Annotated in this window: 40 protein-coding genes and 1 riboswitch (1 of these 41 only partly in view); of the genes, 22 read left to right on the plus strand and 18 right to left on the minus strand. The window is 72.9% G+C overall.

Going from position 1 to position 57,671, the window contains the following annotated elements; genetic code table 11:
• Nucleotides 1-350: 350 nt before the first annotated feature.
• Nucleotides 351-3,956 carry a cobaltochelatase subunit CobN gene (gene cobN, locus ACIQMU_RS12275; protein WP_352239344.1) on the minus strand — a complete coding sequence of 1,202 codons (3,606 nt, stop codon included), beginning with the start codon at nt 3,954-3,956 and terminating at the stop codon, nt 351-353.
• 116 nt (nt 3,957-4,072) lie between these two features.
• A riboswitch (cobalamin riboswitch) is annotated at nt 4,073-4,152 on the minus strand.
• Nucleotides 4,153-4,484: 332 nt separating this feature from the next.
• Here cobN and ACIQMU_RS12280 point away from each other — a divergent pair.
• The 3 genes from ACIQMU_RS12280 (at nt 4,485) to ACIQMU_RS12290 (ending at nt 8,129) form a co-directional block, all read left to right on the plus strand.
• Nucleotides 4,485-5,858 carry a cobalamin biosynthesis protein CobG gene (locus tag ACIQMU_RS12280; protein ID WP_402688811.1) on the plus strand — a complete coding sequence of 458 codons (1,374 nt, stop codon included), beginning with the start codon at nt 4,485-4,487 and terminating at the stop codon, nt 5,856-5,858.
• Nucleotides 5,859-5,907: 49 nt separating this feature from the next.
• Nucleotides 5,908-6,534, plus strand: a complete 627-nt coding sequence (locus ACIQMU_RS12285) for a precorrin-8X methylmutase (RefSeq protein WP_402688812.1) — start codon at nt 5,908-5,910, stop codon at nt 6,532-6,534.
• Between the two features lie 80 nt (nt 6,535-6,614).
• Nucleotides 6,615-8,129, plus strand: a complete 1,515-nt coding sequence (locus ACIQMU_RS12290; protein ID WP_352239431.1) for a precorrin-2 C(20)-methyltransferase — start codon at nt 6,615-6,617, stop codon at nt 8,127-8,129.
• Here ACIQMU_RS12290 and ACIQMU_RS12295 read toward each other — a convergent pair.
• On the minus strand, nt 8,114-8,863 hold the full coding sequence (locus ACIQMU_RS12295; RefSeq protein WP_352239341.1) for a cobalt-precorrin-6A reductase: 750 nt from the start codon (nt 8,861-8,863) through the stop codon (nt 8,114-8,116). The genes ACIQMU_RS12290 and ACIQMU_RS12295 overlap by 16 nt on opposite strands.
• Before the next feature lie 17 nt (nt 8,864-8,880).
• Between ACIQMU_RS12295 and ACIQMU_RS12300 the strand changes: the two genes are divergently transcribed.
• From ACIQMU_RS12300 to ACIQMU_RS12315, 4 genes are all read left to right on the plus strand, one after another.
• Nucleotides 8,881-10,080, plus strand: a complete 1,200-nt coding sequence (locus tag ACIQMU_RS12300) for a cobalt-precorrin-5B (C(1))-methyltransferase (RefSeq protein ID WP_402688813.1) — start codon at nt 8,881-8,883, stop codon at nt 10,078-10,080.
• A gap of 272 nt (nt 10,081-10,352) precedes the next feature.
• The gene (locus tag ACIQMU_RS12305) at nt 10,353-10,823 is read left to right on the plus strand and encodes a TrkA C-terminal domain-containing protein (protein WP_352239339.1); all 471 of its coding nucleotides are present in this window, start codon (nt 10,353-10,355) and stop codon (nt 10,821-10,823) included.
• Between the two features lie 2 nt (nt 10,824-10,825).
• A complete protein-coding gene (locus ACIQMU_RS12310) occupies nt 10,826-12,178 on the plus strand; it encodes a cation:proton antiporter (RefSeq protein WP_402688814.1) in 1,353 nt (450 codons plus the stop codon).
• 365 nt (nt 12,179-12,543) lie between these two features.
• Nucleotides 12,544-12,999 carry a TerB family tellurite resistance protein gene (locus ACIQMU_RS12315; protein WP_352239337.1) on the plus strand — a complete coding sequence of 152 codons (456 nt, stop codon included), beginning with the start codon at nt 12,544-12,546 and terminating at the stop codon, nt 12,997-12,999.
• A 112-nt stretch (nt 13,000-13,111) separates the two neighbouring features.
• Here ACIQMU_RS12315 and ACIQMU_RS12320 read toward each other — a convergent pair whose 3' ends face one another.
• The gene (locus ACIQMU_RS12320) at nt 13,112-14,185 is read right to left on the minus strand and encodes a helix-turn-helix domain-containing protein (protein WP_352239336.1); all 1,074 of its coding nucleotides are present in this window, start codon (nt 14,183-14,185) and stop codon (nt 13,112-13,114) included.
• Between the two features lie 412 nt (nt 14,186-14,597).
• On the opposite strand from ACIQMU_RS12320, the gene ACIQMU_RS12325 reads away from it, so the two are divergent.
• The 4 genes from ACIQMU_RS12325 (at nt 14,598) to ACIQMU_RS12340 (ending at nt 25,003) form a co-directional block, all read left to right on the plus strand.
• Entirely contained in the window at nt 14,598-15,284 is a 687-nt protein-coding gene (locus ACIQMU_RS12325; protein WP_352239335.1) for a hypothetical protein, read from the plus strand.
• A 183-nt stretch (nt 15,285-15,467) separates the two neighbouring features.
• Complete coding sequence (locus ACIQMU_RS12330; protein WP_402688815.1) at nt 15,468-17,606, plus strand: flotillin family protein; 2,139 nt, start codon at nt 15,468-15,470, stop codon at nt 17,604-17,606.
• A gap of 128 nt (nt 17,607-17,734) precedes the next feature.
• Nucleotides 17,735-22,897 (plus strand): DNA repair ATPase, encoded by a 5,163-nt coding sequence (locus ACIQMU_RS12335; protein WP_402688816.1) that lies wholly within the window; start codon nt 17,735-17,737, stop codon nt 22,895-22,897.
• 30 nt (nt 22,898-22,927) lie between these two features.
• Nucleotides 22,928-25,003 carry an NAD-binding protein gene (locus tag ACIQMU_RS12340; protein ID WP_352239332.1) on the plus strand — a complete coding sequence of 692 codons (2,076 nt, stop codon included), beginning with the start codon at nt 22,928-22,930 and terminating at the stop codon, nt 25,001-25,003.
• Nucleotides 25,004-25,114: 111 nt separating this feature from the next.
• On the opposite strand, the gene trpS is transcribed toward ACIQMU_RS12340, so the two are convergent.
• Together trpS and ACIQMU_RS12350 are read right to left on the minus strand one after the other, a co-directional pair.
• Complete coding sequence (gene trpS, locus ACIQMU_RS12345; RefSeq protein ID WP_402688865.1) at nt 25,115-26,188, minus strand: tryptophan--tRNA ligase; 1,074 nt, start codon at nt 26,186-26,188, stop codon at nt 25,115-25,117.
• A 380-nt stretch (nt 26,189-26,568) separates the two neighbouring features.
• The gene (locus tag ACIQMU_RS12350) at nt 26,569-26,709 is read right to left on the minus strand and encodes a DUF6126 family protein (RefSeq protein WP_402688817.1); all 141 of its coding nucleotides are present in this window, start codon (nt 26,707-26,709) and stop codon (nt 26,569-26,571) included.
• Between the two features lie 145 nt (nt 26,710-26,854).
• Between ACIQMU_RS12350 and ACIQMU_RS12355 the strand changes: the two genes are divergently transcribed.
• From ACIQMU_RS12355 to ACIQMU_RS12370, 4 genes are all read left to right on the plus strand, one after another.
• Nucleotides 26,855-27,991: an LLM class flavin-dependent oxidoreductase gene (locus ACIQMU_RS12355; RefSeq protein WP_352239330.1), complete on the plus strand. Its 1,137-nt coding sequence runs from the start codon at nt 26,855-26,857 to the stop codon at nt 27,989-27,991.
• A gap of 5 nt (nt 27,992-27,996) precedes the next feature.
• Nucleotides 27,997-28,656: an FMN reductase gene (locus ACIQMU_RS12360; protein WP_352239329.1), complete on the plus strand. Its 660-nt coding sequence runs from the start codon at nt 27,997-27,999 to the stop codon at nt 28,654-28,656.
• Nucleotides 28,657-28,818: 162 nt separating this feature from the next.
• Entirely contained in the window at nt 28,819-29,241 is a 423-nt protein-coding gene (locus ACIQMU_RS12365; RefSeq protein WP_352239328.1) for a universal stress protein, read from the plus strand.
• Between the two features lie 295 nt (nt 29,242-29,536).
• Nucleotides 29,537-33,163: an AAA family ATPase gene (locus ACIQMU_RS12370; RefSeq protein ID WP_352239327.1), complete on the plus strand. Its 3,627-nt coding sequence runs from the start codon at nt 29,537-29,539 to the stop codon at nt 33,161-33,163.
• A gap of 264 nt (nt 33,164-33,427) precedes the next feature.
• Here ACIQMU_RS12370 and ACIQMU_RS12375 read toward each other — a convergent pair whose 3' ends face one another.
• From ACIQMU_RS12375 to ACIQMU_RS12390, 4 genes are all read right to left on the minus strand, one after another.
• A complete protein-coding gene (locus ACIQMU_RS12375) occupies nt 33,428-34,285 on the minus strand; it encodes an ABC transporter permease (RefSeq protein WP_352239326.1) in 858 nt (285 codons plus the stop codon).
• Entirely contained in the window at nt 34,282-35,253 is a 972-nt protein-coding gene (locus tag ACIQMU_RS12380; protein ID WP_352239325.1) for an ATP-binding cassette domain-containing protein, read from the minus strand. The genes ACIQMU_RS12375 and ACIQMU_RS12380 overlap by 4 nt, the downstream gene beginning before the upstream one ends.
• Nucleotides 35,254-35,310: 57 nt before the next feature.
• Nucleotides 35,311-35,907 carry an NAD(P)H-dependent oxidoreductase gene (locus ACIQMU_RS12385; RefSeq protein ID WP_352239324.1) on the minus strand — a complete coding sequence of 199 codons (597 nt, stop codon included), beginning with the start codon at nt 35,905-35,907 and terminating at the stop codon, nt 35,311-35,313.
• A gap of 316 nt (nt 35,908-36,223) precedes the next feature.
• On the minus strand, nt 36,224-36,631 hold the full coding sequence (locus ACIQMU_RS12390) for a hypothetical protein (protein ID WP_352239323.1): 408 nt from the start codon (nt 36,629-36,631) through the stop codon (nt 36,224-36,226).
• Nucleotides 36,632-36,779: 148 nt separating this feature from the next.
• Between ACIQMU_RS12390 and ACIQMU_RS12395 the strand changes: the two genes are divergently transcribed.
• Together ACIQMU_RS12395 and ACIQMU_RS12400 are read left to right on the plus strand one after the other, a co-directional pair.
• Nucleotides 36,780-37,673, plus strand: coding sequence for a hypothetical protein (locus ACIQMU_RS12395; RefSeq protein ID WP_402688818.1), 894 nt, complete (start codon nt 36,780-36,782; stop codon nt 37,671-37,673).
• Between the two features lie 60 nt (nt 37,674-37,733).
• Nucleotides 37,734-37,979, plus strand: coding sequence for a DUF2630 family protein (locus tag ACIQMU_RS12400; RefSeq protein ID WP_352239321.1), 246 nt, complete (start codon nt 37,734-37,736; stop codon nt 37,977-37,979).
• 223 nt (nt 37,980-38,202) lie between these two features.
• Here ACIQMU_RS12400 and ACIQMU_RS12405 read toward each other — a convergent pair whose 3' ends face one another.
• Entirely contained in the window at nt 38,203-38,604 is a 402-nt protein-coding gene (locus ACIQMU_RS12405; protein WP_352239320.1) for a S4 domain-containing protein, read from the minus strand.
• A gap of 65 nt (nt 38,605-38,669) precedes the next feature.
• The gene (locus ACIQMU_RS12410) at nt 38,670-40,739 is read right to left on the minus strand and encodes a PhoX family protein (protein WP_352239319.1); all 2,070 of its coding nucleotides are present in this window, start codon (nt 40,737-40,739) and stop codon (nt 38,670-38,672) included.
• Between the two features lie 292 nt (nt 40,740-41,031).
• On the opposite strand from ACIQMU_RS12410, the gene ACIQMU_RS12415 reads away from it, so the two are divergent.
• The gene (locus tag ACIQMU_RS12415; protein ID WP_402688819.1) at nt 41,032-42,774 is read left to right on the plus strand and encodes a VWA domain-containing protein; all 1,743 of its coding nucleotides are present in this window, start codon (nt 41,032-41,034) and stop codon (nt 42,772-42,774) included.
• Here the strand turns inward: ACIQMU_RS12415 and ACIQMU_RS12420 are convergent.
• Together ACIQMU_RS12420 and ACIQMU_RS12425 are read right to left on the minus strand one after the other, a co-directional pair.
• Nucleotides 42,708-44,024, minus strand: coding sequence for a sensor histidine kinase (locus tag ACIQMU_RS12420; RefSeq protein ID WP_402688820.1), 1,317 nt, complete (start codon nt 44,022-44,024; stop codon nt 42,708-42,710). The genes ACIQMU_RS12415 and ACIQMU_RS12420 overlap by 67 nt on opposite strands.
• Complete coding sequence (locus tag ACIQMU_RS12425) at nt 44,021-44,674, minus strand: response regulator transcription factor (protein WP_352239429.1); 654 nt, start codon at nt 44,672-44,674, stop codon at nt 44,021-44,023. Before ACIQMU_RS12425 ends, ACIQMU_RS12420 begins: the two co-directional genes overlap by 4 nt.
• Nucleotides 44,675-44,856: 182 nt before the next feature.
• On the opposite strand from ACIQMU_RS12425, the gene metG reads away from it, so the two are divergent.
• Nucleotides 44,857-46,470, plus strand: a complete 1,614-nt coding sequence (gene metG, locus ACIQMU_RS12430) for a methionine--tRNA ligase (protein ID WP_352239316.1) — start codon at nt 44,857-44,859, stop codon at nt 46,468-46,470.
• 111 nt (nt 46,471-46,581) lie between these two features.
• Here metG and ACIQMU_RS12435 read toward each other — a convergent pair whose 3' ends face one another.
• Both ACIQMU_RS12435 and aspS read right to left on the minus strand, forming a co-directional pair.
• The gene (locus ACIQMU_RS12435; RefSeq protein ID WP_352239315.1) at nt 46,582-47,373 is read right to left on the minus strand and encodes a L,D-transpeptidase family protein; all 792 of its coding nucleotides are present in this window, start codon (nt 47,371-47,373) and stop codon (nt 46,582-46,584) included.
• Nucleotides 47,374-47,612: 239 nt separating this feature from the next.
• Nucleotides 47,613-49,418, minus strand: coding sequence for an aspartate--tRNA ligase (gene aspS / locus ACIQMU_RS12440; RefSeq protein WP_352239314.1), 1,806 nt, complete (start codon nt 49,416-49,418; stop codon nt 47,613-47,615).
• A 228-nt stretch (nt 49,419-49,646) separates the two neighbouring features.
• Here aspS and ACIQMU_RS12445 point away from each other — a divergent pair, with 228 nt between their 5' ends.
• Nucleotides 49,647-51,830: a SpoIIE family protein phosphatase gene (locus ACIQMU_RS12445; protein WP_352239313.1), complete on the plus strand. Its 2,184-nt coding sequence runs from the start codon at nt 49,647-49,649 to the stop codon at nt 51,828-51,830.
• Nucleotides 51,831-51,862: 32 nt separating this feature from the next.
• Here ACIQMU_RS12445 and ACIQMU_RS12450 read toward each other — a convergent pair whose 3' ends face one another.
• From ACIQMU_RS12450 to ACIQMU_RS12460, 3 genes are all read right to left on the minus strand, one after another.
• Nucleotides 51,863-53,068 carry an AI-2E family transporter gene (locus ACIQMU_RS12450; RefSeq protein ID WP_402688821.1) on the minus strand — a complete coding sequence of 402 codons (1,206 nt, stop codon included), beginning with the start codon at nt 53,066-53,068 and terminating at the stop codon, nt 51,863-51,865.
• A gap of 202 nt (nt 53,069-53,270) precedes the next feature.
• Entirely contained in the window at nt 53,271-54,227 is a 957-nt protein-coding gene (locus ACIQMU_RS12455) for a pirin family protein (RefSeq protein ID WP_402688822.1), read from the minus strand.
• Nucleotides 54,228-54,504: 277 nt separating this feature from the next.
• Nucleotides 54,505-54,972 carry an SseB family protein gene (locus ACIQMU_RS12460; RefSeq protein ID WP_352239311.1) on the minus strand — a complete coding sequence of 156 codons (468 nt, stop codon included), beginning with the start codon at nt 54,970-54,972 and terminating at the stop codon, nt 54,505-54,507.
• 167 nt (nt 54,973-55,139) lie between these two features.
• Between ACIQMU_RS12460 and ACIQMU_RS12465 the strand changes: the two genes are divergently transcribed.
• Nucleotides 55,140-56,966 carry an acyl-CoA dehydrogenase gene (locus ACIQMU_RS12465; RefSeq protein WP_352239310.1) on the plus strand — a complete coding sequence of 609 codons (1,827 nt, stop codon included), beginning with the start codon at nt 55,140-55,142 and terminating at the stop codon, nt 56,964-56,966.
• Between the two features lie 209 nt (nt 56,967-57,175).
• A protein-coding gene (locus tag ACIQMU_RS12470; RefSeq protein WP_352239309.1) for a M18 family aminopeptidase crosses the window boundary here: on the plus strand, nt 57,176-57,671 show its start. The gene runs 803 nt beyond the window's last position; 496 of the gene's 1,299 nt are visible here — the first part of the coding sequence; the start codon lies at nt 57,176-57,178; the stop codon falls past the right edge of the window.

Below are 57,671 nucleotides of genomic sequence, written 5' to 3' on the forward strand. Positions count from 1 at the left end.
TCCGCGGCAACGTACCAAACCGGGTGCGCATGATCTGTGGAGACGGGTTCACGCCCCGGCGGCAGCGGTACCGGCGGCATCCCCGGCGGCCCGGCGCCGGAGAGGGAGACCCGGACCCGCTCCAGGATCACGCCGGCCACGAGGGCCGCGGCCGCCGCGGTGGCTCCCGACGTGACCGTCAGGCGCGGCCCGCCGAGAGTCCCGCTGACGGCCGAACGCTCTTGCACAGCACGTCCGTCGGCTTCGACGGCGTCCTGATCCGCCTGCCCCTGCCCCGTGGTCCCCGTGACCGTGGTCGTGCCGGACGGGGACGGTCCGGGGCAGGGGGCGGCGGGAGAGATACGACGAGGTCAGTCCTCGCCCTCCAGGTTCCCTTCCGTCTCCAGGTACACCTGGCGCAGCGCGTCCAGCACCGCCGGGTCGGGCTTGGCCCACATGCCGCGCGACTCGGCCTCCAGCAGGCGTTCCGCGATGCCGTGCAGGGCCCAGGGGTTGGCCTCCTGGAGGAACTGCCTGTTCTCCGGGTCGAGTACGTACGTCTCGGTGAGCTTGTCGTACATCCAGTCGGCGACGACGCCGGTCGTGGCGTCGTACCCGAAGAGGTAGTCGACGGTGGCCGCCAGCTCGAACGCGCCCTTGTAGCCGTGGCGGCGCATCGCCTCGATCCACTTGGGGTTGACCACCCGGGCACGGAAGACGCGCGAGGTCTCCTCGACGAGGGTCCGCGTGCGGACGGTCTCGGGGCGGGTGGAGTCCCCGATGTACGCCTCGGGGGCCTTGCCCTTGAGCGCGCGCACGGTGGCCACCATGCCGCCGTGGTACTGGAAGTAGTCGTCGGAGTCCGCGATGTCGTGCTCGCGGGTGTCGGTGTTCTTCGCGGCGACCTCGATGCGCTTGTAGGCGCTCTCCATCTCCTCGCGGGCCGGGCGGCCGTCGAGCTCGCGGCCGTAGGCGTAGCCGCCCCACACCGTGTAGACCTCGGCGAGGTCGGCGTCGGTGCGCCAGTCTCGGGAGTCGATGAGCTGGAGGAGGCCCGCGCCGTAGGTGCCGGGGCGGGAGCCGAAGATGCGGGTGGTGGCCCGGCGTTCGTCGCCGTGCTCGGCCAGGTCGGCCTGGGTGTGCGCCCGTACGTAGTTCCGCTCGGCCGGCTCGTCCAGCGAGGCGGCCAGCCGTACGGCGTCGTCGAGCAGCCCGACCGTGTGCGGGAACGCGTCGCGGAAGAAGCCCGAGATGCGCAGCGTCACGTCGATCCGGGGACGGCCCAGCTCCTCGTACGGGATGGGCTCCAGGCCGGTCACACGGCGCGAGGCGTCGTCCCAGACGGGGCGGATGCCGAGCAGCGCGAACGCCTCCGCGATGTCGTCGCCCGCCGTGCGCATCGCGCTGGTGCCCCAGAGGGACAGGCCGACCGAGGTGGGCCAGTCGCCGTTGTCGGTGCGGTAGCGGGTGAGGAGGGAGTCGGCGAGCGCCTGGCCGGTCTCCCAGGCGAGCTTGGAGGGGACGGCCTTCGGGTCGACGGAGTAGAAGTTGCGGCCGGTGGGGAGGACGTTGACCAGGCCGCGCAGGGGCGATCCGGACGGGCCGGCGGGCACGAAGCCGCCGTTCAACGCGTGCACGGCGTGCGTGAGTTCATCGGTCGTGGCCGCCATGCGCGGGACGACCTCGGTGGCCGCGAAGGTGAGGATGTCGGCGACCGCGTCCGGCAGCCCGGCGGCGACGGACGCCACGGCGGCCGGGTCCCAGTCGGCGTCGTCCATCGCCTGGACGAGCGCGCGGGCCTGCTCCTCGATCGTGTCGGCGGCCGTGCGGGTGGCGGCCGACTCGTCGAGCCCGAGCGCCTCGCGGAGCCCCGGGAGGGATGCCGTACCGCCCCAGATCTGGCGGGCGCGGAGCACGGCGAGGACCAGGTTGACCCGGTCGTTCCCGGCGGGCGGGTTGCCCAGCACGTGCAGGCCGTCGCGGATCTGGACGTCCTTGATCTCGCAGAGCCAGCCGTCGAGATGCATGATGAAGTCGTCGAAGCCCTCGTCCTCCGGCCGGTCCTCCAGGCCGAGGTCGTGGTCGAGCTTCGCGGCCTGGATCAGCGTCCAGATCTGCGCCCGGATAGCGGGCAGCTTCGCCGGGTCCATGGCGGCGATCTGGGCGTGCTCGTCGAGGAGTTGTTCCAGCCGGGCGATGTCGCCGTAGCTGTCGGCGCGGGCCATCGGCGGCACGAGGTGGTCGATCAGCGTGGCGTGGACGCGCCGCTTGGCCTGGGTGCCCTCGCCCGGGTCGTTGACCAGGAAGGGGTAGACCAGCGGCAGGTCACCGAGGGCGGCGTCGGGGCCGCAGGCGGCGGACAGGCCGGCGTTCTTGCCGGGCAGCCACTCCAGGTTCCCGTGCTTGCCGAGGTGGATCATCGCGTCGGCGCCGAAGCCGTTGTCGTCGGCGGAGGCGGCGATCCAGCGGTAGGCGGCCAGGTAGTGGTGCGAGGGCGGCAGATCGGGGTCGTGGTAGATCGCGATCGGGTTCTCGCCGAAGCCGCGCGGCGGCTGGATGAGGATGAGGAGGTTGCCGCGCCGCAGGGCGGCGAGGACGATGTCGCCCTCCGGGTTCGCGGACCGGTCCACGAACATCTCGCCGGGCGCCGGGCCCCAGTGCCGCTCCACCGCGTGGCGCAGCTCCTCGGGGAGCGTGGCGAACCAGCGGCGGTAGTCGGCGGCCGGGATACGGACCGGGTTGCGGGCCAGCTGCTCCTCGGTCAGCCACTCCTGGTCGTGGCCGCCCGCCTCGATCAGCGCGTAGATCAGCTCGTCGCCGTCGCCGGAGACCAGCCCCGGGATGTCCTCCTCGGGCCCGAATTCGTACCCCTCGGCGCGCAGCCGGCGCAGCAGCGCCACGGCACTGGCGGGGGTGTCGAGCCCGACGGCGTTCCCGATGCGGGAGTGCTTGGTCGGGTAGGCGGACAGCACGAGCGCGATCTTCTTCTCGGCGTTCGGGAGGTGCCGCAGCTTCGCGTGCCGTACGGCGATCCCGGCGACCCGGGCCGCCCGCTCGGCGTCGGCGACGTACGCCGGGAGCCCGTCCTCGTCGATCTCCTTGAAGGAGAACGGCACCGTGATCAGGCGGCCGTCGAACTCCGGCACCGCGATCTGGGTGGCCGCGTCCAGCGGGGAGACGCCCTCGTCGTTCTCCTCCCAGGCGCTGCGCGGGCTGGTGAGGCAGAGCGCCTGGAGGACCGGCACGTCGAGCCCGGTCAGCGCGCCCGCGTCCCACGACTCGTCGTCGCCGCCGGCCGACGCCTCGGCGGGCCTGGTGCCGCCCGCCGCGAGGACGGTGGTCACGATGGCGTCGGCGGCGCGGAGGGCGTCGATCAGCTCCGGCTCGGGGGTGCGCAGGGAGGCGACGTACAGCGGGAGCGGGCGGGCGCCCGCGTCCTCGACCGCCGTGCACAGCGCGTCGACGAACTCGGTGTTCCCGCTCATGTGGTGGGCGCGGTAGTAGAGGACGGCGACGGTCGGCGCGCCCTCGGGCAGCTCGCGGGCCTGCCGCTCCAGCGGGCCCCACGCGGGGGCCGGGGCGGGCGGCTCGAAGCCGTGGCCGGTCAGCAGCACGGTGTCGGAGAGGAACCGGGCGAGCTGCTCCAGGTTGGCGGGACCGCCGTGCGCGAGGTAGGCGTGCGCCTCGGCGGCGATGCCGATCGGCACGGTGGAGGCGGCCATCAACTGGGCGTCGGGGGCCTGCTCACCGGTCAGCACGACGACGGGGCGGCCGGTGGCCAGCACCGCGTCCAGGCCCTCCTGCCAGGCCCGTACGCCGCCGAGGAGGCGCACGACGACGAGGTCGACGCCGTCCAGCAGGTCCGGCAGTCCGTCGAGGGAGACGCGGGAGGGGTTGGCGTACCGGTAGCTGACGGGCCCTTCGGATGCGCGGGCGCTCAGGAGGTCGGTGTCGGACGTCGACAGGAGCAGGATCATGCTGCGTCGGCCTTCCTCGGGGTGTCCACGCCCCGGGCGGTGTCGGAGGGGTACCCCGGCACCCGGCGGGAGGGCCGGGCGCCGCGCCCGGTGGGAGACCGGCCGCTCGGGGAAGGGAGTTCCTGACTCGCCCGGCCGGTGGTGGCGGCCGGGCTCACAGTGGCGGGACCGCGCCGGAATCTCACCGGGCTTCCTCCCCTGTCGCCGTCTGGCGATGCGGCGGCCTGAACGGACCGCCGTCTGCATCCTAAGCGGCGGAGGCGGGCGCGGGGCAGGGGGCGGGGGTGCGGTGGTGATCACTGGTGCGGTGGGAGCCGGGCACGGGACGCGCCGCCGACCCGGCCGCCCGGCGCAGGACGGGCCGTCGCCGTCGGCCACCCGGCGCGGGACGGGCGGACGCCCCCGGCCGCCGGTGCGGGACAGGCCGCCCACCCCGGCCGCCCCGGCACGGACCGGGGTGACGCCCCGGCCGCCTGCTGTCCCGCAGGTCACAGGAGCGATCCCGTCGACGGGATCGGCTCGGTCGGTATGCTCGCCGCCATGCCCGATTCCGCCCCCTCGCCCCTTTCCGCGGGCGGCACGCCCTCCCGCAGCGGCGGCGACGCCTGCCCGGGGTCCCTCCGGCTGCACCGGGCCGACGACGGTGCGCTGGCCCGCGTACGCGTCCCCGGCGGTGTCCTGAGCGCGGACGCGGCGGACGCGCTGCTCGCGGTGGCCGACCGCTTCGGGGACGGGGAGCTGCACCTCACCTCGCGGGGCAACGTGCAGCTGCGCGGCCTGGACGCGGAGTGCGGAGGCGGCCCGGCCGAACTGCTCGCCGCCGCCGGGCTGCTGCCCTCCGCCGCCCACGAGCGGGCTCGCAACATCGTGGCCTCGCCCCTCGCCGGACTCGACGGTTCGCCCTCGCTCAGGGGCCGGCTGGCCGCGTTGGACCGGCTGGTGTGCGGGTCGCCCGCCGCCGCCGCGCTCTCCGGCCGCTTCCTCTTCGCCCTCGACGACGGACGCGGTGACGTGGACGCGCTGGGCGCGGATGTGACGCTGATCGCCGAGGGACCGGACGCCGACGCGGTGGGCGGAAGCTGCCTCCTGCGGGTCGGGGCCGCCGACGAGGTGTTCCGGCTGTCCGCCGCCGACGGACCGCGCGCCGCGCTCCTGGCCGCCGAGGCGTTCCTCCGCACCGCCCGGGAGTCCGGCGCGTGGCGGGTGAAGGACCTGCCCGACGCCGTGCGCGCCGCCCTGCCCGGGGAGGTCGCCCGGGTCGTCGGAGCGGCGGCGGACGAGGCCGTGCCCCGGCCCCGGCCGCGTACGGCGGGAGCTCCGGAACCGGGCCCGGTCGCCGCACCGGCCGACGGCGCCGAAGCGACCGCTGCCGCGCGGGCGGGCAGCGGCGCGGACCCGGTCGCCGCCGCACGGGCGATCAGCGTCGGCGTGCCGCTCGGGCGGCTCACCCCCCGCCAGTGGCGGCTGCTCACGGAAACGGCCCGGCGGCACGGGAACGAGCTGCGGCTCACCCCCTGGCGCGGGATCGTCGTCCCCGGCCCCTTCGGACCGGACGGCGCGGCGGCGGCGCTGAGCACGCTGGCGGCGGCCGGACTGATCACCGGACCCGACTCCCCGTGGACCGGCGTCGGCGCCTGCATCGGCCGCCCCGGCTGCGCGAAGTCGCTGGCCGACGTGCGGGCCGAAGCGGGGGCCGCCGTCGGACCGGCCGGGCGGCTCCCTGTGTACTGGTCCGGCTGCGAACGCCGCTGCGGCCACCCCCACGGGGAGTGGATCGACGTGGTCGCCACCTCCGAAGGGCACCGGATCTCCCACGTACGGGGCGAGTTGCGCGATCCCCCGAAGACGGTCCGGGACCACCCGGCCGCGCTGGCGGCGGCGGTGGCCGCTGCCCGTGCCTGAACACCCCTCAGACCTCCTCCCCCTACCGGCAGAAGAAAGCGACAGCACTGTGCACCAGTACGAGAAGGACGGACCGGCGATCTACCGCCAGTCCTTCGCCACCATCCGCGCGGAGGCGGATCTGGCCGGGCTGCCCGCCGACGTGAGCCAGGTCGCCGTCCGGATGATCCACGCCTGCGGCATGGTCGACCTCGTACGCGACCTCGCCTTCTCGCCCGGCGTGGTGGCGGACGCCCGCGCCGCGCTGCGCTCGGGCGCGCCGATCCTGTGCGACGTGGCGATGGTCGCCAGCGGAGTCACCCGCAAGCGGCTGCCCGCCGGCAACGACGTGGTCTGCACGCTGTCCGACCCGTCCGTGCCGGACCTGGCCGCGAGGATGGGCACGACCCGCAGCGCGGCGGCCCTGAAGCTGTGGCGGGACCGGATGGGAGGCGCCGTGGTCGCGGTCGGCAACGCTCCGACCGCCCTGTTCCGGCTGCTGGAGATGATCGAGGAGGGCGCCCCGCGCCCTGCCGCCGTCATCGGCGTCCCGGTCGGCTTCATCGGCGCGGCCGAGTCCAAGGAGGCCCTGGCCGAGCACCCCTCGGGCCTGGAGCACCTGATCGTGCGCGGCCGGCGCGGCGGCAGCGCGATAGCGGCCGCGGCGCTCAACGCCATCGCCAGCGAGGAGGAGTAGTGGCTTCTCCCGTGACCTCTCCAGTGATCTCTCCCGCCTCCACGGTGACCTCTCCCGTGCCCTCCACGGTGGCCTCTCCCGTGGGCCGGCACGAGGGCGGCGGCAAGCTGTACGGCGTCGGGCTCGGCCCCGGCGACCCGGAGCTGATGACCCTGCGGGCCGTCCGGGCCATCGCCGAGGCGGACGTCGTCGCCTACCACAGCGCCCGCCACGGCCGCTCGATCGCCCGGTCGATCGCGGCGGCGCACCTGCGGCCCGACCATGTCGAGGAGGCCCTGGTCTACCCCGTCACGACGGAGACCACGGACCACCCTGGCGGCTACCGGGGCGCGCTGGAGGAGTTCTACGAGAAGGCCGCGGCCCGCCTCGCGGCGCATCTGGACGCGGGCCTCACCGTCGCGGTGCTCGCCGAGGGCGACCCGATGTTCTACGGCTCGTACATGCACATGCACAAGCGCCTGGCCGACCGGTACGCCACCGAGGTCATCCCGGGCGTGACGTCCGTGAGCGCGGCGGCGGCCCGGCTCGGCACCCCCCTCGTCGAGGGCGAGGAGATCCTGACGATCCTGCCCGGCACGCTGCCGGAGGAGGAGCTGACGGCCCGTCTCGCCGCCACGGACACGGCCGTCGTGATGAAGCTGGGGCGGACGTTCCCGGCGGTGCGCGGGGCGTTCGAGGCATCGGGGAGGCTGGCCGAGGCGCGGTATGTGGAGCGGGCGACGATGGCCGGGGAGCGCACCGGCGATCTGGCCGACGTCGACCCGGCGTCCGTCCCGTACTTCTCGGTCGCGGTCCTGCCGAGCCGCGTCGACGCGCCGCGTCCTTCCGGACAGCCGGGCGGCGGGGTCGTGGTCGTGGGCACCGGCCCGGCGGGCCCGCTGTGGCTGACGCCCGAGACGCGCGGAGCACTCGCCGCCGCCGACGACGTGGTCGGCTACACGACCTATCTGGACCGGGTGCCGGTCCGCCCCGGCCAGGCGCGGCACGGCTCGGACAACAAGGTGGAGTCGGAGCGCGCCGAATTCGCCCTGGACCTGGCCCGGCGGGGCCGCCGCGTCGCGGTGGTCTCCGGCGGCGACCCCGGGGTGTTCGCGATGGCGACGGCGGTGCTGGAGGCGGCCTCGCAGGAGGCGTACGCGGACCTCCCCGTACGGGTCCTGCCCGGCGTCACCGCGGCCAACGCCGCGGCGGCCCGCGCGGGTGCGCCGCTCGGCCACGACTACGCCACGATCTCCCTCTCGGACCGGTTGAAGCCGTGGGAGGTCATCGCTGAACGCCTGCGCGCGGCGGCCTCGGCGGACCTGGTGCTGGCCCTGTACAACCCGGGCTCCAAGAGCCGTACGTGGCAGGTGGGCAAGGCCCGCGACCTGCTCCTGGAGCACCGTTCGCCCGGCACTCCGGTGGTGCTGGCCCGGGATGTGGGCGGCCCGGCGGAGAGCGTGCGGACGGTCCGGCTGGCGGACCTGGACCCGGCGGAGGTGGACATGCGGACCCTGCTGATCGTGGGGTCGTCGCAGACTCGCTGGGTACGGAGGGCCGGTGCGGCCGCCGATCAGGGCGTCGTGTGGACGCCGCGCCGCTACCCGGAGGCGTAGAGCCGGCGCGTCCACCGCTCGGCCTCGTCGGGCGTGGCGGCCACCGGCACCCCTCGCGGCACCGGTGGCCGCCGCACCACGACGACCGGAATCCCGGCTTCACGGGCGGCGACGAGCTTGGGGGCGGTGGCGTCCCCGCCGCTGTCCTTCGTCACCAGGACATCGATCCGGTGCCGCCGGATGATCTCCCGCTCCCCCTCCAGGGTGAACGGCCCCCGGTCGAGCAGGACCTCCGTCCGGGCCGGGCAGGGCGGCTCGGGAGCGTCGACGGACCGCACGAGGAACCACAGCTCGTCGAGGCCGGCGAAGGCGGCGAGCCCCATCCGCCCGGTGGTGAGGAAGACCCGTTCGCCGTGGGCGGGCAGCAGCCCGGCGGCCTCGGCCAGCGAACCGGCGGAGTGCCAGCGGTCGCCGTCCTGGGCGACCCAGCCGGGCCGGCGGAGGGCGAGGAGGGGAACATGGGCTTGCGCGGCGGCCTCGGCCGCGTTCCGGCTCATGGTCGCGGCGAAGGGGTGGGTGGCATCGATGAGGGCGTCGACACGGTGTTCCCGCACCCAGGCGGCGAGCCCGCCGGGCCCTCCGAACCCACCGACGCGCACCTCGCCCGGCGGAAACCTGGGCGAGGCGACCCGCCCGGCGAGCGACGTGGTCACCCGGACCCTCTCGTCACCTCCGGCGAGGCGCTCCGCGAGGAGCCGGGCCTCGGTCGTGCCCCCCAGAACAAGAACATGCATCGGAACGGACTCTCTCCATGAACGATGAGGCGCGGGGCACGGACGGTGCGGCCCGGAGCTCGGACGGTGCGGCCCGGAGCACGGACGCCGGGCCGCGGGACACCGGCGCCGAGACCGGGGGCGGTCGCAGTGCCCAACTCAAACACACCGGCCTGCGCGCCGGCTGGACGACCGGCGCCTGTGCGACGGCGGCGACGACGGCCGCGTACACGGCGCTGCTGACCGGCGACTTCCCCGACCCGGTGACCATCCTGCTGCCGAAGGGCCAGACCCCGGCGTTCGCGCTGGCGGTGGAGGAGCTGACGGCGGGGCGGGACGCGGCGACGGCCGGAGTCGTCAAGGACGCCGGCGACGACCCGGACGTGACGCACGGGGCACTGGTGAGGGCGACGGTACGCGGACTGCCGCCCGGCTCCGGCGTCGTGTTCCGGGCCGGCCCGGGCGTGGGCACCGTCACCCTCCCCGGGCTGCCGCTGGAGGTCGGGGAGCCCGCGGTGAACCCGGTCCCGCGCCGGCTGATGCGCGAGCACGTGGAGCGGGTGGCGGCGGAGCACGGCGGGGCCGGGGACGTGGAGATCACGATCTCGGTCGACCACGGCGAGGAGATCGCCCGCTCCACCTGGAACGGCCGCCTCGGCATCCTCGGCGGCCTGTCGATCCTGGGCACGACGGGGGTCGTGGTCCCGTACTCCTGCTCGGCCTGGATCGACTCGATCCGCCGGGGCGTGGACGTGGCGCGGGCGGCGGGCCTGACCCACGTGGCGGGGTGCACGGGCTCGACGTCGGAGAAGACGGTGGTCGCGGAGTACGGCCTGCCGGACATCGCGCTGCTGGACATGGGGGACTTCGCGGGCGCGGTCCTGAAATACGTACGCCGCCATCCCGTCGACCGCCTGACGGTCTGCGGCGGCTTCGCCAAGCTCTCCAAGCTCGCGGCGGGCCACCTGGACCTGCACTCGGCCCGCTCCCAGGTCGACAAACCCTTCCTGGCCGCCCTCGCCCGCGAGGGCGGCGCGGACGAGCTGCTGGCTTCCCGCATCGCCGCCGCCAACACGGGCCTGGAGGCGCTGCGCCTGTGCGAGGCGGCGGGCGTCCCCCTGGGCGACCTGGTGGCCGCCCGCGCCCGCGACGAAGCCCTGGCGGTGCTGCGGGGCGCGCCGGTCGCGGTCGACGTGATCTGCATCGACCGGGCGGGCGTGGTGGTGGGGCGGGGGTAGGGCGCCCGCTACGAGGCCCCGCGCCGCCGCGCACAGAGCGTGCCGACGCGATCACGGTGCCGCGGCCGGGAAGGCGCGGGGTGCCGGCTCCTCCCCCGTACGGGAGCGGTCAGCGGCGATTTTCGGACAGGCGCGCTGGGGCGATCGGCGCGCTCCCGGCCCGTTCGGGCCCACGGCTGCGGGCCCTCGACCGTGGTCATCGCCCGATAAGGTCATGGCCGAATAGCAGATCGCCACGTGCGCGGACACCGCCGCACGCCTTGGAGGAAGTCATGGGAACCCGCCGCACGTCACTGCCCGGAGTGGGTGCTCAGTACGACTTCACGACCGAGACGGGGCAGCACATCTCGGTGGTCGTCCACAACGACGGCCGCCGGTTCATCGGGTTCTACGAACAGGACGACCCCGACGCGTGCCGGCTCTCCGTCCCCCTGACGACATCCGAGGCCACCGCGCTGGCGCACCTCATCGACCCGGCGCCCATCGACGCCGTACGCACCGACGGCATCGACCTCGTCACCGAGCACATCCCGCTCGGGACCCGCTCCCCCTACGGCGGACGGCTGCTGGGCGAGACGCGGGCGCGGACCCGGACCGGGGCGTCCATCGTGGCGGTGCTGCGGACCCACAGCGCGCACCCGTCGCCGGACCCGGATTTTCGACTGGCCATCGGGGACACGCTCGTCGCCGTCGGTACGCGTGAGGGCGTCGACGCGCTCTCCGAGATCATTGCGGAGGGCTGACCGTGCATGACACGACGGCGTTGCTGGTGGAGCTGGGAGCCGTCATCCTCGGGCTGGGGCTCCTCGGGCGGTTCGCGGGCCGGATCGGGCTCTCCCCCATTCCCCTCTACCTCCTCGCCGGTCTGGCGTTCGGCCACGGCGGGCTGATTCCGCTCAAGGCCAGCGAAGAGTTCACCATGGTGGGCGCCGAGATCGGCGTCATCCTGCTCCTTCTGCTGCTGGGCCTGGAGTACAGCGCCTCCGAGCTGGTCACCAGTCTGAAGACGCAGTATCCGTCCGGCGCCGTCGACTTCGCGCTCAACGCGACGCCCGGCGCCGTCGCCGCCCTGATCCTCGGCTGGGGGCCCGTGGGCGCGGTCGCGCTCGCCGGTGTCACCTGGATCTCCTCGTCGGGCGTGATCGCCAAGGTGATGACCGACCTCGGGCGGCTCGGCAACCGGGAGACGCCCGTCGTCCTCGGCGTCCTCGTCATGGAGGACCTGGCGATGGCGGTGTACCTGCCGCTCCTCACCGCCATGCTCGCCGGGGTCGGCCTGGCCGGCGGCAGCCTCGCGCTCGTGATCGCGCTCGGGGCCGTCGGACTCGTCCTCTACCTGGCGCTCCGCCACGGCCGTCTGATCAGCCGCGCGGTCTCCTCGGACAACCCGGAGATGCTGCTCCTGGTCGTCCTCGGCCTCACCGTCCTGGTCGCCGGGGTCGCCCAGCAGCTCCAGGTGTCCGCGGCCGTCGGCGCGTTCCTCGTCGGCATCGCGCTCTCCGGCGAGGTCGCCGAGGGCGCCCGCAAGCTGCTCACCCCGCTGCGGGACCTGTTCGCCGCCGTGTTCTTCGTCTTCTTCGGTCTCTCCACGAACCCCGCCGACATACCGCCGGTGCTGCTGCCCGCCGCCCTGCTGGCCGTCGTCACCGCCCTCACGAAGATCGCCACCGGCTGGTACGCGGCCCGGCGCGCCGGAATCGGCTCGCGCGGTCGCTGGCGGGCGGGCGGCACCCTCGTGGCGCGCGGTGAGTTCTCCATCGTCATCGCCGGCCTGGCCGTGGCCACCGAGCCCCGCATCGGGCCCATCGCCACCGCGTACGTCCTGATCCTCGTCATCCTCGGACCGCTCACCGCCCGGTGGACCCAGCCCGTCGTGGCGAGGATCGAGGCACGGCGCGGGCGCGGGCGCGGCGGCGAGGGCGCGGGCACCGCGCCGGCGGAGCCCGTCGCGAAGCCCATCGCCGAGTTCGTCGCGGGGCCCGTCGCGGAGCCCGTCGCCGAGTTCGTCGCGAAGCCCGTCGCGGAGCCCGCGCCCGAGCGCCTGCTTCCCCAGCACGACGACCTGACCCCGGAACCGGCGGGCGAGACGCGCGAATAGCCGCCTCCCCGCCGCCGTACACGCGGCCCCACGACGAAGCCCCCGGACCCGCCCATCGCACCGTGTCCGGGGGCTTCGTCGTCGCGTGACCGCCTTCACCCGCGGCGAGGGGCCGCCGTCCGGCCAGGAGTCCGGCTCGGGGTCGGGGTCCGGCTCGGCCTTCGGCGCCGGGCCCGGATCGGGGCCCGATCCGGTCCGGCCCGGCCTTCGCCCTGCCCGTCGGCCCGGCTTTCGGCTCGCCGTCCCGCCCGCGTTCCCGCGGGGCCTTACGGCCGCACGACCCCGGGCATACCCCGGACACCCATCTCTACACTCCTGTAGAGTTCCTCCGAGCCCGGATTCGCACCGCAACACGAGGAGACGTCATGGCTCTGTGGGACCGCATCAAGGAATCCGCGTCGTCGATGCAGACGCAGCTGGAGGCGAAGAAGAACGAGCTGAAGTCGGGCTCGTTCCGGGACGCGAGCATGGCCATGTGCGCCCTCGTCGCCGCCGCCGACGGTTCCATCGACCCGTCCGAGCGGCAGCGCGTCGCGACGCTCATCGCGACCAACGACGTCCTGCGCAACTTCCCCGCGGACGACCTCCAGCGGCGCTTCAACGCCTACGTCGACCAGCTCACCGCCGACTTCGCCTTCGGCAAGGTCAGCGTGCTCCAGGAGATCGCCAAGGCGAAGAAGAAGCCGGCCGAAGCCCGTGCCGTGGTCCAGATCGGCATCGTCATCGGCGGGGCCGACGGCGACTTCGACCCGGCCGAGCAGGCCGTCGTACGGGAGGCGTGCTTCGCCCTCGATCTGCCGCCGCACGAGTTCGACCTCTAGGGCGTGTCCGGCGGATCGGGGCCGGACCGGCCGCGGCGTGGAGCCCGCCGCGCTCCACGGGCCCGCCGCGCTCCACGGGCCGACCGGGCTCCACGGGCCGGCCGGGGCGCCGTCACAGCTCCTTGGCCGGCCAGTCCAGCAGCCGGGCCCCGATGACCGCCGTCTGCAGGCTGTAGCGGTGCATCGGGTCCGAGGGGTCGGAGCCGGTCAACTGGTGGATGCGCTCCAGGCGGTAGGTCAGCGCCCGCACGCTCAGCGCCAGCCTGCGGGCGGTCTCGGCGGCGACGCAGCCCGCGTCGAAGTAGACCGCCAGCGTGTTCAGCAGCGGCTCCGCGCCGCCCCGGGCCTTCTGGAGCGGGCCCAGCTCGCTGCGCACCAGATCGGCCATCGCCTGCCGGTCTCGGGTCAGCACCGGGTAGACCAGCAGATCCGAGGCGTACAGCACGGGGTCGTCCATCCCCATCCGGTCGGCCAGATCGAGGGCCTCCAGCGCCTCGTCGTACGAGTGGACCACCCCGCCGGGGCCCTTGTGCGGGCGTCCGATCGCGACCTGGCCCCCGTCCGTCGCCGCGTGCGCCTGCTTGGCGAAGTAGCGCAGGACGTCCGGCTGGCTGCCCGGGGCGATGCAGACGATCCTGCCGTCCTTCGTCGTCAGCAGGATCTTGCGCCCGCCGAACCGGGCCAGCAGCGCGGTCTCCACACTGCGCGGCACCGCGTCCATCTCCGTGTACGCCTCCGGACCCGACGCCACCGCGACCGCGTGCGCCCGCGAGAGCCGCAGGCCGAAGCGGGTCGCCCGCTCCGCGAGCCGCACCAGATCGCTGCGCCCGTAGAGCAGGTCGTCGATGAACTCCCGGCGCGCCGCCTCCTCCCGTCGCACGGTGAGCCGCTGGGCACGCTCGAAACCCTCGGCGAACGCGTCGACCGCCTGCTCCACCGCGGCCAGGACGGCATCCGTCGCGGCAGGGGAGTTTCCGGCAGCGGCGCGGGGCCATGCCTCACGCGTCCGGGCCAGATGCATCGCCACCAGGGCCCGCAGTTGATGGCCCGCGTCCGCCGCCGCGCGGCCCAGCGCCCGGCGCTCCTCCAGCTCGGTGCGCGTCAAACGACGGCCCGTGCGGGCGACTTCGCCCAGAATGTAGGCATAGTCACCCAGCACTTCCTCAGGAATACTCGGCTCGGCCACGCGCTCCCCCTTCAGCCTTGCAACAGTCGTGTCATTCCCCCAACGCACATGGGGCGGTGCCGGTGCCCGGCATCAGCACAGCGTAAAGATTGCCGGAATCCGGCAGTGTGCCGAGGGGGTCCCGGATGGCACGATCAGCTCAGCAACAACACGGGGGAAGCACACGGGGGAGCACGGGGAACGGGGGAGCGAAAGCCCCTCCCGAATCCCGGATCCCGGCCCGTCCACGGGGGATCGAGGACGGTTCGGGGTCCGTCGGGAGGGTTCCCGAAGGGGAAGACCCGGCCGCCGCGGCAGGTTCCGACCATGCCGCGGTCGCCGGGCCCGCCGGACGGCCGCTCGCCGCCCCCGTACCGATCACGGACGCGCACCGCCCCAGGGCCGGCGCGCAGAACCGCAGGGGGTGGGACCGATGGACGAGTTCCTCGGCGCGGCACTCGGATTCCCCGCCGTCGTCTTCGGCGCCGCTCTGGTGGTCGTCGTCTGCTTCTGGCTGCTGGTGCTGGCCGGGGCCGCCGGCCACGATTCCTTCGACGCGGACCTCGACACCGGCCCGGCCGGTCTCGGCGGTGTCCCCGTCTCCGTCTCCGTCTCCCTGCTGGTCGTCTTCGCCTGGTTCGGCAGCCTGACCGGCACGGTCCTGCTCGAACTCGACGAGCGCGGCGGCACCACCCGCGCCCTGCTCGCCGTCGCCGTACTCGCCGGGTCGCTGTTCCTCGCCTGGGCCGCCGTCCGCCTCTTCCTCCGCCGCTTCCGCCGGCACTTCCCCGCGGAGCCCGCGCCATCGCGGCTGGACTTCGTCGGGAGCGTCTGCACGATCCGCACCGGCTCCGTCACCGCGGCGTTCGGCCAGGCGGAGGTCGTGTCGCACGACGGATCGACGGCCATCGTGCAGGTCCGCCGAGGCGAGCCCTATCAACGGCTTCCCCGGCCCACCGGCCCGCGCGCCGAGGAAGCGCCGCTCGTCATGGGCAGCTCCGCACTCCTCTACGCGTACGACGAGGACGGCGAGTTCTTCTGGGCCTCGCCCTACGACACGGCGCTCGATCCGGGCCCGAACGTCCGACCGCACGAGTTGCCGGGCGGGCCGAACGGCTGACCCGGGCGGGGTTCCGCACCACCGGGCCCCGAGCCTCCACGGACCGAAGATCCCGGATCTCCCCGCCGAACGCGCCTGCGGGGCCGTCCGCCGCCGGCCCGGTCCGGCGGCCCGCCCCCGCACCGGCCGTCCGCCTCCCGCGCTCGCGCCACTTCCGTACCAACCAGCCGTCAAGGACTCTTCATGGATGCCATCTCCTGGGGCATCGGCGTGCTCATCGCCGTTGTCCTGCTCGTCGTCATCGCCATCGCCTTCGTCATCACCCGGCTGTTCCGCAAGGTCGAGCAGGGCAAGGCGCTGATCATCTCCAAGACCAAGAAGGTCGACGTCACCTTCACCGGGGCCGTCGTCCTGCCCGTGCTCCACAAGGCCGAGACGATGGATATCTCGGTGAAGACGATCGAGATCCGCCGCGCCGGACGCGAGGGCCTGATCTGTCAGGACAACATCCGCGCCGACATCCAGATCACCTTCTTCGTCCGGGTCAACAAGACCGTCGAGGACGTCATCAAGGTCGCGCAGTCCATCGGTACGGGACGGGCGAGCGACAAGGCCGCCATCCAGGAGTTCTTCGCCGCGAAGTTCTCCGAGGCGCTCAAGACCGTCGGCAAGCAGCTCGACTTCGTGGACCTGTACACCAAGCGCGAGGAGTTCCGGGACCGGATCATCCAGGTCATCGGGACCGACCTGAACGGCTACCACCTCGACGACGCCGCGATCGACTTCCTGGAACAGACCCCGATGGCCCAGCTCGACGGGGCCAACATCCTGGACGCCCAGGGCATCCGGAAGATCACCGAGCTGACCGCGATCGAGCACGTGCGCACCAACGAGTTCCAGCGCACCGAGCAGAAGGAGATCACCCGGCAGGACGTCGACGCCCGCGAGACGATCCTGGAGCTGGAGCGCCGGCAGGCCGAGGCGGAGATCAAGCAGCGCCGCGAGGTCGAGGTCCTGCGGGCCCGCGAGGAGGCGGCCACCGCCCGGGTGCAGGAGGAGGAGCGGCTCGGTTCGCAGAGCGCGTTCATCAAGACCGAGGAGCAGCTCGGCATCCAGCGCGAGAACCAGGCGCGGGAGATCGCCGTCGCGCAGAAGAACCGCGAGCGCGTCATCGCCGTCGAGAGCGAGCGCATCGAGAAGGACCGGATGCTGGAGGTCATCGGGCGGGAGCGCGAGACCGAGCTGAACCGGATCGCCGCCACGAAGGAGGTCGAGGCCGAGCGCCGCGAGGTCGCCGACGTCATCCGGGAGCGGATCGCGGTGGACCGCACGGTCGCCGAGCAGGAGGAGTCGATCCTCACCCTGCGCGCCGTCGAGGACGCCGAGCGGTCCCGCAAGTCGGTCATCATCGCCGCCGAGGCGGAGGCCCAGGAGAAGCTGGTCAAGGACATCAAGGCGGCCGAGGCCGCGGAGGCCGCCTCCACCCACCTGGCGGCCGAGCAGCTCACGCTCGCCGAGGCCCGGCTCAAGACCGCGGACCTCGACGCGCAGGCCAAGCTGCGGCTCGCGGAGGGCATCCAGGCCGAGACGGCCGCGCCCGGCCTCGCCGCCGTGCAGGTGCGCGACGCCGAAGCGGACGTCACCGAGAAGGCCGGTCTCGCGGAGGCCGAGGCGACGGCGGCCCGGCTCAAGGCGGAGGCGGAGGGCGCGCGGCTCCAGGCGCTCGCCACGGCGGAGGGCACCCATGCGCAGGCGACCGCCGACGCGGCGGTCATCGGCGAGAAGCTGAAGGCGGAGGCCGCGGGTCTCACGGAGAAGGCGGCCGCGATGGCGGCCCTGGACGAGGCGTCGCGCGGTCACGAGGAGTACCGGCTGCGGCTGGACGCGGAGAAGGAGATCCGGCTGGCCGGCCTGGAGGTGCAGCGGCAGGTCGCGGAGGCGCAGGCCACGGTCCTGGCGACGGGTCTGGAGAACGCCGACATCGACATCGTCGGCGGCGACTCGGTCTTCTTCGACCGGCTCGTGTCGTCGATCTCGCTCGGCAAGGCCGTGGACGGGTTCGTCGACAACTCGCAGACCGCGCAGGCGCTGGCGGGGCCGTGGCTGGACGGTTCCTCGTCCTTCACCGACGACATCTCCCGGATGGTGGGCTCGTTCTCCACGGGTGACGTGCAGAACCTGACGGTGTCGGCGCTGCTGATGCGGCTGATGGGGCCGGGGGCCTCGGGAGCGGCTTCGGGGCAGGTGGAGCAGCTGCTGGCGGCGGCGAAGGAGCTGGGGCTGGCGGACCTGCCGGTGTCGTCGCTGGCGAACGGTACGCCGACGGCTCCGGCCGCCGACGGCGCGTCCCGGAACGGTGCCGGGGCCGGGGCGCTCGGATAGCGAACATCCGGCCCGTCCGCAGGCTGAGGACAGCCCCTCGGCAGGAGGGGCCCGGACGGGCCGGAGTGGCCGGGCACACGCGGGCCGCAGCATCGAAGGCAGCGAAGTACACGTAGGGAGCCGTACGCATGGACAGCGACACCACCGCCACCGCCACCGCGCCCCAGGGCGGGGAGGGCGATGTGGACGCCGGTGCCTACGAGGTGCTGCGGCGGCGGCTCTCGGCGCAGGCCGGGGAGCTGGTGCGGCGGGCCGAGGCGCTCAACGCACGGCGGACCGAGGAGTTCGGCTCGACCGGGCTGCGGCTGCTGGCCACCGAGCAGGTGCGCACCGAGCGGGCCTCCGTGCCCCGGGACCTCGTCGCCGTGGGCGGGAAGCTGCTCTTCGGCTTCGAGCGGGGGCCGGGGGCGCGCGGGGAGGCCGGGGTCGGGGACGTCCTCCTCGTACGGGACTCCGGACCGCGGGACGACGCCACCGCGGCCGGCCCGGAGCGCGCCCTCCTCGACGACGAGGGGTTCCGGCGCGAGTTCTCCTCCCTCCACCGCTACTTCCGCGACGCCCGGCTGCTGCGGCTGCGCCGCGTCAACGGCAAGCTCCTGGCCGTCTTCCGCACCGGGGAGAACGCGGAGGACATCCGCGTCCTGCGCTGGGCGCTCGGCGCGGACGGGTCGCCGGGGGCGTTCCTGGACGCGCGGGGCGAGCGCGACCACGTCTTCCCGCCCTCGCACGACTTCGCGTGGACCGTCGCCGGACGCGAGTCGCACGTCCCCGGACGGCATCCGCACATCGCCGTCGGCAAGGGCGGCGGGCTCTTCGTCGACACGCTCGGCGGGACCCTGACCGTCAAGGTCACCGACGACACCGAGTCGCCGGACGGGATCTACGAGGAGCCCGTCGACGAGCCGCTCCAGTCGCTGGCCGACGCCGACGTCGAGTACGCGGAGGTCGGGCCGCTGGTCCTGCTGCGGGTGCGCCCGTACAAGGAGGACGCCTGGCGGCACCTGGTCTTCAACTCGCTGCTCTCCACCGTCCAGCGGCTCGACGCGATCGGCCCGTCCTGCCACCGGCTCCCCGAGGACCAGGGGATCATCTTCCCCGGCGGCTACTACCTCACCACCGGCACCGCGAAGACCTTCGACACCGCCGAGGAGCTGACCGAGCCGGTCTTCGAGGAGGCGGTCCGCTCGCCCAACGGGGAGGACGTGCTGTACGTCTTCCGCTCCCGCGACGGCCTCCGGAGCCTCCTCCTCCCCTACAACCTGATCCGCCAGGAGGTCGCCACCCCGCTGACCGGGCGCGGGCACGCGCTGCTGGACGACGGGACGCTGATCCTGCTCCGGGACAGCCCGGACGGGCCGGGCCGCGTGCACCCCTTGCAGCGCTGGCAGACCCCGTACGCCTCAGACACCTACGCCGCCGCCCGCCCCGCCGGCACCGGCCCGCTCGCCCGGACCGGCAACGCCGACCTGGTGCGCGGGATCTCCGACTGCCTCGCCCTGGCGCACGGCGTACGGGACATGACGCCGACGACGGCCGTGTACGGGCAGCTCGCCGCCGACTGCGCCCGCGCACAGGACCGGTACCACTGGCTCTCCGACCCCGAACTGGGCTCTCTGGCCGAGCCGCTGGGCGAACTGCTGTCCACGGCACAGCAGGTGCTGGCCGAGTTCACCGCCGTGCAGGAGCTGACCCGGCGGGCCGCCGACGCGCTGGAGGAGACCGACGCCCGCATCACCGCACTGGTGCGGCGGGTACGCGGCGAGGTCCCCGGATCGGCGGCCGTCTGGGTCGAGCGACTGACCGAACTGCGCCGGGCCCACGGCCACTTGGCGACAGTCGGCGACATGCGGTACGCCGACGCGGAGCGGATCGCCGAACTGTCCGCACGCACCGAGGACGACATCGCCTCCGCCGCCCAGCGGGCCGTGTCGTTCCTGGCCCGCGAGGACGCGTTCGACGCGTACCACGAGGACATCGCGGGGCTCGTGGCCGAGGCGGGCGCGCTGGAGACCGTCCGGGACGCCTCCGCCGTGACCGACCGGCTGTCCGCCATGACGGACGGGCTGTCCACCGTCACGGACGTGGTCGCCGGCCTGGAGATCGGCGACGCCACCGTGCGCACCTCCATCCTGGAGCGGATCGCCGAGGTGCTGGGCGGGGCCAACCGGGCCCGCGCCACGCTGGACGCGCGCCGGCGGGAGCTGCTGTCGAAGGAGGGGCGGGCCGAGTTCGCCGCCGAGTTCGCGCTGCTCGGGCAGGCCGTGACGGGCGCCCTGGCCGCCGCCGGGACACCTCAGACGTGCGACGACCAACTGGCCCGCCTGCTGCTTCAGTTGGAGAATCTGGAGTCGCGGTTCGCGGAGTTCGACGACTTCCTCGCCGAACTGTCCGAGCGCCGCACCGAGGTGTACGAGGCGTTCTCGGCGCGCAAGCAGACCCTCCAGGACGAGCGGGCGCGGCGCGCGGAGCGGCTGGCCGGGTCCGCGGACCGGGTGCTGGAGACCATCGCCCGGCGGGTGGCCTCGCTGGAGGACCTCGACGCCGTCCACACCTACTTCGCCTCCGACCCGATGGTCGCCAAGGTCCGCCGCACCGCCGACGAGCTGCGTGGACTGGGCGACCCCGTACGGGCGGAGGAGCTGGACGGGCGGCTGAAGGCGGCCCGTCAGGAGGCGGGGCGCGCCCTGCGCGACCGCACCGAGCTGTACGCGGACGGCGGGTCCGTGATCAAGCTGGGCCGCCACCGGTTCGCCGTGAACACCCAGCCGTTCGACCTGACGCTGGTGCCCGCCGGGGACACTCTCGCCTTCGCGCTGACCGGGACGGACTACCGGGCCCCGGTCACCGATCCGGCGTTCGCGGCGGCCCGGCCGTACTGGGAACAGCTGCTCCCCTCGGAGAACGCCTCCGTCTACCGCGCCGAACACCTCGCCGCCCGGCTGCTCGACACCCACGGGGCCGACCGCCTCACCGCGCTGACCGGCACCGAACTGGCGGCGCTCGTCCGGGAGTCGGCCGCCGAGGCGTACGACGAGGGGTACACCCGGGGTGTCCACGACGAGGACGCCACCGCGATCCTGGCCGCCCTGCTGCGCCTGCACGCGGACGCCGGGCTGCTGCGTCACGAATCCGGCACGCGGGCCGCCGCCCAGCTGTTCTGGGCGTACGGCGTGGACCCGGCGACGCGCACGGCCTGGGAGCGGCGGGCGGTATCGCTGGCCCGCGCCCGCGACACCTTCGGCCTGGCCCCGGCCATCGCCGTGCTCCAGGAGGAGTGGGCGGCGGCGATCGGGGGCTCCCCCGCAGCGTCCGGCGGGGCGCGGCCCGAGGCCGTCGCCGCGTACCTCTTCGAGGAGCTGACCGGCGGGCTGGCCGGATTCGTCCGCTCCGCCGCGACCGCCGCCTTCCTCGACGGCTTCCGCCGGGCCGCCGGGCCCGACGCCTACACGGACGACCTGGCGGCCCTGGGCGAGGACCTGGCCGCCCGCCGGCAGCTCGTGGAGGGCTGGCTCGCCCCGTACGCCGAGGCCACGGGTGCGGACCTCGGCGACGGTGACCTGGCGGAGGCGGTGGCGGTGGAGCTGTGCCCGGAGCTTGAGCGGTACGCGTGCGACGCGCCGCTCACCGAAAGGCTGGAGGGCCTCCTCGGGGACCACCCGCGCATCGCGAGCGGCGGGACACTTACCGTGCGGATCGACGAACTCCTCGCCCGTACCGCCGCGTTCCGCGACACCACCGTGCCCGGCTTCCGCGCCTATCAGCGGCTGCGCACGTCCCTGGTGAACGCCGAGCGCGGACGGCTGCGGCTGGACGACCACCGGCCGCGCGTGATGTCGGCGTTCGTCCGCAACCGGCTGCTCGACGAGGTGTACCTGCCGCTGATCGGGGACAGCCTGGCCAAGCAGCTCGGCACCGCCGACGCCGACCGGCGCACCGACTCGCAGGGTCTGCTGCTGCTCGTCTCGCCGCCCGGCTACGGCAAGACGACGCTGATGGAGTACGTCGCGGACCGGCTCGGGATGGTCCTCGTCAAGATCAGCGGTCCGAACCTGGGCCACGACGTGACCTCGCTCGATCCGGACCGCGCCCCGAGCGCCACCGCCCGGCAGGAGATCGAGAAGATCAACTTCGCGCTGGAGGCGGGCAACAACACCCTGCTCTACCTCGACGACATCCAGCACACCTCGCCGGAACTGCTCCAGAAGTTCATCCCCCTGTGCGACGCCACGCGCCGGGTCGAGGGCGTGCGGGACGGCGAGCCGCGCAGCTACGACCTGCGCGGCAAGCGGTTCGCGGTGTGCATGGCGGGCAACCCGTACACCGAGTCCGGCGAGCAGTTCCGCATCCCCGACATGCTCGCCAACCGGGCCGACGTCTGGAACCTGGGCGAGGTCCTCAGCGGCCGGGACGACGTCTTCGCGCTGAGCTTCGTGGAGAACGCCCTGACCGCCAACCCGGTCCTCGCCCCGCTGGCCGCCCGTTCCCGCGACGACCTGGCGCTGCTGGTGCGGCTGGCGGGCGGCACCGACCCGGCCGCGCGAGCGGAGCACCTGGAACACCCGTACCCGGCCGCCGAACTGGACCGGGTCCTGGCCGTGCTGCGCCATCTGCTCACGGCCCGGGACACCGTGCTCGCGGTGAACGCGGCGTACATCGCCTCGGCCGCGCAGACGGACGCCACCCGCACCGAGCCGCCGTTCCGGCTCCAGGGCTCCTACCGCAACATGAACAAGATCGCCGAGCGGATCGTGCCCGTCATGAACGACGACGAGCTGTCCGCCGTCATCGGCGACCACTACGCGGGAGAGGCCCAGACGCTCACCACGGGGGCCGAGGCCAACCTCCTCAAGCTGGCCGCCCTGCGCGGCACGCTCACCGCCGAACAGGCCGAGCGCTGGGCGGCGATCACCGCCTCCTACGTCCGCACACAGGCACTCGGCGGACCGGACGGTGACCCCGTGACCCGGGCGGTGGCCGCGCTCGGGCTGCTCGCGGACCGGATCGCGGCGGTCGAGACGGCGATCCAGCGGGCGGCGGACCCCCGGCACCTGCTGGCGGGCGGCCCGCCGGCCACGGCCCGCGCCCACGCAACGGCGCATGGGCCGGAAGCGGTACACGGGCAGGAAGCGGTACACGGGCCCGGAACAGCCCACGGGCCGGAAGGGGGGCACGGGCAGGAAGGGGAGCACGGGCAGGCAGGGGAGCACGGGCAGGAAGCGGGAGAGGGCGACGCGGCCGACGGCGCGTCCGTTCCCCGTCACCACGCGAGGATCGCCGACGCTCCGCACTGATCGGGAAGACCGAGCCGGAAGGATCACGGCATGCTGGGTCTCGTGCCTTCACTTCCTCAGCAACCGGGACACCCGCCGCCCACCGGCCACATGATCGTCTGCGGCGACGACGCCCTGGCTCGCCGCCTCGCCGTGGAGCTGCGCTATGTCTACGGGGAGCGGGTCACCCTGCTCCTGCCCCCGGGCCGGGACACGAGCGGCCCCGAGACGCCGCTGACCCAACGGGGGCGTGCGGCGGCCCTGTTCGGCCGGATGTCGGCGGCGATGAGCCGCGCGGGCTACGGCAGCGGGGCAGCGGGCGGCGGGACGGCCGGCGGCGGGACGGGCGGAGGCGGCGGCAACGGGCCGTCCGGGAGCGGCGGTTCGGCCGGGGGCGGCGGTGACACCAACGCCGGGGTCGAGGCCGTCCGCATCATGGAGGCGCCCGAGCCCTCCGACGACGTACTGGAGGAGGCGGGCGTCGACCGGGCCGCCGCCCTCGCGCTCGTCTACGACGACGACGAGCGCAACATCCGCGCCGCCCTGACCGCCCGCCGCCTCAACCCCCGTCTGCGGCTGGTGATCCGGCTCTACAACCGCAAGCTGGGGCTGCACCTGGAGGAGCTGCTCGACCAGGCGGCGGCCGTCGCCATGCCGGGCATCGACCCGGCACTGCTGGACGCCTCCACCACCGTCCTGTCCGACGCGGACACCGCCGCCCCGGCCCTCGCCGCCACGGCCCTCACCGGCAGCAGCAAGATCATCCAGGCCGAGGGCCTGCTCCTGCGCGCCGCCGAGCGCACCCCGCCCCGCCCCGGTGAGCGGGCCGACCCCGGACTGTGCACCCTCGCGCTCCTCTCCTCCACCACCAACGACCCGGCGGGCGCCGAGGGTTCGGAGAGCAGCGGGGACGATGCCCCGCAACTGCTGCCCGACGAGGGCGACGTCGCCGCCGCGACCGGCCGGGGCACGGTGGTTCTCGAAGCGATCAGCCGGGCGGACCCGGACCGTCCGGCCACCCGCATGGGCGGCAGGGGCGCCCCGCTCGCCCAGGTCTTCTCCCGCCGGCTGCGCTGGTCGGCCCTCGGCGTCGCGGCCTCCGTGGTCGCCCTGGTGATCGCCTCGGTCGTGACCACCAAGGACAGCGTGGTCCATTCCACCTACCTGACCCTGCTCGACCTGCTGGCGATGGGCGACCCGGCCGAGGGCGACGGGGACGCCCGGCAGATCATCCAGCTGCTCTCCGGCGTCGCCGGCCTCCTCCTGCTTCCGCTGCTGGTCGCCGCCGTGCTGGAGGCGTTCGGCACCCTGCGCACCGCCTCCTCGCTGCGCCGCCCGCCACGCGGCCTCTCCGGGCACGTGGTGCTGCTGGGCCTCGGCAAGATCGGCACGCGGGTCCTCGTACGCCTCCGGGAGCTCGACATCCCCGTGGTCGTCGTCGAGGAGGACCCGGAGGCGCGCGGCATCCCGCTGGCCCGCTCCATGCACGTGCCGACCGTGCTCGGTGACGTCACCCAGGAAGGCGTCCTCGAAGCGGCCAAGATCCGCCGGGCCCGCGCCCTCCTCGCGCTCACCAGCATCGACACCACGAACCTGGAGGCGGCGTTGTACGCCCGTTCGGTGAAACCGGACCTGAGGGTGGCGCTGCGCCTGTACGACGACGAGTTCGCCACCGCCGTCTACCGCACGCTGCGCACCGCGCACCCCGGGGCCCTGACCCGCTCCCGGTCGGTCTCCCACCTCGCCGCACCGGCCTTCGCGGGCGCCATGATGGGCCGCCAGATCCTCGGCGCCATCCCGGTCGAGCGCAAGGTCATGCTCTTCGCGGCCCTGGAGGTCGCGGGACTCCCGCAGCTGGAGGGCCGCACGGTCGAGCAGGCGTTCCGGTCGGGCGCCTGGCGGGTCCTGGCCATCGACACCACCCCGCCCGCCGACCGCACGCCCGACCTCGCCGCCCCGCTGCCGTTCGACCCGGAGGGCGACGCGACGCCGCCGCCCTCCAGCCTGATCTGGGACCTGCACCCCGGCTACGTCCTGCGCGGCGAGGACCGGGTGGTGATCGCCGCCACCCGCCGGGGCCTCGCGGAACTGCTGCGGCGGCAGCGGTCGACGGTGCCGAGGCAGTAGGGGCCGCCGGGGCCGCCTCAGCCCCGGCTTCCGCGCCGGGTCCCGCCGGGTCGTACCGGGTCGCGCCGTGCTGGCCCAGCCTGGCCCAGCCCGGCTGGGCCGGTGGTCCGGCTACCGGAACGTGCCCATCGCCTCCCGCACCTCCTCCAGCGTGGCCTCGGCGACCGCGTCGGCCCGTTCGTTGCCCGCGCGCAGCACCGACCGTACGTAGCTCAGGTCCGCCGCGTACTCCGCCCGGCGGGCGCGTACGGGGGCGAGGTGGGTGTTGACCGCCTCGGTCACCGTCCGCTTGAGCGCGGCCGAACCGCCGTCGCCGATCTCCGCCGCGACCTCGTGCGGGTCCCGCTCCAGGCAGAGGGCGGCCAACAGGACGAGCGAGGAGACTCCGGGCCGGCGCTCCGGGTCGTAGGTGATGTGCCGGTCGGCGTCCGTCGTCGCCCTCTTGATCAGGCGGGCCGTCTCGTCGGCGGTGGCGGCGAGCGGCACGGAGTTGGCGCGGCTCTTGCTCATCTTGGAGCCGTCCGTGCCGAGCAGCAGGGGCGCGGCGGAGAGCAGGGCTTCCGGTTCCGGGAAGACGTGCCCGTACCGCTCGTTGAAGCGGCGGGCGATCGTCCGGGTGAGTTCCAGGTGCGGCAGCTGGTCCAGGCCGGCCGGGACCACGTCGCCCTTGCAGAAGAGGATGTCGGCCGCCTGGTGCGCCGGGTAGGTGTACATCAGCCCGCTGACAGCCGACTGCCGCGAGTGCGCGATCTCGTCCTTGACCGTGGGGTTGCGGCCCAGCTCCGCGACGGAGACGAGGCTCAGGAAGGGCAGCAGAAGCTGGTTGAGCGCGGGCACGGCACTGTGGTTGAAGACCGTGCTCCGCGCCGGGTCGATCCCGAGGGCCAGGTAGTCGAGGAGCAGCCCGTCCGTGTACTCCTCAAGCCGCTCGGCGGTGTCCCGGTCGGTGAGGACCTGGTAGTCGGCGATCAGGACGAACACGTCGACGCCGAGATCCTGGAGGCGGACCCGGTTGCGCAGCGTGCCGAAGTAGTGCCCGAGGTGCAGGCGGCCGGTGGGCCGGTCCCCGGTGAGGACCCGGAAGCGGCCGGGGTCCCGGACCAGCCGCAGTTCCAGCTCGGCACTGCGGCGCTCGGCGGGAGTGGGAGCGGAGGCGGGTGAGGCGCCGGGGGCGGTGGGGCTCATAGGACCGGTGCCGGGGACGGTGGTGGGGCCGGTGGGGCTCATAGGGCTGGTGCCGGGATCGGTGGTGGGGCCGGTGCCGGGATCGGTGGTGGGCGCGGGTCCGGTGCCGGGGGCGGTGGTGGTCATGGGGTCGGGTCTCTCCTCGCGTGGGTGGATGCGTGGAGGACGGCCCCGCCGGTGCGCCGCTGCGCTTCGTCTCCGTGTCCGCGCCGTACGCGGGTGCCGTACGAAGGCAGCGAAAAGGGCCGTCCATGTCGAACGGCCCTGGTTCCGCGCAGATGCTGTGGCCGCTCCTACGAGGAGCGCCACCAGTTTCGGCACGGGACGGAGGTCATGGGCCCAGCATATCGGCCACGAGCCCGGTGCGGAGGCTGTCCGCGCTACTTCGGGGCGTGCCCGCCCACGTAGAAGAGGAGCCAGATGAACCCGGCGAACAGGTGCGTGGCGAAGACATGGACGAAGACCCGCGGGAACACGCCGCGCGCTTTCCAGTCCTCGCTGTCGCTGATCCGCTCGCTCACCGTTCCGGAGTACGTGCGCCCGGGGAGAGGGCCCGACGGCGTGGAATAGGACGGAGGGGGGTCCCGTTGTAGGGTGTAGTTCAACGTTCAACCAAATCGGTCAGGATCTCCCGATCCCCGGCCGGGACTCAGGAAGGCGGACGCCATGCAGTTCGGGATCTTCACCGTCGGGGACGTCACGACCGACCCGACCACCGGCCGGACCCCCACCGAGAACGAGCGGATCAAGGCGACCCTGGCCATCGCGCAGAAGGCCGAGGAGGTCGGCCTGGACGTCTTCGCGACCGGTGAGCACCACAACCCGCCGTTCGTCCCGTCCTCCCCGACGACCACCCTGGGCTACATCGCCGCCCGCACCGAGAACCTCATCCTCTCCACCTCCACCACGCTGATCACCACCAACGACCCGGTGAAGATCGCCGAGGACTACGCCACCCTCCAGCACCTCGCGGACGGCCGCGTCGACCTGATGATGGGCCGGGGCAACACCGGACCGGTCTACCCGTGGTTCGGCAAGGACATCCGCCAGGGCATCCCGATGGCGATCGAGAACTACGCCCTGCTGCACAAGCTGTGGCGGGAGGACGTCGTGGACTGGGAGGGCAAGTTCCGTACGCCGCTCCAGTCGTTCACCGCCACCCCGCGCCCGCTGGACGGCGTCCCGCCGTTCGTCTGGCACGGGTCCATCCGCTCCCCGGAGATCGCCGAGCAGGCCGCCTACTACGGCGACGGCTTCTTCCACAACAACATCTTCTGGCCCATGGAGCACACGAAGAAGATGGTCGACCTCTACCGGCGCCGCTACGCCCACTACGGGCACGGCACCGCCGACCAGGCCATCGTCGGGCTCGGCGGTCAGGTGTTCATGCGCAGGAACTCGCAGGACGCGGTGCGGGAGTTCCGCCCGTACTTCGACAACGCGCCGGTCTACGGCCACGGTCCCTCCCTGGAGGACTTCACCCGCGAGACCCCGCTGACCGTGGGCTCCCCGCAGGAGGTCATCGAACGGACGCTGACGTTCCGGGACGAGGTCGGCGACTACCAGCGCCAGCTGTTCCTGATGGACCATGCGGGGCTCCCGCTGAAGACGGTCCTGGAGCAGCTCGACCTCCTCGGCGAGGAGGTCGTGCCGGTGCTGCGCAAGGAGTTCGCCCGGGTGCGGCCGGCCGGCGTGCCGGAATCCGCGCCCGTCCACCCGGCGGTCACCGCGGCGCGCACCGCCCGCACCGCCGATGACGCCCGCGCCGCGGGTACCGCCCGTACCGCGGAGAAGGAGGACTGACCCCGATGTTCGCCACGACACCGCTGCGCATCGTCGCCGTCTCGGCGGGGCTGAGCCAGCCGTCCTCCACCCGGCTGCTGGCCGACCGGCTGGCCGCCGCCACCCGCGAGAGCCTCGCGGCCGGGCAGGACCGGAACGTCGAGGTCCACGTCGTCGAGGTGCGCGACCTCGCCGTGGACATCGCCCACCACCTGCTCAGCGGCTTCCCCTCGGCAGCGCTGCGCGAAGCGATCGACGCGGTGACGGAGGCCGACGGACTGATCGCCGTGACACCGGTGTTCACCGCCTCGTACAGCGGTCTGTTCAAGTCGTTCTTCGACCTGGTCGACAACACCGCGCTGACCGGCAAACCCGTCGTGATCGCCGCGACGGGCGGCACGGCCCGGCACTCGCTGGTCCTGGAGCACGCGCTGCGCCCGCTCTTCGCCTACCTCCGGGCCGTCACCGTGCCCACCTCCGTCTACGCGGCGTCGGAGGACTGGGGCTCCTCGGGCGACGAGTACACCGAGGGCCTGCCGTCCCGGATCCGGCGCGCGGGCGGCGAGCTGGCATCCGCCGTCCTGGGCCGTACGGTCTCCGGGGCCTCGCGGGCCCCGGGCCTGGACGACGGGGAGGACGCGGTCGTCCCCTTCGAGCAGCAGCTCGCGGACCTGCGGCTGGACTGAGGGCGGGAGAACGCGGGACCGAGGGGGCGGGCCGCACCGGCCCGCCCCCTCGGTCCGATGTGATTACAGTGAGACCGGACGCGGGAAAAGCAGGACCAAGCGGGACCGAACGGCCCCGTACGGACCCCGGCTGTACCGAGCTGTACCGAGCTGGAGGCAGATATGGGCAGGATCGTTGTGGGCGTCGACGGCTCCGACTCCTCGATCAAGGCACTGCACTGGGCCGTGCGCCAGGCCGAACTGACCGGCGCAACGGTGGAGGCCGTGAACAGCTGGGAGTACCCCGCCACCAGCTGGGCGTCGATGATGCCGGGCATCCCGGAGGACTTCGACCCGCAGGCCATGGCCACCGTCGCCCTCACCGAGGCACTGGAGGAGGCCCTCGGCGCCGAGGGGTCCGCCGCAGTCAGCAAGATCGTGGTCATCGGCAATCCGGCCCAGGTCCTGCTGGACCGCGCCCAGGGTGCCGAGCTGCTCGTCGTGGGGGCCCGCGGCCACACCGGGCTCAAGGCCACCCTGCTCGGCTCGGTCAGCCTCCACGTCACCCAGCACGCGCCGTGCCCGGTGACGGTCGTACGCGGCTGAGACGGCCCGTACGGGACTGAGACGGTACGTACGCGGGACTGAGACGGTACGTACGCGGGGCTGAGACGGAACGTACACGCGGGGCCCCGGACCGCCGCCCGCGGGACGGAGACGGCGGTCCACCGGGACCGACCGGACCGACACGGCAGTACCGGACACCGATGCCGATACCGGGACACGGGACCGGCGCGGGCGTACGGGGACGGGACAGCCGTACGAGGCCCGGCGGGGCGGGGCGGCCCGATCGGCCGGGAAACGAGGGGTCGTTGTCAGTGAGTGCTCCTATCGTGTGGTCATGACCCCTGCTCTCTTCGGGCGCGACCATCCCGCCGGCGTTCTCCGGTCGGAGATCGCCCGGGCCACGGACAGCCACGGCGGTCTCGTGCTGGTCACCGGTGAGGCCGGGATCGGCAAGAGCACCCTCGTCACCGACGCCGCGCACGAGGCGCGGCGACGCGGCGCGCTGGTGGTCGGCGGTTCCTGCTGGGACTCCGACAACACCCCCGGCTACTGGCCCTGGGTGCAGGTCCTGCGCGGTCTGCGCCGGTCCGCCACGGCGGCGGAGTGGGCGGCGGCCCAGGAGGCGTCGGACGACAGGCTCGCCGTGCTCCTCGGCGACCCGGTCACCGTCGCCGTGGGCGGTACGGACGGCCCGGGGGCCGGCGTGCCGCCCGCGCCGGGGCCGGCGGGACAGGGCGGCGAGCCCGGCGCGGAAGCGGGCGCAGCGAGGCCCGGGGCGCAGGACGGCGGCCGGCCGGAGGGGGCCGAGACCTTCGGGCTGTTCGACGCGGTGACCACGGCCCTCGTCACGGTCTCCCAGAGCCGGCCGCTGGTGGTCGTCCTCGATGATCTGCACAGCTCCGACCCGGCCTCGCTGCGCCTGCTCGAATTCGCCGCCCAGCACGCCTGGTTCGAGCGCCTGCTGCTGATCGGCACCTACCGGGACGTCGAGGTGGAGGCACCCGGGCACCCGCTCCAGGAGCTGATCCTGCCGCTGGTCTCGCGCGCCGCCGCGACCCTCACCCTGACCGGTCTCGGCCGGGACGAGGTGGGGGCGCTGATGACGGTGACGACAGGGCGCGAGCCCACACCGCGGCTGGTCGACGAGGTCCACCGCCGCACCGGCGGCAACCCGTTCTTCGTCGAGCAGACCGCGCGGCTCTGGCACAGCGGAAGCCCGGTCTCCACCATCCCGCCCGGCGTGCGGGAAGCGGTCCGGCGACGGCTCGCCCTGCTGCCCGAACCGGTCGTCTCCCTGCTGACCAGCGCCGCCCTGCTCGGCCGGGAGTTCCGCCGGCAGGTCCTGTCCGTGGTGCACGGTTCACCGGTCCCGCACGTGGACCGGCTGCTGGAGTCGGCCGTCGTCGCCCGTGTCGTCGTCCCCCGCCCGTCCGGGCAGTACGCCTTCGCCCACGACCTCCTCCGCGAGACGCTGTACGCCTCGCTGGGCGACGCCGAGGCCCGTCGCCGCCATGCCGCCGCCGTACGGGCGCTGGACGCGCACGAGGGCCTCGGCGACGCGGTGTCCCCCGGCGCCCTGGCCCGGCACGCTCATCTCGCCGGCGGAGAGCTGGAGCGGGACCACCGCATCGACCTGCTGCTGGCAGCCGCCCGGGACGCCTCGGGACGCCTGGCCGACGAGGAAGCCGTCGGCCACTACCGACGCGCCCTCGCCGTGGCCTCCGGCGAATCGGGAGAGCCGGGCGAGGCGGGCGAGGCAGTCGGGCGGGGGAGGGCGGAGGATCCGGATGCTTTCCCTGGAAGCGCCTCGGGCGGAGTTCCGGCGGGCGGGCCGGGCACGGCAGGCCGAGGACCGGACCTCCGGTCGGGCCAGGGTCCGGATCTCCGGCGGGCCACCCTGATCGGTCTCGACCTCGCCGGACAGCTCCGGCAGGCGGGGGAGGCGGCCGAGGCGCAGCGCCTGCTGGGCCGGGCGGTCGCCCGGGCGAGGGACCTGGAGGACCCGGAGCTGCTGGCCCGGGTGGCGATCACTCTCCACCGCGATGGATTCCCGGACGGCCCCGACGCCTCCACGGTCGGTCTCCTCGCGGAGGCGCACCGCCGGATCACCGGCAAGGAGGGCCAGGAGAATCTCTCCGACGACCGGCTCGCCCAGGAGCTGGCCATCCACATCATGGCGCTGGCCCGGAGCGGCTCGGACGACGAGGCGCTCGCCTTCTCGCTCTGGGCGCGCCATGACTCCGTGTGGGGCCTCGGCTCGGCGGTGGAGCGGCTCGGGCTGACCGACGAGATGACCGTCATCGGCCGGCGCACCCAGCACCAGGACATGGAGTTGCACGCGGCGTCCATGCGCTGGGTGGCCCTGCTGGAGCTGGGCGACCCGGCCTTCATCGACCAGTTCCGTACGTTCGTCCGGCTCGCCGAGCTGACCGAGCTGCCCCGGTTCGCCCTGGGCATCGCCGTCGACACCAGCCTGGTCGCCGCCCTTCAGGGCCGGTTCGCCGAGGCGTCCACCGCGCTGGAGGACGAGGCCCTCGACCCCGGGAGCAACGACCACGTGGCCTTCGGCTTCATGGGGCACCACCTGCGCTGGGCGCTGAGGCTGCTCCAGGGGCGCTTCGCCGAGGCCGAGGAGATCCTCGGCGAGCTCCCGGGGGCCGGGTATCCCTACCCCGGGCTGCTGGAGTCGATCACGGCGGTGGAGCAGGGAGACGCGGCACCCGCGCTGCGCCTGATCGCGGGGCAGGCCGACGGCACCGCCCCCTACCCACGGGCTTTCACGCCGCTGTGGCTCCGGCTGCTCGCCCAGACGGCCGCGCTGACGGGCGACCCACGGCTCATCGCCCGCGCGGAGGACGAGCTGGCTCCCTATACCGGCCAGTGGATCGTCTCGCTGTACGGGTGCGACATCGGCGGCCCCGTCGACCTCTGGCTCGGGATGCTCGCCGCCGCGCGCGACGACCAGGACGCGGCGGTGGCGGCGCTCACCGAGGCCGCCGCCTCCTCGGACCGCCTCGGCGCCCGCCCCTGGGCCGTACGGGCCCGGCTCTGCCTGGCCCGTACCCTGCTCGCCCGCGCGGCTGAGCGGGCTGTGGACCAGGCCGGTGAGGCCGGGGCCGGTGGGGGCGAGGCCGCTGACGCCGGGGCGGGCGCGGCCGGGCGGGCTCGTGGGCTGCTCGACGAGGTGGCGCGGGAGGCGGGCGGACTGGCCCTCTGCCACATGGAGGCCGAGGCCGCCGCCCTCCGTGCGGCCCCTCCCGTCTCCGCGCCGGCCTCCGCGGCCGCGTTCGACTCCTCCGCCGCCCCTCGGCCCGCCGCTGACGGCTCCGCCTTCTCCGGGGCCGCGGGCCCGGCTGCCGCGGTTCCGGACCCCCGGAACACGGCCGGGGCGCCGGCCGGCGGCGGGGCCGTTCCGTCCGCCGAGTTCCGGCGGAACGGGCCGGTGTGGCAGCTGGGCTGGAACGGGGTGACGGTGCACGTCCCGGACGCCAAGGGCCTGCGGGACCTGCACAGCCTGCTGGGGCTGCCCGGCGCCGACGTCCCGGCCGTCCAGCTCCTGGCACCCGAGGGCGGAAGCATCGTCGTGGCCGCCGGCCGGCTGGGCGGCGACCCGGTGCTCGACGAGGAGGCCAAGCGCCGCTACAAGACCCATCTGGCCCGGCTGGACGCCGAGATAGACCGAGCCGCCGCCCGGAACGACCCCCGGCAGGTCGAGAAATACGACCAGGAGCGGCAGGCCCTCCTCGACGAGCTCCGCACCGCGGCCGGCCTCGGCGGCCGGACGCGTCGGCTGGGCGACCAGACCGAGCGGGCCCGCAAGACGGTCACCGCCCGCATCCGCGACACCCTGCGCAAGCTGGACACCCTGCACCCCGCGCTGGCGGCCCACCTGAAGGCGTCCGTGACGACCGGGACCACGTGCGCCTACCGGCCCGAGCACGCCCCCGACTGGCAGCTCTGAACCGCACCGCCCCCCACCGGCCCGCCGCCCCGACGCCACCAGTGGGCCGCATCCCCTCCCGGCTTCCCGGTACATCGCCAGATCGCGCCGGGCCGCCGTCTCGCCCTCCGCCCGGCCCCGCCGATGCTGGGCCTTCCCCTGCCGGGAAGGTCAAGGAAGCGGGCCGGGAAGGTCCAAGGAGGCGGATCGGGAAGGAAGGCCGGGGGCAAGGGCACACGGGACGGACGTGCCCGCGGTGCACGGTGCGGGCACGTCCGTCGGCGGTCACTTCCGGTTGTAGAGCCGCATCGTCACCGCACCGAAGACCACCACGAGCACCCCGGCCCAGCCCAGCGTCCAGGCGATGTCGGCGGCCGGCCAGTTGCCCGCCATCAACTCGCGTACCGCGGTGGCGAGGTGGGTGACCGGACTGTTGTTGACGAACGCCTGGAGCCAGCCCGGCATCGTCTTCGGATCGACGAAGACGTTGCTGAGGAAGGTCAGCGGGAAGATCACCATCATGCTGACGCCCATCACCGACTTCTCGGAGCGCAACAGCAGCCCGAACATCGTCCAGACCCACGAGAACGCGAACGAGAACGCGATCAGCAGGGCGACAGCTCCCAGGACGCCGAGCACGCCGCCGTCCGGGCGGAACCCGATGATCATGCCGATGCCGAGCATCACCGCCGACGCCAGCAGGTAGCGCAGGACGTCACCGAGCAGATAACCGACCATCGGGGCGGGCCGCCAGATCGGCAGCGTGCGGAACCGGTCGAAGACGCCCTTGGCGATGTCCGTGTTCACCGCGACACCCGTGTACATCGTGATCATCACGACGCTCATCACCATGATGCCGGGAAGCAGGAACTGGATGTACTCCGACGTGGAGCCGGCCAGCGCCCCTCCGAAGAGGTACGTGTACATCAGGACCAGCATGATCGGGAAGGCCGTCACGTCGAAAAGCTGTTCCGGGACGTGCTTGATCTTCAGCATGGTGCGCCAGCCGAAGGTCATCGACGCTGACAGGGCGCTGGGCCTCGGCGGGCGCTCCTGGCCCACCAGGAGCGCCGAGAGGCGTTCCGTGTCCGGCGCGGCGAGCGCGACGCCCTCCGTATCCGTCTTGGCGGTCGCAGTGCTCATGCCGCCACTCCCTTCTTGTCCGTGAGTGCGAGGAAGACCTCGTCGAGGCTGGGCTGTCCCAGCGAGAAGTTGTCGACCGTGATGCCGCAGCGGGCCAGCTCGGCCAGGGCACGCCCGGCCTGCTCCGCCGCGCCCTGCTCGGAGCTCTGTCCGCCGATCCGGGCGGTCAGCGCGACCGGGTCGGCGTCCAGCTGGACGTCCGCGTTCAGGGCGACCGCCAGCACCTGTTGGGCCTCGGCCCGCTGGTCGCCGTCACGCAGCCGCAGATGGACGGTGCCGGAGCCGACGGATGCCTTGAGTTCGCCCTTGGTCCCCTCGGCGATGACCTTGCCGTGGTCGATCACCGCGATACGGGCGGCCAGCTGGTCGGCCTCGTCCAGATACTGGGTGGTCAGCAGGACCGTGGTGCCGTGGGCGACGACCGCCCGCACGATGTCCCACACCTGGTTGCGGCTGCGGGGGTCGAGTCCGGTGGTCGGCTCGTCCAGGAACAGCACGTCCGGTGTGTTCAGGATGGACGCGGCGATGTCGATGCGCCGCCGCATGCCTCCCGAGTAGTTCTTCACCTGCTTGTCCGCCGCCTCGGTCAGCCCGAACCCTTCGAGCAGCTGGCCCGCACGGTCACGGGACGCCGGCTTGGAGTGCCCGAGCAGCCGGCCGAGCAGGACGAGGTTCTCCTCGCCGGTCAGGTCCTCGTCCACCGAGGCGTACTGCCCGGTGAGGCTGACCTGGCTGCGGACCGCGTCGGCGTCCTTCACCACGTCCTTGCCGAACACCCGGGCGGTACCGCCGTCCGGGCGCAGCAGGGTGGCCAGCATCCGGACGGCGGTGGTCTTGCCCGCACCGTTGGGTCCGAGGACTCCGTAGACGGTGCCGGCGGGGACGGCGAGGTCGATGCCGTCCACCGCGCGGTTGTCGCCGAAGACCTTCACCAGCCCCGTGGTCTCGATGGCCAGTTCAGTGCTCATGATCCATTCCTTGTGAGTCGTCGATGGGATATGCGGTCTGCGTCGGGTTCCGGGCGCTCATGAGACGTACGGCCGGACGGCGCGCGCCTCCCGCAGGGCCCGTCCCCACCAGCCGAGCTGGTCGAGCATCAGGCCCACGGACCGGTCCCGGCCGGTGTCGCCGGGGTGTCCCTCCAGCGGCTGCTGGAGGAAGTCGAGCGCGACCCCGTTCCTCAGGGTCACCGTGTGCAGCTCGGTGAAGACCGAGCGCAGCTGCTCCACGGCGTACAGCCCGGCGGACCCGTGGCCGTAGCTCACGAAGGCGACCGGCTTGGTCTGCCACTCCTCGTAGGCGAAATCGATGGCCTGCTTCAGGGAGGCGGGGAAGGAGCGGTTGTACTCCGGGGTGACCACGACGAATGCCTCGGACCTGGCGATCTCCTCGGTGAACTCCGTCATCTGCTCGGTCGCCCGCCCCGGGTAGTGCACGGGGAAGGAGTAGTCGGCGAGGTCCAGCACGGTGAGATCCAGCTCGCTCCGGTCGCGGGCCCGTTCCATGAACCAGCGGCCGACCGCGTCGCCGACGCGGCCCTCGCGGGTGCTGCCGATAATCACCGCGACCCGCAGCGGGCGGACGCTCCCCGTGTCCCGCCCCGCCCCGGTGTTCGTCGTCATCGCTCGCTCCACCTCCCGCGGCCTCCGTCGCTTCCCGGCCCCGTCCGCCGGGCCGGTCCGCTCCCTCACCTCCTGGGCGCCAGACGCGAGGGCGCGGCCGCCAGATTGAATCTGGCGGCCGCGCAGACGGTCGGAGAGGACCCGGGCCGGGCCCCGCGACGGGGACCCGGCCTCGGGTCGGATACGGGGCCCAGCCCAGGCGCCAGGCCCGGAATTCAGGCAGGGGACCTAGGTGCGGAGGCTCAGGCGCAAGGGCTCAGGCGCGGAGCTCAGGCCAGCAGGCAGGCCCGTGGGCAGGCTCTGAAGCACACGGGCTTCAGGTCTCCCGCGTGTAGAAGAAATAGAACGAGACGCAGAGGACGCCCACGCCGACCACCAGCCCCAGAGCGGTCGACCGCAGCACGCTGGTGTCCGTGAGGCTCACCAGAAAGCCGATCGCGCACGCGGTCAGCGCGCCGTACACGGCCGCCCGCAGTTCACGCGGCAGCGAACCCTGAATCCGGCCCACCGCGAAGCAGAGTGCCGCCAGAACGACACCGGAGACCAGCCCGAGCAGGACCTGCCCGCCGGTACTGGGGCCGCCGTCCCGACGGATGAACGCCGCGTAGAACCCGTAGATCACACCGAGTACCAGTGGCAGGGCCCAGGCGAGCGGGGTGTGGTGACGGGTTCGCGCGTGCGCGCGCCCGCCCCTTCGGCCAGGCATCGCCGCATGTGTGGCCATCGCGTACAGCTCCTTCCGTCGCCCCCGTCTCCTTCCGCCCCCATCGCACGCCCCCCGTTCCTCCAGAGCACACCCGACCGCGCCGCCCGGCAACTCGAATGGCGTACGGCCCGGAGCGGCCCGGCTCCGTACGGGCTTTTCTGGAGGAGTGCGCACCTCTTCCCCGGCGATCTCGGCGACCTCGGCGGCCTTCTCGGCGGTCCTGCTCGTCCTGCTCGCTCTCCTCGTGCCGCTGAGCGCGCTCTCCGCCTGGGTCGACCTGGAGATCGACGACACGGACCGGTACGTCGCCGCCGTTTCACCGCTCTCCTCCGACCCGGCGGTGCAGACCACCGTCGCCGACCTGGTCACCGACGAGGCGATGCGGCAGATCGACCTCGGTCCGCTCCAGGAAGCCGTGCGGGAGTTCCTGCACGAGAGCGTGCGGTCCTTCACCACCACCGACGCCTTCCGGAACGCCTGGGACACCGCGAACCGGGCCGCCCACGAGGCGGTGGAAGCAGCCCTGGACGGTGACGGCGGGGAAGCCGTGACGATCGACCTGGCCCCGGTGATCGACCAGGTGAAGCAGGACCTGGTGCGCGACGGCGTGCCGTTCGCGGACCGGATCCCGGTCGAGCGGACGGAGATCACCGTGCTCGGCCCCGACCAGGCCGATGACCTCAGGAGCTCCTTCCGATGGCTTCGCGCCTGCAGCATCTGGCCGGCGGTCGCCACGCTGGTGCTCCTCGTCCTGGTGGTGGGCATCGCGACCGTACGGCGTGGGCTGCGGGCCGGGCTGTGGGCCACCGCGACCGTGGGGGCCGGGTTCGTGCTCGGCGCGATCGTGCTCCGGGTGCTGGTCGCCATCGGCCGCGGCCGGGTGCTGGACGAGGTGCCGGACAGCGACCGGGACGCGGCCGCCGCCGTGGTCCACGCTCTGACGGCCTCGCTGCGGACCACGGTGTGGGTGGTGCTGGCGGTCGGTGCGTTCCTGCTCGTGGGCGCGGTGGTGACCCGGGCGGTCCTGCGGAAGGGAAAGGCGCCGGCCGACGTGCGGTGAGACGGTGCCCGGGGAAGAGTGGAATCCGTGTCCGCCACCGAGCGACCCGAAAGAGGCGTCATGGACGACCGCGACATCTTCGAGCACGTCGACGAGCTGGTCTCCGAGGAACGCGACCTGCGCGACCGGTCCGTGGCGAAGATGGGCCTGACCACGGACGAGAAGGCCCGGCTGCGGGCGGTGGAGGTCCAGCTGGATCAGTGCTGGGACCTGCTGCGCCGACGGCGCGCGCTCAGCGAGTACGGCGAGGATCCCTCGACGGCGAAGGTCCGCCCCGCCGACGAGGTGGAGGGGTACCAGAACTGACGGGCCCTCCCGGCGAGGCGTCCGCACCGCCGCCGGTGGGGTGTTTCACGTGAAACACCCCACCGGAGCAGGCGACCATGCCGGACCGAGGAGCGAGCAGCGGCCAGCCGAACCGAGGATCGAACGGCGGTCGCCCGTCGGAGCCTTGCGGTCTCACCACCCGGGGCGCCCTGCGGTTCACCGGCCGGGGCCCGTCAAGCGCTCGCGGCCCTGACCGGTGGCCTCAGCTCTCCGGCGCACGCCCCTGAAGGCGTTCCATCTCCCGGCGGTCGCGCTTGGTCGGACGACCCGCGCCCCGGTCGCGTACGGGGACCTGGAGGGCGGTCTCACGGGGCGGCGGGGGCGGGCTGTTGTCGACGTAGCACTCCACGGCCACCGGCGGCCCGACCCGCTTCTTCACGATCTTCGACACGACGACCACCCGGTCCCGCCCCGCGTGCCGGAACCGCACCTCGTCGCCGACGCGTACGGCCTGGGCGGGCTTGGCCCGCTCGCCGCCGACCTTCACATGTCCTGCCCGGCAGGCGGCGGCCGCCTGGGCACGGGTCTTCGTCAGCCGGACCGACCAGATCCACACGTCGACCCGGACGCTTCCTGCCGCCTGCGGTGCGTCACCGGAAACCATGCCCCCGACTCTAATGCGGACCGCGCGGCAAGCGGGAGGCACGAGCGCCTCCCGCCTGCCGGACCTCACACGCCGATGTCGCGCCCGTCCCTGCGCCAGACGGCGACGACCGAGGGCCGGACGATCTTGCCCGGTCCGTCGGGCCAGACGCTCCCAGGGTTCTCCACGGAGGCCCCGTCCACCTCGCCCGGGTGCTGGACCGCGACCAGGACACGGCGGTCCTGGATGACCGGACCGCAGGTCTCCGCGCCGGTCGGGACCGTGAGGAACTGCTTCAGTTCGCCGCGCCGGTCACCGTGGGTCGCCACGCCGAACAGCCCGTCGTGCGAGCCGAGCTTGTTGCCGTCCGTGGAGATCCACAGGTTGCCGTGGTCGTCGAACGCCACGTTGTCCGGGCAGGAGATGGGACTGACGTTCTCCTTGGGGAAGCCCGCGTAGTACGTCGACGGGTCGTCCGGGTCGCCCGCGACGAGGAACAGCCGCCAGGCGAAACCGTCGGCCGCCGGGTCGTCCCAGTTCTCCGCGAACTCCAGGATCTGCCCGTGCTTGTTGCCGTTGCGCGGGTTGGCCTCGTCGGCGCCGGGCTTGCCCGCCTTGCCGCGGTCGGAGTTGTTGGTGAGCGCCACGTAGACCCGGCCGGTGCGCGGCGAGGGCTCGACGTCCTCGGGGCGGTCCATCTTGGTGGCGCCCACCTTGTCACCGGCGAGCCGGGTGTAGACGTACACCTCGTCGGCGGTCATGCCCGGCACGTGCGAGGTGGTGCCGGTGGCCAGCGGGATCCAGACGCCGCTGCCGTCGAACTCCCCGTCCACAGGCAGCTTTCCGGTGCCGTCGATCTCGGTGACCGGCGAGTCGCCGCTCAGCTTGGCGACGTACAGCGTGCCTTCGTCCAGCAGCGTCAGGTTGTGCTCGCGCGCGGCACGCGAGTTCCCCTTCATCATCCGCTTGCTGGAGACGAACTTGTAGAGGTAGTCGAACTTCTCGTCGTCGCCCATGTAGACGACCGGGCGGCCGTCCGAGGTGAGCCGGGGCTGTGCGGCCTCGTGCTTGAACCGGCCCAGCGCCGTCCGCTTGCGCGGGGTGGAGTCCGGGTCGTACGGGTCGAGTTCGACGACCCAACCGAAGCGGTTGGCCTCGTTGGGCTCCTCCGCCAGGTCGAACCGCCGGTCGAACCGCTCCCACTTGCGTTCGGTGGCGCCGGCGCGGAGCCCGTACCGCTTGTGCATGTCGGTCGAGCCGTTGGCGAAGTACTGGTTGAAGTTCTCCTCACCGTGCAGCGTGGTGCCCCACGGAGTGGTGCCGCCCGCACAGTTGTTGAGGGTCCCGAGCACCTTGCGGCCCGTACGGTCGGCGGAGGTGCGCAGCAGGGCGCTCCCCGCGGCCGGGCCCGTCATGCGGAACTCGCTCGTCGCGGTCAACCGGCGGTTCAGCGGGTGCCGGTTGACGGGCCCCAGCTTGCCTGTGCGGTGCTCCTCCTGGACCACGACCACGGAGAGTCCGTGCGCCGCCCAGGCGATCTCCACCTGCTCGCGCGTCGGATTGGCCGGATCGTAACCGCGGAACATGAGGATCTCGTCCGAGTACTCATGGTTCGCGACCAGGACCTGCCGGCCGCGCTCGCCGCGCAGCGGGAGCAGGGAGAGGAAGTCGTTGTTGTAACCGAACTGGCCCGCCTGCGCCTTCGCCGTCTGCTTGTCCGGGTCGAAGGCGGGCGCGCCGCGCAGGATCGGTTCGCCCCAACGGATCACCACGTTCTGGGCGTACCCGTCCGGGATGGTGACCTTGTCGTCCGTGTTGGGCGCGACCGGCGAGAACCGCAGGCCACGGGCGCCCGACCGGCCCGGCTTGTGGGGGTGGTCCGGCCTGTGTCCGTGCCCGGCGAGCGCGGCGGCCTCGGCCTGCGGGGCGCTCGGGCCGGTCAGCGCGGCGGTCCCGGCGGCGGTGGCGACGGTGACCACGGCGGCGGCGCGCATCATCGAGCGGCGCGACACGGCACCGGCGATGATGTCGCCGGCGTACTCGTTGTCGCTGTTGTTGGGAGTCTCCTGGAAGCAGGCGTCCCCACAGCGGAAGCGGCAGGTCAGCGCGGAACGCCCACCCGGATGCGGGCTGATGAACGGCAGCAGATTGCGCACGTGGATTCCCTCCGTCTGGTGTCGTGCGTGACGGTATGGGTGCCTCCACGCGGTCCGAGGGACTCCCGGTGAACGGCGGGTGAAGTCCGGGCCACCGCTGTTCCCTTGAGGGTCGCGGGCGACGGGTGTCATGGACTCGGCACGGGAACGGTTTCGGCTCGGTTGACACAGGGGTGGGCCGCACCGGCGAACGGCCGGATCCGGCCGCTAACCTTACGTATCCGTCCTGGCCAGGGATGAATTCACCCAGGTCGGACATTCACCGCACCCAACTCATGCGAAAGGCTCGCCCATGGGCATTCGGAGCTTGCTGCGTAAGGTGTTCGGCCGCACAGAGCAGGACGAGCCGACCACGGCCACCGTCCCGCCCCAGGCCGAGCGCGCTCAGCCCAAGGAGCCGGAGCCGGAGACCACTTCGGCGGCCGAACCCGCGGCGGAACGGAAGGCGTCGATTCCGGCCCCGGCCTCGCCCGCGTCCACGGTCACCTCCCCCGCCACGTCCTCGTCCTCGTCCGCCACGGAGACTTCGCCCACCGCGTCCGCGGCCTCCCCCGCCAGGGAATCCACGGAGCGTGACGACTCCCGGGCCACCGATCTCGTCGCGGAGGCATTCGACAGGGCCGCCGCCGCATCGGCGTCGTCGCCGACCGTCCCCGCGCAGGGGTCGGCTCCGGAGGAATCCGCAAAGCCGGAGGAGCCCGGGGCGCCGGTGACCGCCGAGGAGGCAGTCAAGGACGAGACGCCGCTCACGGTTGGGGAGGCGGTCAAGGACGAGACGCCGGCCACCACCGAGGAACCCGCCGAACCCGCCGCCGAGGAAACCGTCAAGGACGAGGCACCGGAGCCGACGCCGGAGCCCGAGCCGATCACGATCGACCTCGACGTCGAAGAGGCCCCCGAGCCCGCACCCGAACCGGTGGGCACGCCGGAAACGGCCGTGGCAGAGACAGCAGCAGAGGCTAAGGCAGAGGCAGCAGCGGAGACGGAGGAAGCCGAGGTTACGCCGCAGGCGGAGACGGCAGAGGCCGCAGCTCCGGAGGCCACTCCCGAGGCTCCTCAGGCCACCGCCGAGGCCCCCGAGGCCCCCGAAGCCGCCGAGGGCCCGAAGGCCGCCGAAGCCTCAGCGACCCCCGAGGCCGCACCGACGCCGGCCGTCGAGGAAGCCTCGGCCACCACGGAAACTCCGGTCATCACAGAAACCCCGGCCGCCCCCGAAACCCCGGAGACCCCGGCCGCCCCCGAAACCCCGGCGGCCCCTGCCGAGGCGGAGCCCGCCGCCACCGCACCGGAGCCCGCCGCCACCGCACCGGAGCCGGCCCCCGTCGCACCGGAGTCCGCTCCCGGTAAGCCCGCCACCACCCTCGCGCGGGTCACGTCGCGCGCTCCGCAGCTCGTCGCCCCGTACAAGGCGGCGCGGCAGGCACTTGAGGAGCACGGTCTGACCGGGCTCCGCGCCCGCGTCTACCTGGTGCTCGACCGCTCCGGTTCGATGCGGCCGTTCTACAAGGACGGCAGCGCCCAGCACCTGGGCGACCGGACGCTCGCGCTCGCCGCGCACCTGGACGAGGACGCCACCGTGCCGGTCGTCTTCTTCTCGACCGACATCGACGGCACCGGGTCCATCGAACTCTCCGGCCACGAGGGGCGCGTCGACGAGCTGCACGCCGGCCTCGGCCGACTGGGCCGGACGCACTACGAACGGGCAATCGAGGAGATCGTCGCGCACTACGAGAAGTCGGGTGCCACCGGTCCGGCTCTGGTGGTCTTCCAGACGGACGGTCCGCCGGACGCCAAGCAGGCCGCCCGGCAGGCTCTCGCGGAGGCGGCGCGGCTGCCGCTGTTCTTCCAGTTCGTGGCCTTCGGCGAGCACGAGGCGAAGGGCTTCGACTTCCTCCGGAAGCTGGACGCCCCGAACACCGGCTTCTTCCACGCGGGACCGGCGCCCCGCGAGGTCGCGGACGCCGAGCTCTACCGGGAGGTCCTCGCCGGGCTGCCGGCCTGGACCGCCGCACGCGCGGACGGCGCCGAGGACTGATCGACCGGCAGCCGAACGGTCACGGCGAGACCGCCGCCCCCCGGGCCCGGTACCGCCGTGACCGTTCCGCCGTGGGCCACCGCGATCGACCGTACGATCGACAGCCCGAGGCCCGAACCCGGGCCCATCCGGTCCCGGCCCTCGCCCCGCCGGAACGGCTCGAAGAACCCCGCGATATCGGCCTCGGAGACCACCGGGCCGGTGTTGCGCACCAGCAGGGCCCCCTCCCCCGTCAGCGACACCTCCACCGTGCCGCCCGGCACGTTGTACGTCACCGCGTTGGCCAGCAGGTTCCCCACCAGCTGGGCGAGCAGCAGCCGGTTGCCGCGCACGGCACAGGCGGCCACCGCGACGTGCACGGCCGGTCCGCCGTCCCTCGCCGGCCCGGCCGGACGGCCGCCGCCCGGCTCCCGCGCCTCCGGGCCGCCGCCCGGGCCCCGTACCGCCGGATGCCGGGCCGTCTCCTCCGTGACCACCCGGTCGAGGCGCACCGACTCACGCTCGTCCGCGGCCAGGCCACGTTCGCTGCGGGCCAGCACGAGCAGCCCCTCGATGAGCCGCTCGCTGCGCCGGTTGGTGTCCAGCAGGGTCTGCCGGGTGCGTACGAGGTCCTCGGGGGACGGGTCGTCCAGGCCGATCTGAATCGCGGCGCGCTGGGTGGCCAGCGGAGTCCTCAGCTCGTGCGAGGCGTTCGCGATGAATCTCTGCTGGCTGTCGAACGCCCTCTCCAGCCGGGCCAGGAGGGCGTCCAGTGTCTCGCCCAGTTCTTTGAGCTCGTCGTCGGGCCCGGTGGGCGCCATCCGCTCGTGGAGGGTGTGCGCGGAGAGCCGGCGCGCCTTCTCGGTCATGTCGTGCACCGGGCGCAGCACCCGCCCGGCGGTCCACCAGCCCACCGCCACCGCGCAGGCCGTCATCACGAGCAGCGCGGCTATCGACCAGTACATGAGCTGGCGCCCCGCCGCGTTGCTGACGTGGTCGGTGAGGTCGTAGACGGTGGGCGGCCCCAGCTGCCTGCGGGAGATCAGCGGACCGTTCACCGCGTAACCGGGCTGGGCGACCGCGGCGGACGAGGCGATGGAGCGCGCCTCGGAGTTCGTGCCCGCGCGGGACGCCAGGTTGACGGTGGCCAGCAGCGCGGTGCCGAGCACCAGGAAGACGCCGCCGTACACGAGGGCGATCCGGGTCCGGATCGTGGAGTGCGGCAGCTTCGAGGCGTCCACCAGCCGCCGCGTCAGGGACGGCCGCCTCACAGGGTGTACCCGACGCCCTGCACGGTGCGGATCAGCGCGGGCTCACCGAGCTTGGCGCGGAGCTTGCTCATGCAGACGCGCACGGCCCCCGTGAACGGGTCGGCGTTGGCGTCCCAGGCCCGCTCCAGCAGCTCCTCCGCGCTGACCGTGCCGCCGTCGGCCTCCAGGAGCAGTTGCAGGACGGTGAACTCCTTCGGCGACAGGTCCAGCTCCCGGCCGTCGCGGAGCGCGGAGCGCCGCACGGTGTCGAGGCGGATGCCGTGCCGCTCCAGCTGCGGCGGTACGGGTCTGGCGCTGCGCCGGCGCAGGGCACGCACCCGGGAGACCAGCTCCGGGAACTCGAACGGCTTGGCCACGTAGTCGTCGGCCCCCAGGTCGAGCCCGGCGACCCGGTCCTCCATGGTGCCGGAGGCCGTGAGCATCAGGATGCGGGTGCGGGAGCCGGAGGCGACCAGCCGGCGGGCCACGTCGTCGCCGTGCACCCGGGGGAGGTCGCGGTCGAGCACGACGACGTCGTAGTCGTGCAGGCCGAGATAGGCGAGGGCCGCGTCCCCGCTGTACACCGTGTCGACCGCGAAGCCGGCCCGGCGCAGCCCGGTGGCGACCAGTTCCGCGAGGGTCTCCTCGTCCTCGGCGACCAGTACCCGCATGGTGATGTCCTCTGCCTCGTGCACGCTTGTCCGCTCCCTCCCAGGATGCGTCTTTCCTACGGGAACCATTACGGGAACGGATGTTTCGCAAAGCTCTCCGCCTCAGGGCGTCGCTCCGCCCGCGCGCGGGGCCCCGTTCGTCGATGTGAGTGGATCTTGGTCGGGCCGTTAGGATTTCGGCCATGGCGGCCACTGGATCCGAGAAGCAGGGGACGACGGCGTACTACGTCTCGACCCCCATTTACTACGTCAACGACGCTCCTCACCTGGGCCACGCCTACACGACCGTCGCAGGCGACGTGCTCACGCGCTGGCACCGCCAGCGCGGCGAGAAGGTGTGGTACCTCACCGGCACGGACGAGCACGGTCAGAAGATCATGCGCACGGCCGAGGCGAACGACGTGACTCCGCAGGCTTGGTGCGACAAGCTCGTCGAGGAGGCGTGGAAGCCCCTCTGGGAGCATCTGAACATCGCCAACGACGACTTCATCCGGACGACGGAGAAGCGGCACACCGACCGTGTGCAGGAGTTCGTGCAGGACCTGTACGACAAGGGCGAGATCTACAAGGGCGGGTACGAAGGCCCGTACTGCGTGGGCTGCGAGGAGTACAAGCTCCCCGGCGATCTGATCGACGGCGAGGGCGAGTTCGCCGGTCAGAAGCTGTGCCCGATCCACAAGAAGCCGGTGGAGCTCCTCAAGGAGGAGAACTACTTCTTCAAGCTCAGCGAGTACGGTCCGAAGCTGCTGGAGTTCTACGCGGCGAACCCCGGCTTCATCCAGCCCGAGTCGGCGCGCAACGAGGTCGTGAACTTCGTCGAGCAGGGCCTCCAGGACCTGTCGATCTCGCGCTCGACGTTCGACTGGGGCGTCCCGGTCCCGTGGGACGACCAGCACGTCATCTACGTCTGGATCGACGCGCTGCTCAACTACGCGACGGCCGTCGGCTACGGCGCCAACCAGGAGAAGTTCGACGGTACGTTCCCGGCGAACGTGCACTTGATCGGCAAGGACATCCTCCGCTTCCACTCGGTGATCTGGCCCGCGATGCTGATGGCGCAGGGTCTGCCGCTGCCCGGCAAGGTCGTCGCCAACGGCTGGCTGATGGTCGGCGGCGAGAAGATGTCGAAGTCGAACCTGACCGGCATCAAGCCGCAGGACCTGACCTCGCACTTCGGCGTGGACGCCTACCGCTGGTACTTCCTGCGGGCCATCGCGTACGGCAGCGACGGGTCGTTCTCCTGGGAGGACTTCAGCGCCCGCTACACCTCCGAGCTGGCCAACGACTACGGCAACCTCGCCTCGCGGGTCGCGGCGATGGTCGGGAAGTACTTCGGCGGGGAGCTGCCGGAGGCCACGGCCGCCGGTGACGCCGAGCGGGCCGTGCGGGAGGGCCTCGCGAAGGCCGTCGCGACCGCCGACCAGAAGATCGGCGAGGAGCTGGACTTCCAGTCCGGCATCCTGGCGGTCTTCGACTTCGTGAAGCAGGTCAACGGCTACATCACGGAGCAGGAGCCGTGGAAGGTGGCCAAGGACACCACTCCCGAGGGCCAGGCCCGCCTGGCGACGATCCTCTACACGGCCGCCGAGGCCCTGCGCGGCGTCGCGGTCCTGCTGAACGCCGTGATGCCGGAGACCTCGCAGCGGCTCTGGGAGTCCCTGGGCGCGGAGGAGTCCCTGGGCGCCCTGGCCGACCAGAAGGTCCAGGACGCGGGCGCCTGGGGCGTACTGCCCGCCGGCGCGACGGTGACGAAGGGCGCGGTGCTGTTCCCGCGCCTGGAGGAGAAGCCGGCGTAACGCCTCCGTACGCACGAGGAGCCCGGGACCGTGAACAGCGGTTCCGGGCTCCCCTCGTTCCGGCTCCGGGTCAGCGCACCCAGCTCTTGAGCGGTTCAGCGACCACCCGTCTCACCGCCCCAGCGACTCCGCGTCCCCCATGACGATCACCGGCTTCTTGGCCGGGTCCAGGGTGCGCAGGAGTTCCACCATGTGTTTCTCCGGGACGGAGACGCAGCCCTGGGTCGGGCCGCCGTGGTCCACGTGGACCCAGATGCCTCCGCCGCGTCCGAGGCCGAGCGGGCGGGTGCGGTCCAGGGGGCTGACGCCTGCCGTGCGGTTGTAGTTGATCGCGACGACGTAGTCGAAGGAGCCCTCCAGCGGCTCTCCGAAGAAGCCCTCACCGTCCACCGCGAACCGGGGGTGCTCGTCGTACGGGAGCAGCGCTCCCGGGTCGGGGAGCCGGCCGCCCGCGTCGGTGAGCGGGTAGACGCCCGTGGGGGACCGCAGATCGCCCGCCACGTGGTGGTCGGTCCAGCCCTCCATGCCGTTGTGCGCGGGCCAGGGCCCCGCGACCGGCCGCCAGCCCCGCGCGGTGTCCTCGCGGCTGTACAGGACGGCGCTGGACTGGTTGGCGTCGGCCTCCTCGCCGGTCACGACGAACGCCTGCCGGGCTCCCGCGGGAATCGCCGCGCGGGTCTCGGGTCCCAGGCCCGGAATCTCGGCGGGGCGCGGCGCGGGAGAGGTGGCCGGTGAGGCCCGGAGTCCCGGCGCCGCGTCGGACTGCGGGCCCGCCGCGCCCTGCCCCGGGGCTCCGACGGGGGATTTCACGGGAGCGGTGTCGGAGGAGCAGCCTGCGAGCATCAGGGCCAGGGCGAGGAGCGGTGCGGCGAGCAGGGCGGGCGGGCGGCGCGGGACGGACACGGTGGCGGGCTCCTCGGATGGCGGCGGACGGCGCGGCTCGGCAGGACGGGGTGCGAGAGGGGTGTCTCGCTGCCAGTCTTTGCCGGGCCCGGCCCGGCCGAACCCGAACCGGGGCCATCCGGCTGTACCACGTCGCCCCCTGCCGCCCCCGGCTCTCCCCTGTGGGCAACGAAACAGCCCCCGATCGGGTGATCGGGGGCTGTTTCACGTGAAACATCCGCAGAGCGGGGCCGTGCGGACTACTTCTCCGCGGGCTTCTCCGGGGACTTCTCCGACGCGCCCTTCGCGGCGACCGGCTTGCGCAGCTGGATGTTCAGCTCGCGCAGACGGGTCTCGTCCAGCTCGGTCGGGGCGCCCATCATCAGGTCCTGGGCGTTGCCGTTGAGCGGGAAGGCGATCGTCTCGCGGATGTTCGGCTCGTCGGCGAGCAGCATCACGATGCGGTCGACGCCCGGGGCGATGCCGCCGTGCGGCGGGGCGCCGAGGCGGAACGCGCGGAGCATGCCCGCGAACTCGTGCTCGACGGTCTCGCGGTCGTAACCGGCGATCTCGAAAGCCTTGAGCATCAGCTCGGGCTCGTGGTTCCGGATGGCGCCGGAGGACAGCTCGATGCCGTTGCAGACGATGTCGTACTGCCAGGCGAGGATGTCCAGCGGGTCCTTCTCCTCCAGGTCGGCCAGGCCGCCCTGAGGCATCGAGAAGGGGTTGTGCGAGAAGTCGATCCTGCCGGTCTCCTCGTCCTTCTCGTACATCGGGAAGTCGACGATCCAGCAGAACCGGAAGACGCCCTCCTCGAAGTGGCCTGCGCGCTTGGCGGCCTCCACCCGGACGGCCGACATGATCTTGGAGACCTCGTCGAACTCCCCGGCGCCGAAGAAGACGGCGTGGCCCGGGACCAGCGAGAGGCGCTCGGTGAGCGTCTTGACGTCGGTCTCGGTGAGGAACTTGGCGATCGGACCGGCCAGCGTGCCGTCCTCGCCCACACGCACCCAGGCCAGGCCCTTGGCGCCGTGCTCGACGGCGTACTCACCGAGGCCGTCGAAGAACTTCCGGGACTGGCCAGCGGTGTCCGGGACCGGCAGCGCGCGGACGTGCTTGCCGGCGAACGCCTTGAACCCGGAGTCGGCGAAGACGTCCGAGATGTCGACGAGCTCCAGCTTGGCGCGCAGGTCCGGCTTGTCGTTGCCGTACTTCAGCATCGACTCGCGGAACGGGATGCGCGGGAACGGCGAGGTGACCTCGCGGCCGTTGCCGAACTCGGTGAAGAGCTCGGTCATCAGCTTCTCGATCGGCTGGAAGACGTCCTCCTGCTCGACGAAGGACATCTCGACGTCGAGCTGGTAGAACTCGCCCGGCGAGCGGTCCGCGCGGGCGTCCTCGTCGCGGAAGCAGGGCGCGATCTGGAAGTAGCGGTCGAAGCCCGAGATCATCAGCAGCTGCTTGAACTGCTGCGGGGCCTGCGGCAGGGCGTAGAACTTGCCGGGGTTCAGCCGGGACGGGACGACGAAGTCACGGGCGCCCTCGGGGGAGGTCGCGGTGAGGATCGGGGTCGCCATCTCGTTGAAGCCGAGGGCCACCATCTTGGAGCGGATGGACGCGATCACGGCCGAGCGCAGCATGATGTTGCGGTGCATGCGCTCGCGGCGCAGGTCGAGGAAGCGGTACTCCAGCCGCCGCTCCTCGTTGACGCCGTCCTCGGTGTTGATCGTGAAGGGCAGCGGACCGGCCTCACCGAGCACCTCGACCTCGGCGACCTCGATCTCGATCTCGCCGGTCGGCAGCTCCGGGTTGACGTTGTCGGCGCCGCGCGCGGAGACCTTTCCGTCGATCCGGACGACGGTCTCCTTGGTGAGCTTCGCCAGTGCCTCGTTGCCGGGGGTGCCGGGGCGGGCGACGAGCTGCACCAGACCGTAGTGGTCGCGCAGATCGATGAAGAGGATGCCACCCAGGTCTCGGCGATTGTGCAGCCAGCCGCTCAGCCGGACGTCGGTGCCGACGTCAGAGGCGCGGAGCTCGCCGCAGGTGTGGGACCTGTACCGATGCATCGTCGTTCATCCAGTCTTCGCGGTTCGGGGGTGCCCGGCGGATCAGGGCCCCTGGAGGTGGATCGAGCGTCCCCAGGCTACCGCCCGGGGACGGGACGCTTCATTTCCCTTTCCGCCGCGACCGCCGCCCGACCGCCGCCCGGCCGCCGCCCGGCCGCCGCCCGGCCGCCGGGGCAGGTGGCGGTCCCTCGGTGGCGTCGACCGAACACATCTTCCTAAAGTGGGGCAATGCGCACCGAGGAAGTCCTGGCCGCGATCGCGACGGGCCTGTGGCGCTGGGACAACACAGCCGGCACGGTCACGCTCGACGCGGAGGCGGCCCGGCTGATCGGTCTGCCTCCCGAGCCCGGCAGCTACCGCGAGTCCGCCGTGCGCTCCTGCTTCCACCCGGTCGACTGGAACGAGATCTACGCGGTGGTGAACCTCGCCGTCGCCGAGGGCACCCTCGCCGAGGCGCGGCTGCGGATCGTGGACGAGCGCGGCCAGGTCCTCCGTACCGTGCGCAGCCGCTCCAAGCCGGTCGTCCCGCCGGGCCGGGACACCGGGAGCTACGTCCTCTTCGGCACGCTCCAGGAGGTCGCCGAGCCGCAGCCCGGCTCCACCGACGCCGCCCACACGCCGATCACCGGGGACTGGCGGCGCTCCCGGGAGGCGTTCCTGCTGGACGCCGGACGCGCGCTGGCCGAGGCCCGGTCCACCGCCGAGGTCCTGCGGGTCGCCGGGTCGCTGTCCATGCCGGGCTTCTCCCCGGACGGTCTCGCGGTCTTCGGCTCCGCCGGGGAGCGGCTGACGATCATCGGGCACCACGGGCACACCACGGGGGACGAGGAGCCGTTCACCGACATGCCCCTGGAGACCGACTACCCGGCCGCCGAGGTCGTGCGCACCGGCCGCGCGATCTACCTCCCCTCCCCCGACGACTACCGCCGCCGCTATCCGGCCACCTGGCCGCTCGCCCGTCGCTTCGGGCGGCAGTCCTGGGCCTTCCTGCCGCTGGTGTCCTCCGGCCGCACGATGGGCGCCTGGATGGCCGGGTTCCGGCATCCGGTGGCGTTCACCCCGGACGAGCGCGCGGTGCTCTCGACGGTCGCCCGCATGCTGGCCCAGGCGCTCGCCCGGGCCGGGGTGGCCGAGACGGAGCGCGAGCTGTCGCTCGGACTCCAGCGCTCGATGATGCCGACCCTGGGCCCGGAGATCCCCGGCATGACGGTCGCCGCGCGGTACGTGCCGACCGGCGGCGGGCTCCAGGTGGGCGGCGACTGGTACGACATGATCCCGCTGCCCAACGGCCGCATCGCCCTGGTCATCGGCGACGTCCAGGGCCATGACGTGCGGGCGGCCGGACTGATGGGCCAGCTCCGCATCGCCCTGCGCGCCTACGCCTCCGAGGGGCACCGTCCGGACGCGGTGCTCTCCCGGGCCTCGCGCTTCCTGTCCGGGCTCACCGACGCGTACGAAAGCGTCGAGGGCGACGCGGAACCGGCGACGGCGCGCTTCGCGACCTGTCTGTACGCGGAGGTGGACCCGGAGACCGGGACCCTGGACATCGCCCGCGCGGGCCACCCCGACCCGGTGGTGATCAGCGCCGACGGAACCGCGGTGATCCGGCAGACGGCCGGCGGGCTGCCGCTCGGCATCGAGACGGACTCCGACTACCCCACCACCCGGGTGGTCCTGGAGCCCGGCGAAACGATCATGCTGTGCACGGACGGCCTCATCGAGACCGGCGGGCACGACATGGCCACCGGCTGGACCCGGCTGCGCCCGGTCCTGGAACAGCCGGCCGAGGACCTGGAGCAGCTGGCCGACGCCCTGGTCCAGGCCGTGCACGGCCCGGCCTCCCACTACACGACGGGGCCGCTCGCGGACCGGCGGGAGGACGACATCGCGGTCCTGGTGCTGCGCCGCGAGAGCACCTCCGCCCGGGTGACTCCGGCGCGCCGGAGCGTTCTGACCATCGCGCAGGCCGAACCCGAGCGGATCGCGGTCGGCCGGCAGCTCGTGCGCGAGTTGCTGCACGACTGGAGCGATCCCGATCAGGTCGACTCGGCGGTTCTGATGGTCTCCGAGATGGCCACCAACGTGCTCGTCCACACGGACGGGGACGCGCTGATGATGGCGGAGGTCTCCGGCGGGCAGGGGGAGCGGCGGCTGCGCGTCGAGGTCGCGGACGCCAGTGACGAACTGCCGCACAAACGGCGGCCGGGCGAGATGGCGTCCAGCGGGCGGGGCCTGATGCTGATGGAGATGCTGGCGGACACGTGGGGGGTGGACCCGCGCGGGGAGGGGAAGTCCATCTGGTTCGAACTGCACGAGTCGGACCGGCCGGACAGACCCGGGGCGCCCGGCGGGCCGGCGGGTTCGGAGGGGGCGGGGGAGCCGGTGGGGGCGGGCGAGTCGGTGGACGTCTGATTCCGGAGCCCTGCGGGACGGCGTGACCAGCCCTACGGGACGGCGTGGCCGCCGGAAGCTCCGGGGCCGGGGCCCCCGAACCGGCCGGAGCCGCCGCCTGCCGGGCCGGGACCGCCGGAAGCTCCGGAACCACCGGTCGGGCCGGGGCCCGGACCGCCGCCGGGCGGACCGGAAGCAGGAGCGGTCGCGCCGGAACCGCCGCCGGGGCCTCTGCGCAGCTCGCCCAGGACGCCGAAGGCCGCCGCGCACAGGGGCACGGCCAGCAGCATGCCGAGCAGGCCCGCCACGCTCGCTCCCGCCGTCAAGGTGATCATGATCATGGCGGGGTGCATCTGGACCGTACGGCTCTGGATCATCGGCTGGAGCACATGGCCCTCCAGCACCTGGACCGCGAGCACCACCCCCAGCGCCCACAGGGCGATCACGAACCCCCGGTCGGCCAGGGCGACCAGGACCGCCACCGCGCCGGAGAGGAACGCACCGAGGTACGGGATGTAGGCGCCGACGAACACCAGCGCGCCGAGCCCCACCGCCCCGGGAACGTCCAGGACCAGCAGGCCGACCGTGATGCACACGGCGTCGATCAGGGCGATGAACGTGGTGCCGCGCATGAATCCCTCGACGGCCTCGAACGCCCGGCGCCCCATGGCCTCCACCAGGTCTCCGGTGCCGCGCGGGGCCACCGAGTGGGCCAGGTTCACCGCCCGGTCCGAGTCGCGCAGGAAGAAGAACGTCAACAGCAGCGCCAGCACACTCGTCGCCACCAGCGAACCGATCAGGCTGATGCCGCTGAGCAGACCCCCCGCCGCGCTCGCCCCGAACTTCTCGGCCAGGTTCCCGACGTTGTCGGCCAGGTCGTCGACATCCGTGGTCCCGGCGATGTCCAGGTGGTCGACGACCCACTGACCGGCCTCCTTCAGCGAGGCGACGATCTGCGCGCCGGAGTCGACGAGGGCGGCCACCACGATGTACCCGGCGCCGCCGACCACCGCGACGAGGGCCGCGCAGGTCAGCCCGGCGGCCAGCGACCGGTTGAGCCTGCGGGCGGTCAGCCACCGGTGGACCGGCCCCAGCAGCGCGGTGCCGAGGAGGGCCAGCAGCACCGGGGTGACCGCGGTCTTGAGGACGACGACCAGCCAGATCCCGACGGCGGCGACGCCCACGACGAGCAGGACGACTCCGCACCAGGCGGCCGCACGACGGGCGCGCTCGGGAAGGAGGGGCGGGGATGCGGGCACCTCCCCACCCGACCACGGGGCGCGGCGGCTGTCCCGTCCGTCGCCCCCGGACGAGTGACGCCGCGTCACCTCGTGGGCGCGGCGCCGGGGGGCCGCAGGGACCGGGGAACGAGGAACGGCGGCGGGCCGGGCCCCGTGCGACCACCTGCGCGGTGCACAAGGCCGGACGCGCCGCCGTGACTGCCGGGCCCTGCCCGGGTGATCACATGCCGTGGACCGCGGGGACCGTGCCCAGGCGCCCGGCCTGGAAGTCCTCGAACGCCTGCTGCAGCTCGGCCTGCGTGTTCATCACGAAGGGTCCGTAGTGCGCCATCGGCTCCCGGATCGGGCGGCCGCCGAGGAGCACGACCTCCAGGTCGGGGGTGTTGCCGTCCTGCCGCTCGTCGGCGCGGACGGTCAGCGAACCGCCGGCCCCGAACACCGCCGTCTGGCCCATGGTGACCGGCCGCCGCTCCGCGCCGACCGTGCCGCGCCCGGCCAGGACGTACGCGAGGCCGTTGAAGTCCTCGCGCCACGGCAGGGTCACCTCGGCGCCGGGCCGGACGGTGGCGTGGATCATCGTGATCGGGGTGTGGGTGATGCCGGGGCCCTGGTGGCCGTCGAGTTCACCGGCGATGACCCGGAGGAGTGCCCCGCCGTCGGGGGAGGTGAGGAGCTGGACCTCGCCACCGCGGATGTCCTGGTAGCGCGGGGCCATCATCTTGTCCGACCTGGGCAGGTTCACCCAGAGCTGGAGGCCGTGGAAGAGCCCGCCGGACATGACCAGCGACTCCGGCGGGGCCTCGATGTGCAGCAGGCCCGAGCCGGCGGTCATCCACTGGGTGTCGCCGTTCTCGATGGTGCCGCCGCCGCCGTTGGAGTCCTGGTGGATGAAGGACCCGTCGATCAGGTACGTGACGGTCTCGAACCCGCGGTGCGGGTGCCACGGAGTCCCCTTCGGCTCGCCGGCTCCGTAGTCCACCTCACCCATCTGGTCCATCATGATGAACGGGTCGAGGTGCCGGTAGCTGATCCCCGCGAAGGCGCGGCGGACGGGAAAGCCCTCGCCCTCGAATCCGCTCGGCGCGGTCGTGACGGTGAGCACGGGACGCGCGGCGGCGTCACCCGAAGCGGCCACCTTGGGCAGGGTCAGCGGGTTGTCGACAGTCACTGCGGGCATGGAAGCCACCTCCGGGGGAGTGTTCTGCGATCAATTTAGTTGAACGATGAACATTCGGCAAGGCGTCGCGCATTCCCGGACAGGCCCCGACCGCGGAACAGGGCACGACGAGGGCCCGGCACAGGCGCCCCGAGGAAGGTCCCGGCACGAGGCCGGCCCCGGGCACGGGCGACGGGGGCCAGAGGCGCCCACGGCAGCGAGAAGGGCCCGCGCCACTCCTGGCACGGACCCTCGGCCGTTCGTCGAAAGCGCGGGCCGGCGGCCCGCGGGACACGCCCTAGCCGTACATCCGGCGCATCGCGAAGTCGACCATCTGCTCGACGGCCTTGGCGTCGAAGACCATCCGGTGATCGCCCTCCATGTCCAGGACGAAGCCGTAGCCCGTCGGCAGCAGGTCGATCACCTCCGCACCGGTGATCACGAAGTACTTGGACTCCTTGCCCGCGTACCTCCGCAGCTCCTTGAGCGTGGTGAACATCGGGATCACCGGCTGCTGCGTGTTGTGCAGCGCGAGGAAGCCGGGGTTGTCGCCGCGCGGACAGTAGACCTTCGACGTGGCGAAGATCTGCTGGAAGTCCTCGGCGGAGAGGGAGCCGGTGGTGAAGGCCCGTACCGCGTCGGACAGGGAGGGCGGCGACGGTTCGGGATACAGCGGCTGCTCCCCGTAGCCGCCGCCCATCTGACCCGTCTGGCCCATCTGACCCATCTGCTGCTGAGCACCAGGGTTCTGGTCGTAGCCGTACATGCAGCAAAGAGTAATCGGACACATCTGCGGCTTGAGGGGTTGCGCCTTATTACTGACGGGTAGCATCATCGTAGGGGTCAGCTGATGGACCCACGCCTGCCTGTCGCCCGACCCGCATCACTCCCCGGGGCGCTGTGCGCCACTGCTATTGATTACGGAGCCTTCCCATGGGGCACTACAAGTCGAATCTCCGCGACGTCGAGTTCAACCTCTTCGAGGTCCTCGGGCGCGACAAGGTGTACGGCACCGGTCCGTTCGGTGAGATGGACGTCGACACCGCGAAGAGCATCCTGGACGAGATCGCGCGCCTCGCGGAGAACGAGCTCGCCGACTCCTACGCCGACGCCGACCGCAACCCGCCGGTCTTCGACCCGGAGACCAAGACCGCCCCGGTCCCGGCGAGCTTCAAGAAGTCGTACCAGGCGTTCATGGACTCCGAGTACTGGCGTCTGGGCCTCCCCGAGGAGATCGGCGGCACCACCTCGCCCCGCTCCCTGATCTGGGGCTACGCGGAGCTGCTGCTCGGCGCGAACCCGGCCGTGTGGATGTACTCCTCCGGTCCGGCGTTCGCCGGCATCCTCTTCGAGGAGGGCAACGAGGAGCAGAAGAAGATCGCCGAGATCGCCGTCGAGAAGCAGTGGGGCTCGACGATGGTGCTGACCGAGCCGGACGCCGGCTCGGACGTGGGCGCCGGGCGGACGAAGGCCGTGCGGCAGGAGGACGGCTCCTGGCACATCGAGGGTGTGAAGCGCTTCATCACCTCGGGCGAGCACGACATGTCCGAGAACATCCTCCACTACGTGCTGGCCCGCCCCGAGGGCGCCGGCCCCGGCACCAAGGGCCTCTCGCTCTTCATGGTCCCGAAGTTCCACTTCGACTGGACCACCGGCGAGCTGGGCGAGCGCAACGGCGTGTACGCGACGAACGTCGAGCACAAGATGGGCCTCAAGGCTTCGAACACCTGCGAGATGACGTTCGGTGACCAGCACCCCGCCAAGGGCTGGCTGATCGGCGACAAGCACGACGGCATCCGCCAGATGTTCCGCATCATCGAGTTCGCCCGCATGATGGTCGGCACGAAGGCCATCGCCGCCCTCTCCGCGGGCTACCTGAACGCCCTGGAGTACGCCAAGGAGCGTGTCCAGGGACCGGACCTGGCGAACTTCATGGACAAGACGGCGCCCAAGGTCACCATCACGCACCACCCCGACGTGCGCCGCTCGCTCATGACCCAGAAGGCGTACGCCGAGGGCATGCGCTCCCTCGTGCTCTACACCGCCTCGGTCCAGGACGCGATCCAGGAGAAGGAGGCCGCGGGCGAGGACGCCAAGGCGCTGAACGGCCTCAACGACCTGCTGCTGCCGATCGTGAAGGGCTACGGCTCCGAGAAGTCCTACGAGCAGCTCGCGCAGTCGCTCCAGACCTTCGGCGGCTCCGGCTACCTCCAGGAGTACCCGGTCGAGCAGTACATCCGGGACGCCAAGATCGACACCCTCTATGAGGGCACCACGGCGATCCAGGGCCAGGACTTCTTCTTCCGGAAGATCGTCCGCGACCAGGGCGCGTCGCTCAACACGCTCTCCGAGGAGATCAAGAAGTTCCTCGCGGGAGCCCAGGGCAACGAGGAGCTGGCCCCGGCGCTGGACTCGCTCGCCAAGGCCGCCGTGGACCTGGAGGCGATCGTCGGCACGATGATCACCGACCTCACGGCGACCGGCGAGGACGTCAAGAACATCTACAAGGTGGGCCTCAACACGACCCGCCTGCTGATGGCCTCCGGCGATGTCGTCGTCGGCTACCTGCTCCTCAAGGGCGCGGCCGTGGCGGCCGAGAAGCTGCCGACCGCCTCCGCCAAGGACGTCCCCTTCTACCAGGGCAAGATCGCCGCCGCGAAGTTCTTCGCCGCGAACGTCCTGCCGGGCGTCTCGACCGAGCGCGCGCTCGCGGAGTCGATCGACAACTCGCTGATGGAGCTGGACGAGGCCGCGTTCTAGGATCTCGCCCGGTCGGTTACGTCCGTCAGTGCCGCCACCCGGAATTCGTTCGGGGTGGCGGCACTGTCGTACCGGCCGGGTACGCCGAGTGCACGGCCGGTCGACGGGGGCCCGGCTCTCGTGGCTCCGCAGCGGAATCTCCCCGCGTCGGCGACCGAACTCCCCGGTCACCGGATACCGGACCCCGGGTCCTCGTTACAGTGAAGAACATGAGTTCCCCTCTCCGGTTCGACCGTGCGCACACCGATGACCTGATGTCCTTCCTGGCGGCCAGCCCGTCCCCGTACCACGCCGTGGCGAACGCCGCCGCACGGCTGGAGGAGGCCGGCTTCCGGCAGGTCGAGGAGACCGCTGCCTGGGACGCGTCGGCCGGCGGGAAGTACGTGCTGCGCGGCGGGGCGATCGTCGCCTGGTACGTGCCGGAGGGCGCGGCCGCGCACACCCCGTTCCGGATCGCCGGGGCGCACACCGACTCCCCGAACCTGCGGGTGAAGCCGCTGCCCGACACCGGGGCCCACGGCTGGCGCCAGATCGCCGTCGAGGTCTACGGCGGCACCCTGCTGAACACCTGGCTCGACCGGGACCTGGGCCTGGCCGGGCGGATCTCCCTGCGGGACGGCACCCACCGGCTGGTCAACATCGACCGGGCGCTGCTGCGGGTGCCGCAGCTGGCCGTGCACCTGGACCGGTCGGCCAACACCGAGG

Origin of the sequence: Streptomyces sp. NPDC091649, from assembly GCF_044756785.1 — a bacterium.
Taxonomy (GTDB): domain Bacteria; phylum Actinomycetota; class Actinomycetes; order Streptomycetales; family Streptomycetaceae; genus Streptomyces.

Bases quoted from the DNA above. Each gene is read 5' to 3' on its own strand.
- cobN (WP_352239344.1), bottom strand. From the start codon at position 3,956: ATGATCCTGCTCCTGTCGACGTCCGACACCGACCTCCTGAGCGCCCGC.
- ACIQMU_RS12280 (WP_402688811.1), top strand. From the start codon at position 4,485: ATGCTCGCCGCCATGCCCGATTCCGCCCCCTCGCCCCTTTCCGCGGGC.
- ACIQMU_RS12295 (WP_352239341.1), bottom strand. From the start codon at position 8,863: ATGCATGTTCTTGTTCTGGGGGGCACGACCGAGGCCCGGCTCCTCGCG.
- ACIQMU_RS12300 (WP_402688813.1), top strand. From the start codon at position 8,881: ATGAACGATGAGGCGCGGGGCACGGACGGTGCGGCCCGGAGCTCGGAC.
- ACIQMU_RS12305 (WP_352239339.1), top strand. From the start codon at position 10,353: ATGGGAACCCGCCGCACGTCACTGCCCGGAGTGGGTGCTCAGTACGAC.
- ACIQMU_RS12315 (WP_352239337.1), top strand. From the start codon at position 12,544: ATGGCTCTGTGGGACCGCATCAAGGAATCCGCGTCGTCGATGCAGACG.
- ACIQMU_RS12325 (WP_352239335.1), top strand. From the start codon at position 14,598: ATGGACGAGTTCCTCGGCGCGGCACTCGGATTCCCCGCCGTCGTCTTC.
- ACIQMU_RS12330 (WP_402688815.1), top strand. From the start codon at position 15,468: ATGGATGCCATCTCCTGGGGCATCGGCGTGCTCATCGCCGTTGTCCTG.
- ACIQMU_RS12335 (WP_402688816.1), top strand. From the start codon at position 17,735: ATGGACAGCGACACCACCGCCACCGCCACCGCGCCCCAGGGCGGGGAG.
- ACIQMU_RS12340 (WP_352239332.1), top strand. From the start codon at position 22,928: ATGCTGGGTCTCGTGCCTTCACTTCCTCAGCAACCGGGACACCCGCCG.
- trpS (WP_402688865.1), bottom strand. From the start codon at position 26,188: ATGAGCCCCACCGCCCCCGGCGCCTCACCCGCCTCCGCTCCCACTCCC.
- ACIQMU_RS12355 (WP_352239330.1), top strand. From the start codon at position 26,855: ATGCAGTTCGGGATCTTCACCGTCGGGGACGTCACGACCGACCCGACC.
- ACIQMU_RS12360 (WP_352239329.1), top strand. From the start codon at position 27,997: ATGTTCGCCACGACACCGCTGCGCATCGTCGCCGTCTCGGCGGGGCTG.
- ACIQMU_RS12365 (WP_352239328.1), top strand. From the start codon at position 28,819: ATGGGCAGGATCGTTGTGGGCGTCGACGGCTCCGACTCCTCGATCAAG.
- ACIQMU_RS12370 (WP_352239327.1), top strand. From the start codon at position 29,537: ATGACCCCTGCTCTCTTCGGGCGCGACCATCCCGCCGGCGTTCTCCGG.
- ACIQMU_RS12375 (WP_352239326.1), bottom strand. From the start codon at position 34,285: ATGAGCACTGCGACCGCCAAGACGGATACGGAGGGCGTCGCGCTCGCC.
- ACIQMU_RS12380 (WP_352239325.1), bottom strand. From the start codon at position 35,253: ATGAGCACTGAACTGGCCATCGAGACCACGGGGCTGGTGAAGGTCTTC.
- ACIQMU_RS12385 (WP_352239324.1), bottom strand. From the start codon at position 35,907: ATGACGACGAACACCGGGGCGGGGCGGGACACGGGGAGCGTCCGCCCG.
- ACIQMU_RS12390 (WP_352239323.1), bottom strand. From the start codon at position 36,631: ATGGCCACACATGCGGCGATGCCTGGCCGAAGGGGCGGGCGCGCGCAC.
- ACIQMU_RS12400 (WP_352239321.1), top strand. From the start codon at position 37,734: ATGGACGACCGCGACATCTTCGAGCACGTCGACGAGCTGGTCTCCGAG.
- ACIQMU_RS12405 (WP_352239320.1), bottom strand. From the start codon at position 38,604: ATGGTTTCCGGTGACGCACCGCAGGCGGCAGGAAGCGTCCGGGTCGAC.
- ACIQMU_RS12415 (WP_402688819.1), top strand. From the start codon at position 41,032: ATGGGCATTCGGAGCTTGCTGCGTAAGGTGTTCGGCCGCACAGAGCAG.
- ACIQMU_RS12425 (WP_352239429.1), bottom strand. From the start codon at position 44,674: ATGCGGGTACTGGTCGCCGAGGACGAGGAGACCCTCGCGGAACTGGTC.
- metG (WP_352239316.1), top strand. From the start codon at position 44,857: ATGGCGGCCACTGGATCCGAGAAGCAGGGGACGACGGCGTACTACGTC.
- aspS (WP_352239314.1), bottom strand. From the start codon at position 49,418: ATGCATCGGTACAGGTCCCACACCTGCGGCGAGCTCCGCGCCTCTGAC.
- ACIQMU_RS12445 (WP_352239313.1), top strand. From the start codon at position 49,647: ATGCGCACCGAGGAAGTCCTGGCCGCGATCGCGACGGGCCTGTGGCGC.
- ACIQMU_RS12455 (WP_402688822.1), bottom strand. From the start codon at position 54,227: ATGCCCGCAGTGACTGTCGACAACCCGCTGACCCTGCCCAAGGTGGCC.
- ACIQMU_RS12460 (WP_352239311.1), bottom strand. From the start codon at position 54,972: ATGTACGGCTACGACCAGAACCCTGGTGCTCAGCAGCAGATGGGTCAG.
- ACIQMU_RS12465 (WP_352239310.1), top strand. From the start codon at position 55,140: ATGGGGCACTACAAGTCGAATCTCCGCGACGTCGAGTTCAACCTCTTC.